The organism is Roseicyclus marinus (genome assembly GCF_036322625.1).
In the GTDB taxonomy this organism is placed as follows: Bacteria; Pseudomonadota; Alphaproteobacteria; order Rhodobacterales; family Rhodobacteraceae; genus Roseicyclus; species Roseicyclus marinus_A.
Genome location: NZ_AP027266.1, coordinates 2,486,079 through 2,542,926, shown reverse-complemented (window position 1 = coordinate 2,542,926; position 56,848 = coordinate 2,486,079). Strand labels below are relative to the sequence as shown.

Here is a 56,848-nt window from a genome sequence, read left to right as displayed (position 1 = left end):
TGTCGATGTAGCCGCCGCCCGCGGCCATGAAATCCTCGGCCGATTTGAGCAGGTGATCGCCGTCATAGGCGGCCCAGGCGCCCGCCGAGACAAGGTAATATTCATTCTCGGCCAGCCGCACGATCGTGTATTCCGTTCGCACCGTGCCCGCGCCCGTCAGCGCATAGGTCAGGTTGATCCGCCCGACCTTGGGCAGCTTGTTGGTGGTGAAGCGGTCAAGGAATTCGGTCGCACCCGGCCCCCGCACAAGGTGCTTGGCAAAGGCCGTCGCGTCGATCAGGCCCGCGGCATTGCGGATCGCCTCGGCCTCGGCGCGGGCATGCTCCCACCAGCCGCCCCGGCGGAAGGACCGCGTGTCATGGTCGAAGCCTGCGGGCGCGTCCTTGGGCCCGTAGTAATTGGGCCGTTCCCAGCCGTTCACGCAGCCGAACTGCGCCCCGATCGCGCGCTGGCGGTCATAGGCGGGGGCGGTGCGCAGGGGGCGGCAGGCTTCGCGCTCTTCATCGGGGTGATGCAGGATGAAGACATGCTCGTAGCATTCCTCGTTCTTGCGCGCGGCATATTCGGTGGTGACCCAGGGCCCGTAGCGCTTGGGATCGAGAGAGGCCATGTCGATCTCGGCCTCGCCCTCGACCATCATCTGGGCAAGGTAGTAGCCGGTGCCGCCCGCCGCCGTGATGCCGAAGCTGAAACCTTCGGCCAGCCACATGTTGCGCAGGCCCGGCGCGGGGCCCACCAGCGGGTTGCCATCGGGCGTGTAGCAGATCGGGCCGTTGTAATCGTCCTTCAGCCCCACCGTTTCCGAGGTCGGAATGCGGTGGATCATGCTCATGTATTCCTCCTCGATCCGTTCCAGATCGAGCGGAAACAGATCGGCGCGGAAGCTTTCGGGCACGTCATAGAGGAAGCGGGCGGGGGCATTCCTCTCATAGGGGCCGAGAATCCAGCCGCCGCGCTCCTCGCGCACATACCATTTGGCGTCCGCATCGCGCAGCACGGGATGCTCGGGGTTGCCGGCCTTGCGCCAGTCGACCAGCGCCGGGTCGGGTTCGGTCACGATATACTGGTGCTCGACCGGGATGGCGGGGATCTTGATCCCCAGAAGCCGCGCGGTGCGCTGGGCATGGTTGCCGGTCGCGGTCACCACATGTTCGGCGGTGATCACGGCTGTCTCGTCGGAGGGAACAAGATTGCCGCCCTGTTCCACCATCTTGGTCACGGAAACCTGCCATGCCGAGCCCGTCCAGTGATAGCCGTCGACCTGCCATTTCCGCTCGATCGCGACACCGCGCTGGCGCGCGCCCTTGGCCATGGCCATGGTCACATCGGCGGGGTTTATGTAGCCGTCGGTGGGGTGATAGATCGCGCCCTTCAGATCCTCGGTCCGCACGAGCGGCCAGCGCGCCTTGATCTCGGCGGGCGTCATCCACTCGACCGGGATGCCCACGCTTTCGGCGGTCGCCGCGTAGAGCATGTATTCGTCCATCCGGTCCTGCGTCTGCGCCATGCGCAGGTTGCCCACGACCGAAAAGCCCGCGTTGAGCCCGGTTTCCTCCTCGAGCGTCTTGTAGAACTTCACGCTGTAATCGTGGATGTGGCTTGTCGCATAGCCCATGTTGAACAGCGGAAGCAGGCCCGCCGCATGCCAGGTCGAGCCCGATGTCAGCTCGTCGCGTTCCAGAAGCATCACATCCTGCCACCCCGCGCGGGCCAGGTGATAGGCGATCGAGGTGCCGACGGCGCCGCCGCCGACGACAAGAGCTTTGACATGGGTCTTCATGGCCGGTCCTTCGGGCGAAACGCGCAAGAATGCTGACCCTACCTGCCCGAGGTGGCTCGGCCGCGCCACGCCCACCCGACGCAAATTCGCGCGAAAGCGACAAGGGCGCGTGGCCCCCCTTCATCTTGGCAAAAAAACTCGATGCGATGCGCCCTCAACGGGCCGGCCATCGGCATGAAGCGCGCCGGGTCGGGTGCCCACGAATTTTCGTACGAAAATTCGTGGGCCGCCCCGCCACGAAAAGGCCCGCCACGGGGGCGGGCCTTTCGCGGGCATCTCTGCCCGGATCAGTTCGGGATCTCGCCCGTGATGCCCTCGACGTAGAAGTCGAGACCGGCCAGCGTGCCGTCATCGGCAACCTCGCCGTCAGCAAGCCAGACCGAGCCGTCCTGGCGGTTGATCGGGCCGGTGAACGGGTGGTATTCGCCCGCCGCCATCGCGTCGATCATGGCCTGCGCGCTGGCACGCACGTCTTCGGGGATCGCGTCGGTCATCTCGCCGATCACGACCATGCCGGTGTCGATGCCTTCCCAGACGGCGCTCTGTTCCCAGGTCCCTTCCATCGCCTCGCCGACGCGGCGGATGTAATAGGGGGCCCAGTTGTCGATGATCGAGGCGACGCGCGGACGCGGTGCGAACTGGATCATGTCGGAGGCCTGGCCGAAGCTGATGATGCCCGCTTCCTGCGCCACGGTCTGGGGGGCGGTCGAATCGGTGTGCTGCATCAGCACGTCGACGCCCGCATCGATCAGCGCCTGTGCGGCATCGGCCTCAACCGCCGGGTCGAACCAGGTGTAGGTCCAGACCACGCGGATCTCGACATCGGGATTGACCTCACGCGCATGCAGGAAGGCCGAGTTGATGCCCTGGATCACCTCGGGGATCGGGTAGGACCCGATATAGCCGATGATGTTGCTCTCGGTCATGTGGCCCGCGATATGGCCCAGAACGGCGCGGCCTTCGTAGAAGCGGGCGTTGTAGGTCGAGACATTGGGATGCTCGCGCAGATAGCCCGTGGCATGCTCGAAATAGACATCGGGGAATTGCGCCGCGACCGCGTTGGTCGCTTCGCCGAAGCCGAAGGAGGTGGTGAAGATCATGTCGGCCCCGCCGAGGATCATCTGGGTGATCGCGCGCTCGGCATCCGCACCTTCGGGCACGTTCTCGAGATAGACGGTTTCGACGGCGTCACCGAAATGCTCTTCGACGGCAAGACGGCCCTGGTCGTGTTCATAGGTCCAGCCGTAATCGCCCGGCGAGCCGACGTAGATGAAGCCGACCTGGAACGGGTCGTCCTGTGCCGCGGCCGGCAGGGCGAGCCCTGCGACGAGCGCCGCCGAGGCGAGCAATCTGGGAAGCAGTGTCATGTGATGTCCTCCGTGTTGGATGGGTTTGCGTGTTCGTGTGTGTCTTGATGTCCGGGCCTGCGCCGCGTCGCCCTCAGCTTGCCGCATGAAAGGCCCGACCAAGGGCTGCGGGGGCATTGAGCGCCGCGCGCCTGCGGTCGGACGAGATGATGACCAGAACGATGATCGTTACCAGATAGGGGGAAGCATCCAGAAGCGCCACCGGCACCCCCACTTCGGCCGCCTGAAGCCGCAGTTGCAGCGCCGCGATCCCCCCGAAAAGCCATGCGCCCAAAAGAACCCGCCCCGCTTTCCACGAGGCAAAGACCACGAGCGCCAGCGCGATCCAGCCTGCGCCCGCCGTCATCCCGTCGAACCAGTTCTGCACCCGGACGACCGACAGGAAGGCCCCGCCCAGACCCGCGCAGGCTCCGCCGAACAGGATCGTGGCAAAGCGGATGCGCACCACCTTGTAGCCCAGCGCATGGGCCGCGTCATGGTTCTCGCCCACGGCCCGGATGACAAGGCCCGTCCGCGTGCGCGCCAGCACGAACCAGACCGCACCGACAAGGGCGATGGCCACGTAGACCAGCACGGAATGCGAGAAAAGGATCGGACCCAGCACCGGGATCGCCTGCATCGCTTCGGGGAAGGGGCGGGTGACGGCAGGCACGGGCAGGCCGGAATAGCCCTCCCCCAGAAGGGCGGCCAGACCCAGGCCGAACAGCGTCAGCGCCAGCCCAGATGCGACCTGGTTGGCCATCAACACCTGCGTCAGGACGGCAAAGACCAGCGACAGGGCCATCGCGCCCGCCATCCCCGCCGCAAAGGCCAGCGCGACCGATCCGGTCTGATGCGCCGTGATGAAACCGCAGACCGCGCCCATGATCATCATCCCCTCGACCCCGAGGTTCAGGACGCCCGATTTCTCGACCACCAATTCGCCGATGGCGGCCAAAAGCACGGGCGTGGCCACCGTGATCAGCGCGACGATGAGCGTGACGGGATCGATGATCATGCCGAAACCTCCCGTTTCCAGCGGAAGCGGTAATTGGCCAACACGTCGAGAGCCAGAAGGAAGAACAACAACATCCCCTGGAAGGCCTGGATCGCCGCAGCCGGGATGCCCAGCATCAGCTGCGCCAGTTCACCCCCGATGAAGGTCAGCGCCATCAACAGCCCCGCAAGCAGGATGCCGATGGGATTGAGCCGCCCGAGAAAGGCCACGATGATCGCCGTGAACCCGTAGCCCACGTTGAAATCGATCGAGATGCGCGCAGCAGGCCCCGCGACCTCGAACAGCCCCGCAGCCCCCGCCAGCGCCCCCGACACGCCAAGGCATAAGATGACAAGCCGCCCCGCATTCACGCCCGCAAAGCGCGCGGCGCGCGGCGCCTCGCCCGCCAGCCGGATCTGGTAGCCAAGGATATGGCGCGAAAAGATCACGTAAGCTCCGATCACCGCGATGAAGGCGGCGAGCACCCCCCAATGCATGCCCGTGCCCGCGATCAGCTCGGGATTGTCGGTGCCGGGATTGCGCGCAAGGTTGCGTGAACCGGGAAACCCCGATCCTTCGGGGTTGCGCAGCCAGCCGGTCGCAGCCGAGGCCAGCATCGCCTCCGCGACATAGACCAACAGGAGGGAGACGAGGATTTCATTGGTCCGCGCATAGACCCTGAGCAGCGCGGGGATCATCGCCCAGAGAAAGCCCCCCAAAAGCCCCGCCGCGATCATGCCCGGAAAGATCAGCGGATGTTCCGACGGCCAGAAGGCGAGGCCAAAGGCCGCCCCGAACAGCGCCCCCACGATATATTGCCCCTCGGCCCCGATGTTCCAGATGCCCGCCCGGAACCCCAGCGACAGGCCGATGGCGATCAGGATCAGCGGCCCCGCCTTGACCAGCAGTTGCGGGCGCGAAAAGCCCGCGAAGCGTTCGGAAAAAAGCGGATCCCAGAAAATGATCCGGATCGCCTCGACCGGGTTCTTGCCCAGCGCCGCGAACATGATGCCGCCTGCGATCATGGTCAGGACAACGGCCAGAACCGGCGCGCCCACCACCCAGAACCGCGAGGGCTGGGGCCGTTTTTCCAGCACGATCACAGCGCCACCTCGTGCATGTCATGCGCCCCGCCGAGCATCAGGCCGATGTCCTCCATGCTCAGGCCGCGCGCAGGCCGGGGTGCCGAAAGCCGCCCCTCGTTGAGCGCGCAAAAGAGATCCGAGATTTCCAGAAGCTCGTCGAGATCCTGGCTGATGACGATGACCGCAGCCCCCCCTTGCGCGAGATCCAGCAGCGCCTGCCGGATCGCGGCCGCCGCACTGGCATCCACGCCCCATGTCGGCTGGTTGACCACCAGAACCACCGGATCTTGCAGGATTTCCCGCCCGATGACGAATTTCTGCAGATTGCCGCCCGACAGCGCGCGGGCGGCCACCCCCGGCCCCGGCGTGCGCACGTCGAAGCGCGCGATGATGTCTTCGGCAAAGCCGCGCGTGCGCGCCCAATCGACAAGACCCCGCGCCTCCAGCGCCCTGCGCCCGCGCCCCGTGAGCAGCGCGTTTTCCGTCAGGCTCATGTCGGGGGCCGCCGCATGGCCCAGCCGTTCTTCGGGCGCGCACAGCAGCCCCCTGTCGCGCCGCGCATTGGGCCCCAGCGCGCCGATATCCGCGCCCTTGAGCTGCACGGCCCCCGCGGCGACCGGCACCTCGCCCGACAGGACCGACAGCAATTCATCCTGCCCGTTGCCTGCAACCCCGCCGATGCCCAGAACCTCGCCCGCCCGGACCTCGAGCCGCAGATCGCGCAGGCTGGTCCCGAAGGGGGAGGATGCGGCAAGGCTCAATCCCTCGACCTTGAGCAGCACCTCGCCCGGCTCATGGGCGTCGCGCGCGGGTTGGCTCAGCGATTTGCCCACCATCAATTCGGCCATATGCGCCGCCGTCACCTCGCGCGGGGTGCAGGTCGCGACCTTCTTGCCCAGGCGCAGGATCGTGGCCGTATCGCAAAGCGTGCGGATTTCCTCGAGCTTGTGCGAGATATAAAGGATCGCGGTGCCCTCTGCGGCGAGCTTGCGCAGAGTGTGGAACAGGATCTCCACCTCCTGCGGGGTCAGGACGCTGGTGGGCTCGTCCATGATCAAGAGCCCCGGGTCCTGCAACAGGCAGCGGATGATCTCGACCCTTTGCCTCTCGCCCGCTGACAGATCGCCCACCAGTCGGAACGGGTCGAGCGGCAGGCCATAGGTCTCGCTCACGTGCCGGATGCGTTCGGCCAGATCGCGGGGTTTGGGCGGGTTTTCCATGCCGAGCGCGATGTTCTCGGCCACGCTCAGGGCCTCGAACAGGCTGAAATGCTGGAACACCATGGCCACACCCGCCGCCCGCGCGGCGCGTGGCTCGGACGGCGCATAGGCCGCATCCTTCAGCCGCATCGCACCCCGGTCGGGTTTGACCAGCCCGTAGATCATCTTGACGAGGGTCGATTTGCCCGCGCCGTTTTCCCCCAGCAGGGCATGCACCTCGCCCGGCTGGATGACAAAGGACACGTCGTCATTGGCCACGACGCCCGGATAAGCCTTGGTCAGCCCCTCGATGGCGAGCAGCGCAGTCACGAGCGTATCACTTTCCCCCGGTGGATCGGCTTGGATGCCGATTCCTTGTGCAGATGCTCTTTCACTAGCCGTCCGGCGACGCCAAGGGCAATGGCTTGCGGGTGCTTGCCTAGGGCAGGGTCCCCGATCGGACACAGGATGCGCGAAATTTCGGCATCCCCGTGCCCCAATGCCGCAAGCCGCGACCGGAACCGCGCCCATTTCGTCGCCGATCCGATCAGCCCGCAGGATGCGAAGCCGCGCGTCAGCGCCGCATGGCAGAGCGCAAGGTCGATCTCGTGGCTGTAGGTCAGGATCAGGTGATGGGCATGGACGGGCGCATGCGCCATCAGGCGCGGCAGATCGGCTGCGGCGATGATCTCCACCCCCTCGGGCGGTGGGTCGGGAAAGCGCGCAGGTCCGGTATCGGCCCAGGTGATCGTGACATGGGGCAGGGGGGCCATGACCCCCACGATGGCCCGGCCCACATGGCCCGCCCCCCAGATCCAGAGATCCGCACCCCGCGCCCGTTCCAGCCCCGCGACTGCCTCGAAGCTGAGCGTGACCGCCCCGCCGCAGCATTGCCCGAGCGCGGGGCCCAGCGGGAAGCGGTGCTCGGCCCGCGCGCGCCCATCGGCCAGCATCTGGCGCGCGATCCGCATCGCCTCCCATTCCAGCGCGCCGCCGCCGATCGTCCCCTCGATCCCGTCGCCGCGGACCAGCATCGCCGCCCCTTCCTCGCGCGGGGCCGATCCCTGCACGGCGGCAATCGTGACGCGGATGCCGCTCATGGCAGAGCCCCCCGCGCCCGGTCGACGGCGGCCAGAACCGCCTCTGCCGTCGCCGGGGCCTGAAGGTCGGGATAGTGCGGGCCACAGGCGGCACAGGCGTCCGACAAGGCCATCAGGACCGAGATGCCCAGCATGAAGGGCGGCTCGCCCACCGCCTTGGAGCGATAGATCGTCTCGGCCCGGTTCGGCTGGTCCCAGAGCGCCACGTTGAACACCGGTGGCCGGTCCGAACAGGCCGGGACCTTGTAGGTCGATGGCGCATGCGTCCTGAGCCGCCCCTGGCCGTCCCAGACCAGCTCCTCGGTGGTGAGCCAGCCCGCGCCCTGGACAAAGCCCCCCTCCACCTGCCCGATGTCGAGCGCGGGGTTCAGGCTGGCGCCCGCATCATGCACGATATCGGTGCGCAGGATGCGGTTCTCGCCCGTCAGGGTGTCGATCACCACCTCCGAACAGGCCGCGCCATAGGCGAAATAGAAAAACGGCCGCCCCTGTCCCGCGATCCGGTCCCATTGCAGGTCGGGCGTGCGGTAGAACCCCGTCGCCGACAGGCTGACGCGCGCCATGTAGGCTCGTTTCACCGCCTCCTCGAAGGACATCTCGGCGCCCCCGGCCCGGACCATGCCCTCCTCGAAGAGGATCTCGGTCGGCGCGGCCTGCAAGTCGGGCGCGACCACGGCGGCGATGCGCGCGCGGATCTCGTCACAGGCGGCCCGGACGGCCATCCCGTTCAGATCGCTGCCGGAACTGGCCGCCGTGGCGGAGGTGTTGGGCACCTTGCCCGTATCGGTCGCGGTGATCTTCACCCGGTCCATGCCGAGGCCGAAGCGCTGTGCTGCCACCTGCGCCACTTTCTGGAACAGACCCTGTCCCATCTCGGTCCCGCCATGGTTCATCTGGATCGACCCGTCCTGGTAGACATGCACCAGCGCACCGGCCTGGTTCAGATGCGTAAGGGTGAAGGAGATGCCGAATTTCACCGGCGTCAGCGCGATGCCGCGCTTGAGCACGCGATTGGCGGCATTCCACTGTGCGATGGCCGCCCGCCGCCCGGCATAATCGCAGCTCTCCGCCAGCCTTTCGGTCAGCCCGTGCAAGATGAAATCCTCGACCTTCATCCCGTAGGGTGTCAGCCCGTCCCGGCCCGGCACCGGCACCGGCGAATGCGCACCACCGTAGCGCTGGCTGCCCCCCGCGCTCTGCGGCACGGCCACGGCCCCCCGCCCCGCCAGATCGGCAGTCTCGAGGCGCACGCCTTGCTTCATCTTTGCAGGAAAACTCCCGCCGGAGGCTCCCGCAGGCTCCGCCTGCGCCTCGGCATAATAATTCACCCGCCGCACCTCCAGCGGGTCGCGGCCGAGCGCATGGGCGACATGGTCCATCACCCGCTCGATCCCCACCATGCCCTGCGGCCCGCCAAACCCGCGAAAGGCGGTGGCGCTCTGGTGGTTGGTCTTCAGCCGGTGCGAGGTGATGCGGCAGGCGGGCAGGTCATAGGCATTGTCGGCATGCAGCATGGCCCGGTCGGCCACCGGCAGCGACAGGTCCATCGACCAGCCGCAGCGCAGCGCATGGGTGAAATCCACCCCCAGAACCCGCCCCGTCTCGTCGAAGCCCACCCGGTAATCGACGCGGATGTCATGGCGTTTGCCGGTGATGGTGAAATCGTCGTCGCGGTCATAGCGCATTGCGGCGGGCCGCCCGGTGCGCGCTGCGATGAGCGCGCAGGCGATGGCCAGCGCATTGCCCTGGCTTTCCTTGCCGCCGAACCCGCCGCCCATGCGCCGCACCTCGACGCGGACGGCATGCATGGGCAGGCCCAGCGCATCGGCGACCTTGTGCTGGATCTCGGTCGGGTGCTGGGTCGAGGCATGGACGATCATGTCGCCCCCTTCTTGCGGCAGGGCGAGGGCGGCTTGCCCTTCGAGGTAGAAATGTTCCTGCCCGCCGACCTCGATCCGGCCCTCGAGAATACGGGGGGCGCGGGCCAGCGTGGCCTCCACATCGCCCTTGGCATAGATGCGCGGCCCATCCTCGAAGCGGGAATTGGCCGCGAGCGCCTCGTCGACGCCGAGGATCGGCGTCTCCTCGGCCAGATCGAGGCTTGCGAGGCGCACGGCGCGGCGCGCGGCCAGATGGCTTGTCGCGGCCACGAGAAACAGGGGCTGGCCCGCGTAATGGATCGTCCCGTCCGACAGGAGCGGCTCGTCATGGGCCGAGGGCGAACAATCGGGGATCGGATCGAGATCGGCACCCGCGATCACCTCGACAACGCCCGGTGCCGACCGGGCGGCGGAGAGGTCGAGGTCCCTAATCCGCCCCCTGGCGATGGGCGACAGCCCGAAGGCCAGGTGCAGACAGCCCGCAGGCACGGGGATGTCGTCGATATAGCGCGCCTGTCCCGTGACATGGAGCGGGGCCGCATCGTGCGGCAGCGGTTTGGCGACACTCATGCCCGCACCTCCAGCACATCCACCGCGTCCCCTCGCGTCTCGAGGAAATAGCGCATCAGCATCCCCTGTGTCGCCCGGAGCCTGTAGCCGGCCGAGGCGCGCATGTCGGAGAGCGGTGTGAAATCCTGCGCGAAAGCTTCCTGTGCTTCGCGGATCGTCGCCTCCTCCCAAGGCTGGCCCAGAAGGGCCGCCTCCACATGGGCGGCGCGCTTGGGCACGCCCGCCATGCCGCCGAAGGCGATGCGCGCGGCGGCGACCCTTCCCTCCGTCACCGTGATGGTGAAGGCCCCGCAGACGGCGGAAATGTCCTGGTCGAACCGTTTGGAGAGCTTGTAGCAGGCCAGCCGGTCGGGTTGGACCGGGATCGACACGGCCTCGACGAATTCGCCGGGCGCGCGGTCCTGCTTGCCGTAGTCGAGAAAGAAATCCTCCAGCGCGATCACCCGGCGCCCCGCGCCCTTGCGCAGATGCAGGCGCGCCCCCAATGCGATCAGCGCGGGCGGGCTGTCGCCGATGGGCGAGCCATTGGCGATATTGCCCCCGATCGTCGCGGCATTGCGGACCTGCACCGAGCCATAGCGCCGGATCAGTTCGGCGAAGGACGGGTGCCGGTCGGCCATGAAGGCGCCCAGTTCGGCGATGCTGGTCATGGCCCCGATGCGGATCGTCTCATCATCCGCAACAATCCCGCGCAGATCGGCGCATTGGTTCAGGAAGGCGACAGGCGCAAGATCGCGCAAGCCCTTGGTCACCCAAAGCCCCACATCGGTCGCCCCCGCGATGAGCGTGGCGTCTGGATTTGCCTCGTACCAATCGGCCAGGTCGTCGGCCGTGGTGGGGCAGGCGGGGGGCAAGCCCCCCGAAGAGCATATTTCTGGAAAGGTGAAGCCGGGATCGCGGAGCGTTTCGGCATCCTTTCGCATCCAGTCGGGGATGGGGGCCGTGCTTGCCGCCTGGGCGGCGCGGATGATGGGCGCATAGCCCGTGCAGCGGCACAGGTTACCCGCCAGCTGGTCGTCGTGATCCTGCCGCCCGGTCAGATGCGCCACCGCCATCGACACGACGAAGCCCGGCGTGCAGAAGCCGCATTGCGAGCCATGGTGGTCGATCATCGCCTGCTGGACGGGGTGCAGCCTGCCGTCCGGCCCCGCGATCCCTTCGATTGTGCGCACTGCGCGCCCCGCGAGCTGCGGCAGGAACAGGATGCAGGCATTGAGCGCGCGCGCCGTGCCGTCGGGGTCGGTCACCATGACCGTGCAGGCCCCGCAGTCGCCCTCGTTGCACCCTTCCTTGGTGCCCGTCAGCCGCTGATGCTCGCGCAGCCAGTCGAGCAGCGTCGTGGTCGCGCCCGTATCCGCGACCTGAGGTTCCCCGTTCAGAAGAAACCTGGTTTCCATGTGATTTGCCCGCCGCGGTACCTGTCCGGGGTGGTCATCCCGCGCTCGATGCGGCGTAGAGCGCGGCCCCGTTTTCCTGTTCGACCGGATGACAGGAAACCCGGCCTTGGCCCATATTGCAAGCCTTGCCGCATGTGCCGCCGGATTGCGGCGACGATCCACAAGATATCGGGGCGGGTGGCTGGATCGCCGCGATCCCTTGCGCTAGCCTCTGCCCATGGCCGCACCGCGATTCATCCATCTTCGTCTTCATACCGAGTATTCGCTGCTCGAGGGCGCGATGCGCGTGAAGAAACTGCCGGGGCTCGTGGCCGAGGCGGGCATGCCGGCCGTCGCCGTGACCGACACGAACAACATGTTCTGCGCGCTCGAGTTTTCGGAAACCGCCGCCAAGGCGGGCGTGCAGCCCATCCTCGGCTGCCAGATCGATGTCGATTATGACCCGGTCCGTCCCGGTGAACGCCCCGTGCCGCCCGCGGCCCTCGTGCTTTTGGTGCAGAACCGGCAAGGCTACGAGAACCTGATGAAGCTCAACTCCGCGCTCTACCTGCGCGGCGATGGCAGCCTGCCCCATGTCACGCTCGATGAATTGGCCGCCCATGGCGCGGGGCTGATCTGTCTGACGGGTGGGCCCGATGGCGCGCTGGGGCGGCTTTTGCAGACCGGCAACACCGCCAAGGCCGAGGCGCTTTTGACCCGGTTGCAGGCGATCTATGGCGACAGGCTCTATCTGGAACTGCAGCGCCATCCGGGCGAGGGCGGCCTGCCGCAGGCCGAGCGTCTGACCGAGCGCCCGACCGTGGAACTGGCCTATGCCCGTGACCTGCCGCTCGTCGCCACCAACGATGTCCATTTCCCCAAGCCCGCGATGTTCGAGGCCCATGACGCGATGATCTGCATCGCGCAGGGCGCCTATGTCGATCAATCCGAGCCGCGCCGCCGCCTGACGCCGCAGCACCATTTCAAATCGCCCGAGGAGATGGCGGCGCTTTTCGCCGATCTGCCCGAGGCGCTGGACAATACCGTCGAGATCGCGCGCCGCTGCGCCTTTCGCGCGCGCACCCATCCCCCGATCCTGCCGCGTTTCGCCGATGACGAGGTCGAGGAATTGCGCCGCCAGGCCCGCGAGGGGCTCGAGGCGCGTCTGGCCGTCATCCCCCATGCCGCCCCGGTCGAGGAGTATCACAAGCGTCTCGATTTCGAGCTGGGCATCATCGAGCGGATGGGCTTTCCGGGCTATTTCCTGATCGTGGCCGATTTCATCAAATGGGCCAAGGATCAGGATATTCCCGTGGGCCCCGGTCGCGGCTCGGGCGCGGGCAGTCTTGTCGCCTATGCGCTGACGATCACCGACCTCGACCCGTTGCGCTACTCGCTCCTGTTCGAGCGGTTCCTCAACCCCGAGCGGGTGTCCATGCCCGACTTCGACATCGACTTCTGCATGGACCGCCGCGAAGAGGTGATCCGCTACGTGCAGGAGAAATATGGCCGCGACCGGGTGGGCCAGATCATCACCTTCGGCGCGCTTTTGTCCAAGGCGGCGGTGCGTGACGTGGGCCGCGTCCTTCAGATGCCTTTCGGCCAGGTCGACCGCCTGTCCAAGATGATCCCGGTCGAGGGCGTCAAACCCGTCTCGATCACCCAGGCCGTAGCCCAGGAGGAACGCATCCGCGACGAGATGCGCGAAAGCGAGCAGGACAAGCGCGAGGGGCGCACCAACCCCGTTCGCCGCCTCTTCGACTATGCCGAAAAGATCGAAGGTTTGCTTAGAAACGCCTCGACCCATGCCGCGGGCGTGGTGATCGGGGACAGGCCGCTCGACGAGCTGGTGCCGATCTACCGCGATCCGCGCTCGGACATGCCCGCGACCCAGTTCAACATGAAATGGGTGGAACCCGCCGGTCTGGTGAAATTCGACTTTCTCGGCCTGAAAACCCTGACGGTGGTGCAAAACGCCATCGACCTCATCCATGCAAGCGGGCGGCAATTGCACGAAGCCCCCGATGGCACGCGGCTTTACGAGCCCGCGCCGGGAGCGGAAAACCAGATCAACGCGATCCCCTTGGACGATGCGAAAACCTACGAGCTTTACGCCTCCGCCAAGACGGTCGCGGTCTTCCAGGTGGAAAGTTCGGGCATGATGGATGCGCTCAGGCGCATGAAACCCACCTGCATCGAGGATATCGTGGCGCTTGTGGCGCTCTACCGTCCGGGCCCGATGGAGAACATCCCGACCTATTGCGAGGTCAAGAACGGGCTGCGCCCGCTCGAATCCATCCACCCCTCGATCGACCATATCCTCAAGGAAACCCAGGGCATCATCGTCTACCAGGAACAGGTGATGGAAATCGCCCAGGTCATGGCCGGCTACTCGCTCGGCGGCGCCGACCTTCTGCGCCGCGCCATGGGCAAGAAGATCGCCGAGGAAATGGCCAAGGAGCGCCCGAAATTCATCGAAGGCGCGACCGCCAATGGCGTGAGCCACGAAAAGGCGGGCGAGGTGTTCGACCTGCTCGAAAAATTCGCCAATTACGGTTTCAATAAATCCCACGCCGCAGCCTATGCGGTCGTCAGCTACCAGACGGCATGGCTGAAAGCGAACCACCCGGTCGAATTCATGGCCGCCGTGATGAATTGCGACATCCACCTCACCGACAAGCTGGGCGTCTACCGCCAGGAGGTCGCGCGGCTGGGGATCGAGATCATCCCCCCTTGCGTCAACCGCTCCGCCCCCACCTTCACCGTCGAGAACGGCAAGATCCTCTATGCGCTGGGCGCGCTCAAGAACGTGGGTGTCGATGCGATGCGGCTGATCCATGAGGCAAGAGGGGAAAAACCCTTCGTCTCGCTCTTCGATTTCGCCCGCCGCGTCGATCTCAAGCGGGTGGGCAAGCGCAGCCTGGAGATGCTGGCGCGCGCGGGCGCTTTCGACACGCTCGACCGCAACCGCGCCCGCGTCTTTGCCGCGCTCGATGCGCTCACGGCCTGGTCGGCCGCCGTCCATGATGCCGCCGCCTCGAACCAGGTCAGCCTCTTCGGTGCAGCGGGCGAAGATCTGCCCGAACCGCGCCTGCCCGATCCTGACGATTGGCTGCCCGCCGAGCGTCTGGCCGGCGAACACCAGGCCATCGGCTTCTACCTCTCGGGCCACCCGCTCGACGATTACCTGCCCGCGCTGAAACGCAAGGGCGTCCAGACGCTCGCCGAGGTCGAACAAAAGGTGCAGGGCGGGGCCTTCGTCGCCAAGATGGCCGGGGCCGTCTCCGCCAAACAGGAACGCAAGAGCCAAAAGGGCAACCGCTTCGCCTTCGTCTCGCTCTCCGATCCCACGGGGCTTTACGAGGTCACGCTCTTTTCCGACGTGCTCGACGTGGCCCGCCCCCATCTCGAGACGGGGATGAACGTGATCTTGCAGGTCGAAGCCACCTTCGAGGCCGACCAGCTGAAACTCCTCTGCCGCCGGGTCGAACCGATCGACCGCGCCGTCGCCTCCGAGGCCACGGGCCTGCGCGTCTTCGTCGAGGGGGAAACCGGCATCGCCTCGGTCCGGTCGCTTCTGACCCGCATGGCCGACGAGGCGGCGAAAAGCGCGCGGGGCCCGATCCACCTGTGCCTCCTGCATCCCGACCTGCCCGGCGAGGTCGAGATGGTGCTGGGCGATGCCTTCCCCGTCTCCCCCCAGATCAAGGGCGCGCTGCGCTCCATGGAAGGCGTGGTGACGGTCGAGGAGGTCTAGGGCGAAAGCCCGGGGTTTTCCGCTTCCCTCGGCACCGCTTCGGCCCTAGCGTCGCGGCCATGTCACCCGTCCTCTCGCCCGCCATGTCACCTTTGGACAGCCGCGCCTCCTGGACGCGCCTCGGCCTCTCGCTGATGGTCTCGCTCGTCGGCAATGTCGGCATGTGGGCGATCATCGTGATCCTGCCCGCGGTCCAGGCCGAATTCGGCACCGAACGGGCGGCGGCCTCCATCCCCTATACGCTCACGATGCTGGGCTTTGCCTTGGGCAATTTCGTGATCGGTCGGGCCGTCGACCGCTACGGCGTCGCCCGCTGCCTTGCCGCCTCCGCGCTCCTGATGGCGGCGGCCTATGCCGCAGCCGCGCTTGCGCCCAACATCGCCACGCTCTCCGCGCTGCAATTCCTGATCGGCTTCGGCACCGCCACCAGCTTCGGCCCGCTCATCGCCGATGTGAGCCAATGGTTCCTGAAACGCCGGGGCATCGCGGTGGCGATCATCGCCTCGGGCAATTACCTCTCGGGGGCGATCTGGCCGCTCATCCTTGCCGATATCCTTGCAGGGCCCGGCTGGCGCACGGCGTACCTGCTGATCGCGGCAGCCACGCTCGCGCTCATGCTGCCCGCCACATGGCTCCTGCGCAAACCCCTGCCCGAAGGCGCGCTGGCCGCTTCCGAGACCGCCGCCGCCGCCCGCGCCCGTGACACGGGCCTCAGCCCCCGCGCGCTGACATGGCTTCTGGCGGCCGCAGGCATCGGCTGCTGTGTCGCCATGTCCATGCCGCAGGTCCATATCGTCGCCTATTGCACGGACCTCGGCTATGGCCCCGCCGTGGGGGCCGAGATGCTGTCCCTCATGCTTCTGGGCGGCGTCGCCTCGCGCCTTGTCTCGGGGGTTCTGGCCGACCGGCTCGGGGGCGTGATGACACTCCTCATCGGCTCGACGCTCCAGATGCTCGCGCTCGTCCTCTACCTGCCCACGACGGGCCTGACACCGCTCTACATCGTCTCGCTCATCTTCGGCCTGAGCCAGGGCGGCATCGTGCCGAGCTATGCGATCATCGTCCGCGAATACCTGCCTGCGCGCGAGGCCGGGGCGCGCGTGGGCTTCGTCATCATGGCGACGATCCTCGGCATGGCGCTGGGCGGCTGGCTTTCGGGGCTGATCTACGACCTCACCGGCTCCTACCGCTGGGCGTTTCTCAACGGCATCGCCTTCAACGCGCTGAACGTGGGCATCATGCTGATGATCCTGATGCGCTCCCGCCCGCGGAGCCCCCGCCTGGCCCAGGCCGCTTAACCGTTCATCAAGGTTAACGGCCCCCCTTCATCTTGACAAAAAAACTCCGGGGAGGCCGCAGGCCGGGGGCAGAGCCCCCAACACCACCGCCCTCACCAATGCGGCGGCTTCTGGTCGGCCAGCGGAATGGTCCCGCCCTGGTCCACCTCGCGCTCGGCCTCCCGCATCATCAGCATCTCGACCCGCCGCGTCAGCCGCGCGATCTCGGCATCTTGCCGCGCGACCACCTCCGACAGATCCTCGGCCACCCGCTCCAGATGCGCCATCCGCTCTTCCAGCCTTGTCGCATCGCTCATCGCCGATCCCCTTTGCACCCAATTCCCGACAGGGCTTGCCCGCTCGCCGCCTTGCCGTCAACGCCCCCACGGGCTAGAGGGGGCGCGACCCCGATCAGAGGCTTGCCCGCAGCCATGGCCAAAGAGAAAAAACACCCCCGCCCCAAGGCAGAGCCGCCCAAAGGCTTCCGCGATTATTTCGGCGCCGAGGTGACGGAACGCCAGCACATGCTGGAAAAGATCGCCGAGGTCTATCGCCTGCACGGCTTCGACCCGCTGGAGACCTCCGCCGTCGAAACGGTCGAGGCTCTGGGCAAATTCCTCCCCGATGTCGACCGCCCGAACGAAGGCGTCTTCGCCTTCGAAGAGGACGACACCTGGCTCGCGCTCCGCTATGACCTGACGGCCCCCTTGGCGCGTGTCGCAGCCCAATACCGCAACGATCTGCCCTTCCCCTACCGCCGCTACGCGATGGGCCCGGTCTGGCGGAACGAGAAACCGGGTCCGGGCCGGTTCCGCCAATTCTATCAATGCGATGCCGATACGGTCGGTGCGCCGTCGGTCGCGGCGGACGCCGAGATCTGCGGGATGCTCGCCGACACGCTCGAGGCCGTGGGCATCCCCCGCGGCGATTACATCGTGCGGGTGAACAACCGCAAGGTCCTGAACGGCGTGCTCGAGGTCGCGGGCCTTGCGGGCGAGGACAAGGACGCCGAACGCGGCATCGTGCTCCGCGCCATCGACAAGCTGGACCGGCTGGGCGAGGCGGGCGTGCGCGCGCTGCTCGGCAAGGGCCGCGAGGATGAAAGCGGTGACTTCACCAAGGGCGCGGGGCTGGGTGACGCGCAGGCCGATGTGATCATGGGCTTCATGGATGCCAAACGCGCCGATGGACCCGCGACCGTGGCCCGCCTGCGGGAATTGGTGACCGGCTCCGCCATCGGTCTCGACGGCGTGACCGAGCTTGAAACCATCGCCTCCCTCCTCGCCGCCCAGGGCTACGGCCCCGACCGCATCGTCATCGACCCCTCCGTCGTCCGGGGCCTTGGCTATTACACCGGCCCCGTGTTCGAGGCCGAACTGACCTTCGAAATCCTCGACGAAAAGGGCCGTCCCCGCCAATTCGGCTCGGTGGCGGGCGGCGGGCGCTATGACGATCTGGTCAAGCGCTTCACGGGCCAAGAGGTTCCGGCCACGGGCGTTTCCATCGGCGTCGACCGCCTGCTGGCCGCGCTGCGCGCCAAGGGGCGGCTCACCGGCGAAACCCAGGGCCCTGTCATCGTCACCGTCATGGACCGCGACCGCATGGCCGATTACCAGGCCATGGCCGCAACGCTCCGCCAGGCGGGCATCCGGGCCGAGGTCTATCTGGGCAATCCGAAAAACTTCGGCAACCAGCTCAAATATGCCGACAAGCGAAGGTCCCCCGTCGCCGTCATCCAAGGCGGCGACGAGGCCGCGCGCGGTGTCGTGCAGCTCAAGGACCTGATCCTCGGCGCGAAACTGGCCGAGGAAGCGACGCTCGAGGAATGGAAATCCCAGCCCGCCCAGATCGAGGTGCCGCTGACGGATCTTGTAGAAGAAACCCGCAAGCTTCTGGACCGCCACCAGTGACCGACACCGGGACCATGCACACGGCCAAGACGGACACGGCCAAGACGGACAAGGCCAGCATCCGGGCCGAGGCCGCGCGCTTTCTCGCGGCCTTCGAGGCGGCGGGGGCCTTTCCCGTCGAAACCGACCTCTTGCAACCCGCCGGAACGCTCCTCGACCTCTATGGCGAGGATATCCGCGCGCGCGCCTATGTCACCCATGACCCCGACCGGGGCGAGATGATGTTGCGCCCCGATTTCACCGTCCCCGTGGTGCAGCGCCACATGGCGAACGGGGCCGACCCCGCGCGCTACGCCTATCTGGGCGAGGTCTTCCGCACCCAGCCCGCAGGCTCGCGCCGCCCCTCCGAATATCTTCAGGTCGGCTACGAGGTCTTTGACCGCGCCGATCCGGTCGGCGCCGATGCCGAGGTTTTCGCCCTCTTCTCCCGCCTTCTGGCCCCCCACGGCCTGCGCGCGGTCACGGGCGATATCGGCCTGCTCCTTGCCGCCATCGACACGCTGACGACCACCGCCCCGCGCAAGGCGGCGCTGCGCCGCCATATCTGGCGGCCCCGCCGCTTCCGCGCCCTGATCGACCGCTTCACGAACCGCACCGCGCCATCGCCCGCGCGCGCCAGCCTGATCGCCGCAGCAAAAGGGCAGGGGGCGCAATCCCTCATCGCCGAAGCAGGGCCCGAGATCGGCCTGCGCTCGGCCACCGAGATCGCGGCCCGCATCGACACGCTGATCGCCGATGCCGCAGCCCCCCCGATCCCCGCCCCCGAGGCCGAGGTTCTGGCCACGATCCTGTCGCTGAAAGCGAACCTGCCCGAGGCTTGCGAACATCTGCGCGATCTGTGCGTCGACATGCCGGGCCTTGGCCCCGCCGTCGACCGCTTCGCCGCGCGGATCGATGCGCTCGCCCATGCCGGTGTCGCGGTCGAGACGACACCTTTCGAGGCCAGCTACGGGCGCACGACGATGGAATATTACGACGGTTTCGTCTTCGGCTTCCTCGTGCCCGCGCGCCCCGATTTACCGCCCGCGGCGACCGGCGGGCGCTATGATGCGCTGACCCGCATTCTTGGCGCGGGCCGCGAAATTCCGGCGGTGGGCGGCGTGATCCGCCCCGGCGTTCTGGCGCAGGCGGGCGCGGAGGGTCGGCCATGACGATCCGTTTGGGCGTGCCCTCCAAGGGGCGGTTGATGGAAAAGACCTTCGGCTGGTTCGCCGATCGCGGCATCGACATGCGGCGCAGCGGGTCCGACCGCGAATATGCCGCCGAGGTCGCGGGGGCCGATGTCGAACTGATGCTGCTCTCGGCGGGCGAAATCCCGCGCGAACTGGCCGCAGGGCGCATCCATCTCGGCGTCACCGGCTCCGACCTGGTGCAGGAACGCATCCCCGCCTGGGACCAGGCGGTCGAGGTCGTGGCCCCGATGGGCTTTGGCCATGCCGATCTGGTCATCGCCGTTCCCAAATGTTGGGTCGATGTGACGACGCTCGACGATCTCGATGCCGCCGCCGCCGCGTTTCGCGCGCGGCACGGCTTCCGTCTCAGGATCGCCACGAAATACCACCGGCTTGTCCGCGACTTCCTGCGCGATGCAGGCGTCGCCGATTACCAGCTCGTCGACAGCCAGGGCGCGACCGAAGGGACCGTCGCCCATGGCACCGCCGAGGCCATCGCCGATATCACCTCCACCGGCGAGACCCTGCGCGCCAACCACCTGCGTATCCTCGACGACGGGTTGATCCATCCGTCCGAGGCGACGCTGTTCCGTGCGCGCGGGGCCGATTGGGGCGATGCCGAACGCGCGGCGCTTGCCGATCTGGTGGCGCGCATCGGGCTGGCCTGAGGCCTGGAGCATGTCGCGCAAAAGTGGGAACCGGTTTTGCGCTCCCCGGACATGCGACATCACAAGGTGAGACGCGCGACGCCTGATTGCAAAGGAACGCGGGCGCGCTCTAAAGAACCCCGATCTCGGCCAACGCATTCTGCAAGGATTGCGGCAGCGCCTCTTCGCTCTCGCGGCCCTTGGGCAGGTCGCGCGGCGCATCCTCGGGCGACAGGTAGCGCCATCCCTGGAACGGGCGTCTGGGGGTCGCCGCCACCCGCACCGCTTCGGGGTCCAGAACGATCCCGCAGCGCAGGATGCCGTCGCCCCCCGTCACCTCGTCCAGCCGCAAGATGCGCTGACGGCATAGCACCACGCCCTTGAACACCCAGTAGAGCGAGCCGCCGTTCAGCACCTCCTCCACCCGTTTGGGGAACATCCGCGTGACATGGCGCGGGAGCCCGTCCGGCCCCTTGGCGCGCGGATTGCGCTGCCAGTCGAGCAGGTCCTCCACCGCCTCCGCGCCAACGCAGAGCTTGATGATATGGGTTGTCCCCGGTTTTCCCACAATTCTCTCCACAGAATCCCGTGCCACTCCATATCGTAGTGCTGTCATTGGGATGTGCAATCTGTTGATCCGCCGCGCCTGGCGCGCTACCTTCACCGCCTGCCCAAAGGAGAGCCGCCATGACCCGCTTCGCCGCCCCCATCGCCGAACAGATCTGGGACATGAAATACCGTCTCAAGGAAGCGGGCGGCGCGCCCATCGACCAATCGGTCGAGGATACCTGGCGCCGCATCGCCCGGGCGCTGGCCTCCGTCGAACAGGACAAGGAAGGCTGGGAAGATCGCTTCTACACCGCGCTCGAGGATTTCAAATACCTGCCTGCGGGGCGCATCGTGGCGGGCGCGGGCACGGGGCGGTCGGTCACGCTCTTCAACTGCTTCGTCATGGGCACGGTGCCCGACAGCATGGGCGGCATCTTCGACAATCTCAAAGAGGCCGCGCTGACCATGCAGCAGGGCGGGGGGATCGGCTATGATTTCTCCACCATCCGCCCCAAGGGGGCCGAGGTGCACGGGGTGGCCGCCGATGCCTCGGGGCCGCTGTCCTTCATGGATGTCTGGGATGCGATGTGCCGCACCATCATGTCGGCGGGCTCGCGCCGCGGCGCGATGATGGCGACGCTGCGCTGCGATCACCCCGATATCGAGGCCTTCATCGACGCCAAATCCGACCCCGCGCGCCTCAGGATGTTCAATGTCTCGGTCCTCGTCACCGATCCGTTCATGGACGCCGTGGACAAGGACGGCCCGTGGGAGCTGACCTTCGGCGGCCGCGTCTACCGCACGGTGCAGGCCCGCGACCTGTGGAACAAGATCATGCGCGCGACCTATGATTACGCCGAACCCGGCGTGATCTTCATCGACCGCATCAATGCCGAGAACAACCTGAACTACGCCGAAACCATCGCCGCGACCAATCCTTGCGGCGAACAGCCCCTGCCGCCCTATGGCGCCTGCCTGCTCGGCTCGATCAACCTCGCCCGCCTGGTCGAGGAGCCGTTCACCGCCAAAGCCCGCATCGACCCCGCGCGGCTCACCGATCTTGTCGCCACCTCCGTGCGCATGATGGACAATGTCGTCGACGCCTCCCGCTTCCCGCTCGAGGCGCAGGCGCAAGAGGCGCAGGCCAAGCGCCGGATCGGTCTGGGCGTCACGGGTCTGGCCGATGCGCTCGCCATGATCGGCCTGCGCTACGGCTCGGACGAGGGCGTGGCGCAGACAGGCGCATGGATGGAGGCCATCGCCAACGCGAGCTACCGCGCCTCCGCGCTTCTGGCCAAGGAAAAGGGGGCCTTCCCCCTCTATGATGCGGCGGCCTATGCCAAGGCCCCGATGATCTTGCGCCTTGCGCCCGAGGTGCAGGCGCTCATCGCCGAACACGGGCTCAGGAACGCGCTTCTGACCTCCATCGCGCCCACCGGCACCATCTCGCTCTTCGCGGGCAATGTGTCGTCGGGGATCGAACCGATCTTCGCCAATTCCTACACCCGCAAGGTGCTGCAACCCGATGGCACCCGCACCGAGGAAGAGGTGGTGGATTACGCCGTCGCCGCCTGGCGCGACCGCATGGGCGATGCGCCCCTGCCCGATCATTTCGTCACCGCCCAGACGCTCGCGCCGATGGATCACGTGCGGATGCAGGCCGCGGCCCAGCCCTGGATCGACAGTTCCATCTCGAAAACCATCAACGTGCCCGCCGACATCTCCTTCGAGGCGTTCAAGGATGTCTACACCCAAGCCTATGCCACCGGCTGCAAGGGCTGCACGACCTACCGCCCCAATGACGTGACAGGCTCCGTCCTCACCGTCTCCGAGGCGCAGGACAAGCCCGAAGGCCAGACCGCGACCGAGGCGGCGGGCGGCGAGATCATCTACATGTCCGAGCCGCTCGACCGGCCCGCGGCGCTCGAGGGCAATACCTACAAGGTCAAATGGCCCGACAGCGAACACGCGCTCTACATCACGATCAACGACATCGTGCTGGCCGGTCACCGCCGCCCCTTCGAGGTCTTCATCAATTCCAAGAACATGGAACATTTCGCCTGGACCGTCGCGCTGACGCGGATGATCTCGGCGGTGTTCCGGCGCGGCGGCGATGTCTCCTTCGTGGTCGAAGAGCTCAAGGCCGTCTTCGACCCGCGCGGGGGCGCCTGGATGAACGGCAAATACGTGCCTTCGATCCTTGCGGCCATCGGCGGCGTGATCGAACGGCACATGGTCGCCACGGGCTTCCTTGCGGGCGAGGGGATGGGCCTCAAATCCGATCCGCAGGCGCAGGTCGTCAACCTCGGCCACAAGCCGGGGCCTGCCTGCCCGTCCTGCGGGCAATACGACATGCGCATGGCCGAAGGGTGCCTCACCTGCAACAGTTGCGGCCATTCGAAATGCGCCTGAGGGGATAGCACTTTGGATTGATCGCCAACCATCGCTAAGGTCACGCCCAACAATGGGCGGGCCAAACCGTCCTCGAAGATGAGGCAGCGATATGGTGCAGTTCAATTTCCCCCTTCGGGCGGCCTGTCTTTGGCTGGCCGCGACGGCGTCCTTCGGGTCCGCGACACAGGCCCTGGCCGAAACCCCGCGCGAAACCATCGGGACCATGGCGCTCTTCACCAATGACACGCTCGGCGACCGGCAGGACCGTTGGCGCACGGGCGCCTTTTCCTACAGCGTCATCCGGGCCCCCGGCTGGGATGGCGCGCTGCCCTCCACGCCCTTCTCTGTCATGGAATACCGCTTTCGCGGTGAAGCCATCTCGCCCGACAACACCCGCAATCCCGCGCGCGGCGACAGGCTTTATGCCGGCACGCTCTGGGTCGGCGCGCATACCCATTACAACCTCACGGGCTATGACATCACCGCAGGCGCCGATATCGCCGTGACCGGCGAGCAATCGGGCGTCCGCCGCTTTCAGGCCGGCCTCCATGATCTCTTTTCGATGTCCCGCGTGGGCCTCGAGAATTACCAGGTCGAGGATGGCGTCTATCTTCATGGCACGCTCGAAATCGCCCGCCCCCTCAGCTGGCAGAACGGCGAATTCCGTCCCTTCGTCGAGCTGCAGGGCGGGGTCGAGACCTTGGCGCGCGCAGGCTTTGACCTGACCTTCGGCTCGCTGGGGCAAAGCGGCCTACGCACCCGCGACCCGATCACCGGCCAGCGCATCGGCGCGGTGACCGGCATCGAGGATCAGGGCGGCTGGTCCTTCCTTCTGGGGGCCGATACCGCCTATGTCGAAAGCTCGATCTTCCTGCCCGAGGATCGCGGCTTCCGCGCCGAGGAAGACCGCCACCGCGCCCGCTTCGGCGTGAATTACGGGCTGGGCCTGACCAACATCTTCTACGGCGTCACCTGGACCTCCGAGGAATTCGTGGGCCAGCCCGAAAGCCAGGCCATAGGCTCGCTCAGCTTCGACATCCGCTTCTGATATTTTGGGGTCGCGCGCCCTGCGGACGCTATACACAGCGAATCACCTCTGATATGGTTGCCGGACAGCACGGCCGATCAACGGCTGGCGGACATAACCTGATGAGGCAGGGAAATGGGCACGGGCTTTCGGGGCGCGTTCGTGATCTCATGGGCGCAGACCCGGCTGGAAGGATATCCAGCCGATGACCAGGCAGATCTGGTCGCGGGCATGACATGGAGCTGGCACGGACAGGCGCTTCCTCTCGAAGGGGATGGCGCAGCATTGGCGTTGCCCTCCAGTCGCGACCATGCCGAGATCCGCACCCGCGCCGCGCGCGTCGTGCGCAAGCTCTTGCAACGCCCCGCACCCGGTCCCGCCGACCTGGCACTCGATGACAGCGATCCGCTCTTGCGGGGGGCTTTCGTGGTCTCCGACGGCGTGCGCTTCTTCACGCTGGTCCCGATCCTGATCGAGGATGGCGCAACCCCGCTCCTGATGTTCGCCGATGACGTGCCCCCGCCCGAGCGCGACCTTGTCGTGGTGCAATGCTCCGACCGGATGCTGCGGCCCACGCCCACCGAACGCCCCTCGGTCATCTGTTTCACCCCCGGCACGCGGCTGCGCACCGAAAAGGGCGAGGTCGCGATCGAGGATCTGGGCCCCGAGGATCGGCTGCTCACCCGCGACAGCGGCCCCCAATCCGTGCTCTGGACCGGCCACCGCCGCATGTCGGGCGCGCGGCTTTTCGCCATGCCCGAAACCCGGCCCGTCCGCATCCGGCGCGGCGCGCTGGGCGTCGATCGCCCCGAGGATGACCTGATTGTCAGCCCCGAACACCGCGTGCTGGTGCGCGGCCGCGCCGCCCGCGATCTCTGGGGCGAACCCGAGGTGCTGGTGCGCGCCGCCGATCTGGTGGGCGACCGCTTCATCACCATCGACCATTCCCTGCGCGAGACCTGGTACATCCACCTCATGCTCGAACGCCACGAGGTCATCTGGGCCAACGGGCTCGAGGTCGAAACCTTCCACCCCGGCTTCATGGGGCTGGAAAACCTGACCGGCCTGCAGCGCGACCTGATGTTCGACCTGCGCCCCGAACTGGCCGCCAATCCCGATCTCTACGGCCCGCCGGTGCGCCGCATGGTCTCCCGCGCCGAGGCCGCGATCCTTCTGGGCGGGGTGCCGTCTCTGTCGGTGACCGCACGGCATTGACACCCCGCGCGCCAGCGCATATCAGCCGCCCACGTTTCCCGGTCCGCAAGGGCCGGGTTTCGATATTTTTGGTGTTGGTGGCTCCCGCAAGGGATGACCTGTCGGCCTTCGGGCAAAGGACAACGCCCTTCACTGCTGTCCACGCCCCGAAAAGTGGGAACCGGTTTTCGGATCAGGTGTGGAAGCCCAAAGAACTGAAGGAGATCAGACGGTGACCAAACGCACCTCTGCCAAGTACAAGATCGACCGCCGGATGGGCGAAAACATCTGGGGCCGCCCCAAATCCCCGGTGAACAAGCGCGACTACGGTCCCGGCCAGCACGGCCAGCGCCGCAAGGGCAAGATGTCGGACTTCGGTCTGCAGCTGCGCGCCAAGCAAAAGCTCAAGGGCTATTACGGCGACATGACGGAAAAGCAGTTCCGTCGCATCTACGCCGAAGCCGAGCGTGTGCGCGGCGACACCGGTGAAAACCTCATCGGCCTGCTGGAGCGCCGCCTGGATGCGGTCGTCTACCGCGCCAAGTTCGTGGCGACCATCTTCGCCGCCCGCCAGTTCGTGAACCACGGCCACGTGCTCGTGAACGGCCAGCGCGTGAACATCCCCTCCTACCGCGTCAAGGAAGGCGACGTGATCGAGGTGCGCCAGAAGTCCAAGCAGCTGGCCGTCCTGCTCGAAGCCGTCCAGCTGGCCGAGCGTGACGTTCCCGATTACATCGAGGCCGACCATTCCAAGATGACCGCCACCTTCGTGCGGACCCCGGGTCTGGGCGATGTGCCCTACCCGGTCATGATGGAACCCAACCTCGTCATCGAATATTACGCGCAGAACTGATTTCCCCTGCACGTGACTGTCATGGGGCCGTGCCGATCTGGCGCGGCCCTTTTCGTTTCCGGACGGTCCCTCTACGATCCCCCCGTCCCGTTCCCGGTCGGAGCCCGCCATGACCCAAGCCTATCCCGTCTACGGTCGCATCGACGGCCCCATCGTGATCATCGGCTTCGGCTCGATCGGCAAGGGAACATGGCCGCTCATCGAACGCCATTTCGACTATGACGCCGACAAGCTCACGATCATCGAACCCGATCCCGGCCAGCACAATTTCCTGCGCCAGCACCGGCTGAATTTCGTCGATACCGCGCTGACCCCCGAAAACTACCGCGAGGTGCTGGGGCGGCTTCTGGAACCCGGCAAGGGGTTTTGCGTCAACCTCAGCGTCGATGTCTCCTCGCTCGACCTGATCCGCTTCTGCCGCGAATTGGGCGTGCCCTATATCGACACGGTCGTCGAACCCTGGGCGGGCTATTACTTCAACACCACCGACAATGCCGCCCGCACCAATTACGCGCTGCGACAGGCCGTCCGCGACGAGAAAGCCGCCCATCCCGGCGGCTCCACCGCGATCTCCTGCTGCGGGGCCAATCCCGGCATGGTCTCCTGGTTCGTCAAGGAGGCGCTTCTGACGCTCGCCCGCGACACGGGCCGGGACGCCACGCCACCCGCCGACCGCGCAGGCTGGGCGCGGCTGATGCAGGGGCTGGGCGTGCAGGGCATCCATATCGCCGAGCGCGACACGCAGGCCCGCCGCGTGCCGCGGCCCCGCGGCGTCTTCGTCAACACATGGTCCGTCGAAGGTTTCATCGCCGAAGGGTTCCAGCCCGCGGAACTCGGCTGGGGCACGCATGAGCCCTGGTTCCCCGAGAACGGCCACCGCCACGACACCGGCTGCCAGGCCGCGATCTGGCTGGAACGCCCCGGCGCGATCACCCGCGTCCACACCTGGTGCCCGACGCCGGGCCCGCAATTCGGCTTTCTGGTGACCCATAACGAGGCGATTTCGATCTCCGACTATTACACGGTCGGATCGGGCGACGCGCCCGCCTATCGCCCGACCTGCCATTACGCCTACCACCCCTGCGACGATGCGGTCCTGTCGCTGCACGAGATGTTCGGCTCGGGCCGGGCGCAGGACAAGCACCACATCCTCGCTGAGGACGAGATCGTCGAAGGCATCGACGAGCTGGGCGTGCTCTTGTACGGCCATGAGAAGAACGCGCTCTGGTATGGCTCGCGGCTGTCGAACGAGGCGGCGCGCGATCTGGCCCCCTACCAGAATGCCACGGGGCTGCAGGTGACGTCGGCCGTTCTGGCCGGCATGGTCTGGGCGCTGGAAAATCCCGGCGCAGGCATCGTCGAGGCCGACGAGATGGACCATGCCCGCTGCCTCGAGGTGCAACGCCCCTATCTCGGTCCGGTCGAGGCGCATTACACCGACTGGACGCCCCTTCAGGACCGTTGGGAATTGTTCCCCGAGGATATCGACCCCGAGGAGCCCTGGGCCTTTCGCAACGTTCTGGCCAGCTGAGCGGGCGGAGGCCGGGCAGGGGGCTCTGCCCCCGACAGCCTTTGGCTGTCTCCCCCGGCATATTTTCGGAAAGATGAAGCGGCATCTGTGCGCTTTTGCAGGGCTGCGGGTGATGGACGGGGACGGGAAACGGGCGTAAGGCCAAGCACATGGCACTTGGCGATCATCTCAGAACCGTTCCGCTGGCCGAGGCGGAGCGCTGGCCGATCTGGCGGCGGCCCGTGGCGCTTCTGGCCCTCATGGCCTTCGGCATGCCCATCGCCTTTGCGACCTGGTCGGCGCTCTTGAACAATTTCGTCATCGAGATGGCGGGCTTTGACGGAGCCGATATCGGCTGGCTGCATACCGTGCGCGAGATCCCCGGCTTTCTTGCCATCGGCGTGATCGCCATCATCCTCTTTGTCCGCGAACAGGTTCTGGCGCTGGTCTCGCTGGTGATGCTGGGGGTGGCCACCGCGCTCACCGCGCAATTCCCGAGCCTCGGCGGGCTGTTGTTCGTCACGCTGATCAGCTCGATCGGCTTTCACTATTACGAGACGGTCAACCAGTCGCTGCAATTGCAGTGGATCGACAAGAAAAAGGCGCCCCAGACGCTGGGCTGGCTTTTGTCCATCGGCTCGGGGGCGACGCTTCTGGCCTATGGGCTCATCGTGGTCACATGGCGCGCCTATGATCTGAGCTATGACCTTGTCTACTGGGTCGCGGGCGGCACCACGGTGCTGATCGCGCTGGTGGCGTTTTTCGCCTTTCCGCAATTCGAAAGCCCCAATCCCCAGACCAAGAAGATGGTGCTGCGCCGCCGCTACTGGCTCTATTACGCGCTGCAATTCATGTCGGGCGCGCGGCGGCAGATCTTCGTCGTTTTCGCCGCCTTCATGATGGTCGAGCGCTACGGCTTCGACGTGCACCAGATCACGGCGCTGTTCATGGGCACGTTGCTTGCCAACATGATCGCGGCCCCGCTTCTGGGCGGGATCGTCGCGCGGTTTGGCGAAAGGTTGGCGCTCGTTGTGGAATATGCGGGGCTGGGGGCGATCTTCCTGCTTTATGCCGCGCTCTACATCTTTGACTGGGGCCCGTGGATGGCGGGGGCGCTTTACGTGTTGAACCACCTGTTCTTCGCGCTGGCGCTGGCCATCAAGACCTATTTCCAGAAGATCGCCGATCCCGGGGATATCGCCCCCACGGCGGCCGTGGCTTTTACCATCAACCATATCGCGGCCGTGTTCCTGCCTGCAGCCCTTGGCTACCTGTGGCTGACCTCGCCCACGAGCGTGTTCTTCCTGGCTGCCGGCATGGCCCTTGTCTCGCTTCTTTTGTCGCTTCTGGTGCCGCGCCATCCCGAGCCGGGGCACGAGACGATCCTCGCCCGCCCGATGCCCGCCCCGGCGGAGTGATCGCGCCCTGTCGGCGACCGTCTTGGGTCCCGCCCTTTGGGCGGCGTTGCCAAACACGCCCGATCCGCGTAGGCCAAGGCACCTGACCTGACCGGAGCCACCCCATGCCCACCTGGACCGCCCTCACCACGCTTTCCGACAAGGATCAGGCCGAAGCGCTGGGGGCCGCGCTCGAGGATCTGGAGCCCGAACCGACCGGCGTCGGCGTCTTTGAACTCGAGGACGGATCGGGCCTGTGGGAGGTCGGCGGCTATTTCCTCGAGGAACCCGACGATATCGCGCTGGCGCTCTTGGCTGCCGCCCATGGCGCGCGCCCCTTCGCCGTCTCCGAAGTCCCCGAGACCGACTGGGTCGCTCATGTGCGCCGCGAATTGCACCCGGTCGAGGCCGGTCGCTTCTTTCTCTACGGGTCGCATGATGCCGATGCCCTGCCCGAGGGGCGCGTGGGCCTTCTGATCGAGGCCGCGATGGCCTTCGGCACCGGCCACCATGGCACGACCAAGGGCTGTCTCGAAGCCTTCGACCGCTTGCTGTCGGCGGGCGTCGCCCCGACGAATGTCGCCGATATCGGTTGCGGCACCGCCGTGCTTGCCATCGCCGCGGCCAAGATGCCCTCCGCCCGCGTCATCGCCTCCGACATCGATCCTGTCGCGGTGGATGTGGCGCTGGCCAATGCGGCGGCCAATGGCGTGACCGATCTGGCCTGCGTCGAGGCGGCGGGCTTTGACCATCCCGATCTGGCCGCGCGCGCGCCCTATGACCTCGTCTTTGCCAATATCCTGAAGGGGCCGCTGATCGACCTGGCCCCCGACATGGCCGCCCATGCCGCACCCGGCGGGCATGTGATCTTGTCGGGGATCCTGAACGAACAGGCCGATGCCGTGATCGCCGCTTACGAGGCTGTGGGCATGGCACTGGCGGACCGGCGGGTGATCGGGGAATGGACCACCCTGACGCTCACCGCCTGAGGCAAGGTCCTCTCACCGCCTCCGGCTTAGAGCGCATCGCGTTCATTCGCAGTCACGCGCCGCTCTCTGACCCTTTGATGTCGCATGTCCGGGGAGCGCAAAACCGGTTCCCACTTTTGCGCGACATGCTCTAGTCGCGGCGATAGGTGCCCTGTGCGATATCCTCGATATCCCCGCGCACGAGGCCCAGATCGTCCAGCTCCCGGTCGGTCAGCGCCGACAGGCTCTTGCGGGTGATCCGCGCATCGTTCCATGCGGCGATCCGGCCGACCAGATCGGCCAGAAGACGGCTGGCGCCAAAGCCGGCACCGAGGGGGCGGTTGGTCATGATGGCCATGGTCGTATCCTTTTGCGGGTCGCTGTGCCCGGCGGGGCCGGGGGTGGCGCTGCCCAAGCCTTGGGCGGTTTGAGAACACGCGGCATCTAGAGAGTGCGAAAGCGTCACGCAAGCCGCGATTTTCGCATGGGTCGCATGCGATTTCTGCATGGCAGCGAAACCCGCCTAAAGCCCCGTAAATCCTGGCAAAAACCCGCCGACGCCTGTCGTTTTCATGCGCGGGCATGCCGCATTTGGATGCCGGTTTTCCGACACCCGCCAAAACCGACATTTCCCGCGCCGAAACGGACCCCGCCCTAGGCAATGTTCGCCTTTCGTGCTAGTGATGCAGAAAGGTCGCAACAAGCGGCCGTGTCAGGGCACGGGCAGGCGGGGAACAGGCGGATGCGCATCATCGGGATCGATCCGGGGCTACGGTGCCTCGGCTGGGGCGTGATCGAGGCCGATGGCCCGCGTCTGCGCCACATCGCCAATGGCCAGATCCTGAGCGGCGCGGGCGATCTGGCGACACGGCTTCTGGCGCTGCATGTCCAGCTGACCGAGGTCATCGCCCGCCACGCCCCCGACCGGGCCGCCGTCGAACAGACCTTCGTCAACCGCGACGGGGCGGGGACGCTGAAACTGGGCCAGGCGCGCGGCATCGCCATGCTGGTGCCCGCCCAGGCCGGGCTGCCCGTCGCCGAATACGCCCCCAATGCGGTGAAAAAGACCGTGGTGGGCGTGGGCCATGCCGAGAAACAGCAGGTCGATCACATGGTCCGCATGCAGCTTCCCGGCTGCGACCCGGCGGGTCCCGATGCCGCCGATGCGCTGGCCATCGCCATCTGCCACGCCTTTCACGCGCAGACCGCAGGGCGGCTCGCGCAGGCCATCGGGGTGGCGTCATGATCGGCAAGCTGACCGGACGGGTGGATTACAAGGCCGCCGATCACGTGCTGCTGGACGTGGGCGGCGTGGGCTATACGGTCCATTGCTCCGACCGCACGCTGGCCGCGCTGCCCGGTCCGGGGCAGGCGGCGGCGCTCTACACCGAATTGCTGGTGCGCGAGGATCTGCTGCAGCTCTTCGGCTTTCTCACGCCCTATGACCGTGAATGGCACCGGCTCCTGATCTCGGTGCAGGGCGTGGGGTCCAAGGCCTCCATGGCCATTCTCGGCACGCTGGGCTCGGACGGCATCGCGCGCGCCATCGCCATCGGCGATTGGGGCGCGGTCAAGGCCGCCCCCGGCGTCGGCCCGAAACTGGCGCAGCGCGTGGTCAATGAGCTCAAGGACAAGGCACCGGGCATCATGGCCTTGGGCGGCACCTTGGGTCAGGCGGCGGGCACCGCCCCGGATCCGCTGATCGAACCCGATGCGCCCAGACCCGCCGCCCCGCCCAAACCTTCCTCCGGTGCCGCACAGGCCGATGCGCTCTCCGCCCTTGCAAACCTCGGCTATGCCCCGTCCGAGGCTGCCCGCGCCGTGGCCGAGGCTGCCGGAAACGATCCGGGGGCCGAGGCGCCGGTGCTCATCCGCGCGGCCCTCCGGCTTCTGGCCCCCAAGGAGTGACAGGGGTGGCGCGCACAGCCCTGCTCCGCCATAGATGGCCGCGATGACCGAACCCGATCCCACCCTGCGCCCCGCGCCGCTCCCCGAGGATGCCGACCGCGCCCTGCGCCCCCAGACGCTCGCCGATTTCATCGGTCAGGCCGAGGCGCGGGCGAACCTCAGCGTCTTCATTGAAAGCGCCCGCCGCCGGGCCGAGGCGATGGATCACGTGCTGTTCCACGGGCCCCCGGGCTTGGGCAAGACGACGCTCGCCCAGATCATGGCCCGCGAACTGGGCGTCAATTTCCGCATGACCTCCGGCCCGGTTCTGGCCCGCGCGGGTGACCTCGCCGCGATCCTGACGAACCTCGAGGCGCGCGATGTCCTCTTCATCGACGAGATCCACCGCCTCAACCCCGCGGTCGAGGAAGTGCTCTATCCCGCGCTCGAGGATTTCGAACTGGACCTCGTGATCGGTGAAGGCCCCGCCGCCCGCACCGTCCGCATCGAATTGCAGCCTTTCACGCTGGTGGGGGCCACGACGCGCATGGGTCTTCTGACCACGCCCTTGCGCGACCGCTTCGGCATTCCCACCCGCCTCAATTTCTACACGACCGAGGAATTGACCCGCATCGTCGAACGCGGCGCGCGGCTCTCGGGCATCTCGTCGGACCCCGAGGGCGTGGCCGAGATCGCGGCGCGCGCCCGTGGCACGCCCCGCATCGCCGGTCGCCTTCTGCGCCGGGTGATCGATTTCGCTCTCGTCGAAGGCGACGGGCGGCTGACGCGCGCCATCGCCGATACGGCGCTCACCCGGCTTGGCGTCGATCATCTGGGCCTTGACGGGGCCGACCGCCGCTACCTGCGCCTCATGGCCGAGAATTACGGCGGTGGCCCGGTGGGCGTCGAAACCCTGTCGGCGGCCCTGTCCGAAAGCCGCGACTCGATCGAAGAGGTCATCGAACCCTATCTCCTGCAACAGGGCCTCATCGCCCGCACGCCGCGCGGCCGGATGCTCGCGCAAAAGGGCTGGACCCACCTGGGCCTGCCCGTGCCGCCGGTGGCGGGGCAGGGGCAGGGGGGGCTCTTCGATGCCTGAGGGCCGCAGCCTCGACCGCCTGAGCGACCGGTCGCAGGCGGTCGGCGATATCTGCGCCGCGCGCGCCGGGATCGACTGCGATGCCGTCCGGCATCCGGCCAGGCCGTCCGGGGAACCGGGCGCGCTGCAAGCCGCCTTTCTCAAGCTGAACGGGCAGGGCCGCGCCACGGGCGATGCCGATGACCGCAGGCGCGCGCTGACGGATGAAACCGCCGATCTCGTCGCGCAGCTTCCGCTTTTCGCCCGCCGGCAAGACATCGACCCTCCCGATGCCATCGCGCGCATATGGGGCCGCGCCCTGCCCAAAGCCGCATACGCCCCCCCATCCTTGCCGCCGGGGGTGACGGAGGGGGCGACCCCATGACCGACACGCCATTCCCCACCCTCCACCCCAAGGACATCACGGCGCTCTTCATCCGGGCCGATGGCCCCCATCCCCTTGCCTGCGCGCGCGTCATGCCCCGCATTTTCGGGCGGCTCTTGCGCCGCGTGATCGGCGTCGCTTTGGTCGAGGGCGACGGGCGTCTTACCCGCACCGCCCCCCGCATCGCCGCCACCCGGCGCGGCCCCGACCATCCGCCCCTTCCCCGTCCGCCCTTGGCTGGACAGGCCGATCCGTCCTGAGGGCTCGCCCATGCGTCGCCTCCTCCTCTCCTGCCTCGCGCTTCTGCTGCCCGCCTTCCTTGCCGCGCCCCCCGCCCGGGCCGAGGTGGCAATCGGCGATCACCCCGCGCTGACCACCCGCCATGGCGTGATCGAGGTGCGCGGCGGCTTTGCGCAGGAACGGCTTTACTGGAACGGCCAGATCGTGCCGGGGCTGATGGACGGGTTCCTGTCGATCCTCGGCGCATGGGGCCGGGCCGAGGAAAGCTTCGATTGGGTCATCCTCACCCATTTTCCGGGCGGCAATGCCTGCGACCCGCCCTTCATCGTGCTGCAGGTCTCGGCCACGGGCCTGCGCCGCAGCCCTCCCATCGGCGGCTGTGTCTGGCCGCTTCTCGACCTGCGCGTCGAACCGGGGCGGATCGCGCTCGACCTGCCGCACCGCGACCTGAATGTCGCGCGCGAAACCTTCACCTGGGATGGGCAGACCCTGACCAGCAGCCTCACCCGGCAACCCGCCGCGCAGGTCCCCGCCGGACCGGGGCCCGATGTCACCCGCTGGATCGGCACGCATCCCTCCCGCATCTTCGAGGATGCGGGCGAGCGCGCCCGTTTCGCCGCGATCCTCTCCCCCGACCAGATCCAGACACTCTCGACCGCCGTCAGTGTCGCCAATACCGTGACACGTTCGGGTGACTGGGTGATCGGGCAGGGCTGTTTCCCGCATCGCTGCAACCTTGAACGCGGCCTTTGGGCCTTGCGCATCAGCGACGGGGCACCGGCGGCCGCCTTTCTCAGCCGCGACGGCGGCGCGCGCCTCTTCGGCCCTGCCGCAACCGACCCGACCCTGCGCGCGGCCATCGCCGCCCATCGCCCGCAATGACCAGAAACGATCCCATGACCGACACCTCCCTTGCCCCCCTGACGCCCGAGGCCATCACCGCGCTCTTCACCCGCGCCGATGGCCAGTATCTCTTTGCCCGCTGGGGCCGGCCCATCGTCCCCGTCGTCTTCGGGGTGGAGGATGGCACCGTCTCCATCCTCAAGGGCGCGATCGAGGCCGTGGTGGCGCTGGCCGGTCACAAGATGGCCGAAACCGACCCCGAGCTTGGCGCGAACCTCATGGTCTTCTTCCTCCGCGATTGGGACGAGCTGACCGAAACCCCCAATCTCGACCGCCTGATCCCCGACCTCGCGCCCCTCGTCGCCCGCCTGCAACAGGCCGATGCCAACCAATACCGCGCCTTCCGCTTCGACCAGACCGGCGCGATCAAGGCGGCCTTCGTCTTCCTCCGCATGGATGACGCCCTGTCGCAAGCGCCCGCCGAAACCATCGCGCTCAGCCAGATCGTGCAGACGATCCTCCTGTGGTCCGACACGGCCTTTCTCGGGACCTCGCCCCTTGCTATTCTCCAGCCGGGTGGCCCCGCCATCCTCAAACCCGCCATCGCCGACCTGATCCGCGCCGCCTACGATCCCGTCCTGCCCGCGCAGGCCACCGATCCCGCCCATGCGCTGCGTCTGGCCGCCCGCCTGCCGAGGCCGCAATGACCCACAGCTTGCAAATCCGCGTCTATTACGAGGACACCGACCTCGCGGGCATCGTCTATTACGCCAATTACCTGCGCTTCATCGAACGCGCCCGCTCCGAAATGGTCCGCGCCGCGGGCATCGACCAGACAGCGCTCAAATCCGCGGGCCTCGTCTTTGCCGTCCGCAGGGTTGAGGCCGATTACCTCAGCCCCGCCCGTTTCGACGATGTGATCGAGGTGCGCACGACCCTGACCGCGCTCAAGGGCGCAAGCTTCACCATGGCGCAAGAGATCTGGCGCGACGACACCCTCCTCTTCCGCGCCGATGTCACCCTCGTGATCCTGACCGAAACCGGCCGCCCCGGCCGTCTTCCGGCAGATATCCGCGCACGCGTGGCCTCCCTTGCGGCGGAAGCAGGCCACTGACGCGGAAGTGTTCGCATTCCCCCTGACAACCTGTTAAATTGCGTCGCAAATGAGGCGTGCAAAGCGCCCGTGACCGCTTGAGGCTGGGGCAAAGGAACCCGACACAGACATGGAAACCCAAACGCTCGCTCTGGCGCAAGAGGCGGATTATACGCTGATTGCGCTCTTCTTCCGCGCGACCTTCATCGTGCAGCTCGTGATGCTCGGCCTGATCGCCGCCTCGATCTGGGTCTGGGCCGTCACCTTCACCAAGGCCAGGATGTATCGCCGCGCGCGCGCCAACGCGACCGCCTTCGATGCCGCCTTCTGGTCGGGCGAACCGCTGGACGAGCTTTACGACCAGATGGCCGAAAACCCCTCCAGCGCCTATGAACGCGTCTTCGTCGCGGGCATGACCGAATGGCGGCGCTCCTTGCGCGACGATGGCGGGCTGATCCCCGGCGTGCAGCAGCGCGTCGACCGCTCCATGGACGTGGCCATCGCCCGCGAAAGCGAACGCTGGACCCATGGCCTCAACTTCCTGGCCACGACAGGCTCGGCGGCACCCTTCGTGGGTCTCTTCGGCACCGTCTGGGGCATCATGCGCTCGTTCCAGGAAATCGCCATCTCGGGCAACACCTCGCTCGCCGTCGTGGCACCGGGGATCGCCGAGGCGCTTCTGGCCACGGGTCTCGGCCTTCTGGCCGCCATTCCCGCCGTGATCCTCTACAACAAGCTCAGCGCCGATGCCGACAGCCTCGTGACGGGCCTCGAAGGTTTCGCGGATGAGTTTTCCACCCTCCTGTCGCGGCAGCTCGACTGATGGGGGTCTCGCTCGCCACCAACAGCGGATCGCGCCGCCGGGGCAGGGGCCGCCGCGCCAACCTGCGCCCCATGTCGGAAATCAACGTGACGCCCTTCGTGGACGTCATGCTGTGCCTTTTGATCATCTTCATGGTCGCAGCCCCCCTGATGACCGTGGGCGTGCCCATCGACCTGCCCGACACCTCGGCCGAGGCGCTCCCCTCCGAGGAAGAGGAACCGCTGACCATCACCCTCACCCCCGAGGGCGAGGTGATGATCCAGACCACCGCCGTGCCCATGGGCGACCTGATCCCGCGCCTTCAGGCCATCGCCGCCGAGCGCGAGTCGACCCGCGTCTTCCTGCGCGCCGACGGCACCATCCCGTATGAGGACGTGATGCGCGTCATGGGCGCGCTCAATGCCGGCGGCTTCCGCGAGATCGGGCTGGTGACCGATGCGGGTGGTCCGCGTCTCGACGGCACGGGACAGTAGACAGGGGGCAATCGGAATGCGCCGGTCCCTTTACGCTTCGACAGCGATCCACGCGGCGATCCTTCTGTGGGTCGCCTTCGGCGATTCGCTGTTCCGCGAAAGCGATCCGGTCCCCTTCGAGATCACCGGTGTCACCATCCTGTCCACCGCCGAATTCGAGGCGCTGACCGAAGCCGTCGAACCGACGCCCGTGGCCGTCCAGACCACGCCGCCGCCCCCGCGCCCCACGCCGCCCACCGAACCCGACCCCGAACCTGTGGTCGAGGCGCGGCCGCCCGAACCAGACCCCCAGCCCGAACCGACCCCGCCGGGCGAGGTGACCGATACGATCGCGCCGCCCGCGCCCCTGTCGGGTGCGCCCGATCTGCCGCCCGATGGCAGGCCGACACCCCGCGCCGCCGACCGTGTCGCCCCCTTGCCCTCGCCCGCGCCCGAAGAAGATGTCGCCGTAGCCCCCGAAGCGACGCCCGAGGCCAGCGAGCCTGCGCCGACCGAAACCGTGACCGAGGCCCAGCCCGAAGCCGCGCCCGAGGAAGCCACGACCGAAATCGTGACCGAGGCCGAAACGCCCTCCGGCGGCCCCCTTGGCCCCACCGCCTCGATCCGGCCGCCCGCGCGCCCCGCGCGCCCCGAACCGCAACAGGCCGCAGCCCCCGCGCCAGAACCCGACCCCACCCCCGAACCCGAGCCGGAACCGCAGGCCGATCCGCTCGCCTCCGCCATCGCCTCCGCCGTGGCCGATGCGGTCAGCACGCCCGCCCAGCCCTCCGGCCCGCCCCTCAGTGCTGGCGCGCGCGACGGGTTCCGCGTGGCGGTCTCGGCCTGCTGGAACATCGGCTCGCTCTCGACCGAGGCGCAGGGCACGACCGTTGTCGTCGGCTTCGACATGACGCCCGATGCCCGCCCGGTCGATGGCACGCTGCGCCTTGTCTCCTCCGAAGGGGGAAGTGCCGCCGCCGCCCAGCAGGCCTACGAGGCCGCGCGCCGCGCCATCCTGCGCTGCGGTGCGAACGGCTATGGCCTGCCTGCCGAAAGCTATGACCACTGGCGGCAGGTGGAGCTTGTCTTCAACCCCGAAGGGATGCGGCTCAGATGATCCTGCGCGCCCCCCTCCGGCCATCCCGGCCCGCCCCGGATCACGTTTGGTCCATCATGGCCCCCCGGACCGTGACCCGATCCCGCTTTGCCCTTATCCTTCCGTCCCAAGGCCGCCCCACGCGGCAGGAGATGTTGCCATGTTGACCCGTCGTTCGCTCCTTCTCACCGGTTCCGCGCTCGCCGCGACCCCGCTTCTGCCCGCCCGTGCCCGCGCGCAGGCAGGCCCCCTCCGGCTCGAGATCACCGAGGGCGTGATCGAACCCTTGCCCTTCGCTCTCCCGACCTTCATCGCGCGCAATGGCGGGGCCGCCGATGCCGCCGCCGACATCAGCCGCGTCATCGCCGCCGATCTGCGCGGCACGGGGCTGTTTCGCCAGATCCCCGAAAGCGCGCATATCTCGACCATCACCGCCTTCGACGCGCCGATCCTCTATCCCGATTGGCAGGCGATCAACGCGCAGGCCCTCATCGTGGGCGAGGTCGAGGAACAGGGCGGCCGTCTCATCGTGCGATTCCGCCTCTTCGACGTGTTCAGCCAGCAGCCCTTGGGCGAGGGGCTGCAATTCGTCGGTTCCCGCGACGGCTGGCGGCGCATGGCCCATAACGTGGCCGATCAGGTCTATGAACGGATCACCGGCGAAACCGGCTATTTCGACACCCGCGTCGTCTTCGTCCACGAAGAAGGGCCCAAGAACGCCCGCCTCAAGCGCATCGCGCTGATGGATTACGACGGGGCCAACGTCCAGTTCCTGACCGACAGCCGCAACCTCGTGCTGGCGCCGCGCTTCAGCCCCAATGGCGACCGGATCATCTACACCAGCTACGAAAGCGGCCAACCCCGCGTCTACCTGATGGATGTGGCCAATCTCCAACCCCGCCCGCTCGAGGCCGTGTCGGCGGGCAACATGACCTTCTCGCCCCGTTTCACCCCGGATGGCGGCTCGGTCGTGTTCTCGATGGAACAGGGCGGCAATTCCGACATCTACCGTGTCGCGGTGGGCGGCGGCGCGCGCACCCAGCTGACCAACGCCCCCTCCATCGAAACCGCGCCCTCCTTCTCGCCCGATGGCAGCCGGATGGTTTTCGAGAGCGACCGCACCGGCGGGCAGCAGATCTACGTCATGCCCGCAGCCGGCGGCGAGCCTGCCCGCATCAGCCGCGGCACGGGCCGCTACGGCACGCCCGTCTGGTCGCCGCGTGGCGATTACATCGCCTTCACCAAGCAAGAGGCCGGGCGCTTCCACATCGGCGTCATGCGCACCGACGGCTCCGAGGAACGGCTCCTGACCGCCTCCTTCCTCGACGAGGGCCCGACCTGGGCCCCCAACGGGCGCGTGTTGATGTTCACCCGCGAAACCGCCGGGACCGATGGCGCGCCCGCCGTCTATTCCGTCGACATCTCGGGCCGCAACCTGCAACGCGTGGCCACGCCCGGCATGGCGTCGGACCCGTCCTGGTCGCCCCGCCTTCCCTGAGTTTCGCCCCCAACCCCGCATGGACTGCGCCTCCCGGCCCATGCTACACTGACCCAAAGAACAACAGGACCCGAGCATCATGACCTTTTCCCTGCGCAGCGCCGCCCTCCTTCTCATTGTCGCCCTTTCCGTCTCGGCCTGTGCCCGTGGCGGGCTGAATGACGGCGCGGGCGGCTTCAACGGCCAGGGCGGGGCGGGCACCGCCTCCGACCCGACCTCCATCGCCTTCTTCAACCAATCCGTGGGTGACCGCGTGCTCTTTGCCGTGGACCAATCCACCCTCAGCATCGAGGCGCAGTCGATCCTCTCGGCCCAGGCCCAGTGGCTTCTGGCCAACACCGAATACCGCGCCCTGATCGAAGGGCATGCCGACGAACAGGGCACCCGCGAATACAACCTCGCCCTCGGGGCGCGCCGCGCCTCGGCCGTGCGCGACTACCTCGTGTCGCAGGGCGTGCCCGACAGTCGCCTGTCCACCGTCAGCTACGGCAAGGAACGCCCGATCGAGATCTGCTCGAACGAAAGCTGCTACCAGCAGAACCGCCGCGCCGTGACGGTGCTTTCGGCCGGCGCCGGGGTCTGATCCCATGCGCCGCGCGCTGGCTCTCGGCCCGGTCCTTGCCCTCTGCCTCGGTCTTGCCGCGCCCCCCGCCTGGGCGCAGGACCGCGCGCAGACGCTCGCCGACATCCGTCAGGAGCTTTCGGTCCTCTTCGTCGAGATCCAGCGCCTGCGCGGCGAATTGAACACGACCGGCGGGGCCACGGCCCCCTCGGGCGGCGGCACCCTCCTGTCGCGCGTCGACGCGATCGAGGCCGAATTGCGCCGCCTCACCAGCCTGACCGAAGATCTCCAGATCCGCGTCGACCGCATCGTCACCGACGGCACCAACCGCGTGGGCGATCTCGAATTCCGCCTCTGCGAGCTGGAAACCGACTGCGACATCTCCAGCCTCGGGGATACGCCCCGCCTTGGCGGCGGCACCGCCGATGCCGCGCCCGCCGCCCCCATCACGCCCAGCCAGCCCACCGGCGGCGCCAATCTCGCCGTGGCCGAACGCGGCGATTACGAACGCGCGCTCGCGGCCTATGAAAGCGGCGATTACGCCGCCGCCGCCCAATTGTTCGAAGCCTTCACCCAGACCTATCCCGGCGGCCCCTTGAGTGCCGAGGCGCATTTCCTGCGCGGCCGGGCCGAAGCCGAACAAGGCAGCTGGAGCCGCGCCGCCCGTGCCTATCTCGACGCCTTCACCGCCAATCCCGAAGGTCCCCGCGCCCCCGCCTCCCTCGTCAATCTCGGCATCTCGCTGGGTGAACTTGGCCAGACGGACGAGGCCTGCCTGACCCTGGGCGAGGTCGGCCTGCGCTACCCCGGCGATCCCGCCATCCCCGAGGCGGAGGCCGCCCGGCTGCGTCTCGGCTGTTCGTGACGCCCGACATCCAAGACAGCCTCGAGGCCCGCTTCGCCGCCAGCATGGGGGCGCTCCTTGGCCCCGATTTCCCGCCCCATCTCGCGCTTGCCGTCTCGGGCGGGGGCGACAGCATGGCGATGCTGGCCCTTGCCCATGGTTGGGCCCGCGTCATGGGGATCGGCCTTCATGTCGTCACCATCGACCACGGCCTGCGCGCGGCCAGCGCCGCCGAGGCCGCGATGGTCGCTGCCGAATGCGCGGCCCTTGGCCATCCCCATGCCACCCTGCGCTGGCACTGGGACGGCACCGGCAACCTTCAGGACGCCGCCCGCTCCGCCCGCCTGCGCCTGATCGAGGACTGGCGCGGCGGCATCGAACATGTCCTGTTCGCCCATACCCTCGACGATCAGGCCGAAACCCTCCTGATGCGCCTTGTCCGCGGCTCGGGGGTGGAGGGGCTCTCTTCCATGGCCCCCCTGCGCCGCCCGCAGGGCATGGGCTTTTGGCAGGTGCGCCCGCTTCTCGACATCTCCCGCGCCGATCTGCGCCATTACGCCCGGACCCTGCGCCTGCCCTTCGTCGACGATCCCTCCAACGACGATCCCCGCTTCGACCGGGTGCGCGCCCGCCGCGCGCTGGCCGCACTCGCCGATCTCGGCCTGACCGCCCAGGGGCTGGCCGAAAGCGCAAAGCGGATGGACCGCGCGCGCGAGGCCTTGGCGCTGCGCGCGGCCGCCGTCGCCCGCACCCTTGTCCTTCAGGACGATCCCGTCACCGGACAGCTTGTCTTCGACCGCGACAGGCTCGCCGCCGTGGAACGCGACACGCAATTGCGCTGCCTTGCCGCCGCGCTGCAATGGGTGGGCGGTGCGCCCTACCGCCCGCGCGCTGCAGCACTCGACGGCCTGCTCGACCGCATCCTGGGCGGGGCGGGCGGCACGCTCATCGGCACGCAGGTCGCCGTAGGCCCCGCAAGCCTGCGCCTGTTCCGCGAACATGCCGCCGTCCGCGACCATGTGACACCGACAGGCCCCGATGACCTCTGGGACGGGCGCTGGCGCCTCCACGGCCCCGCCGTCGCGGGTCTGGCCATCCGCGCGCTTGGCCCCTCGGGCTGGGCGCAGCTCCCCGAAAAACCCGACAACGCGCCCCCTTTCGAGGCTGCGCTCGGCCTTCCGGCGGTCTTTGACGGCGACACGCTCATCGCCTGCGCGCCCCTTGGCTTCGGCCCTGCGCATGACTGCACGCTTCTGCGCCCGGCGGCGTCATTTGTCGCATTCCTGCAATTGCGTTGAAGTCCCGGCCCAAGCGCTTATCTTAGCGGGAATGGCGGGCTGATCACTCAGCCTGCGCGATCCGTGAGGGAGACTGCCTTGGGCAACGCGAGAAACGTCGCATTCTGGGTCATCCTGTTCCTTCTGATCCTGGCCTTGTTCAACCTGTTCTCGGGTGGCCAGAACCAGGTGGCGCAGCGTGGCGTGGCCTATTCCGAATTCATCACCCAGGTCGAGAACCGACAGGTTGTCTCCGCCACGCTCGATGGCGAGAACGTGCAGTTCACCACCGCCGATGGCACCTATTCGACCATCGCGCCGGGGGATGCGAACACCACCGATGTGCTCCTCAACAACGGCGTCCGGATCGAGGCGCGTCCGCAGGAACAATCGGGCTTCCTCTCCGTTCTCTCGCTCTGGTTGCCCGTTCTGGTGCTGATCGGCATCTGGATCTTCTTCATGAACCGGATGCAGGGCGGCGGTCGCGGCGGCGCGATGGGCTTTGGAAAATCCAAGGCGAAACTCCTGACCGAGAAACATGGCCGCGTGACCTTCGACGATGTCGCGGGCATCGACGAGGCCAAGGAAGAGCTCGAGGAGATTGTCGAATTCCTGCGCAATCCGCAGAAATTCAGCCGCTTGGGCGGCAAGATCCCCAAGGGCGCGCTGCTTGTCGGCCCGCCCGGCACCGGTAAGACGCTGCTCGCACGTGCCATCGCGGGCGAGGCGGGCGTGCCCTTCTTCACCATCTCGGGCTCCGATTTCGTCGAGATGTTCGTCGGCGTGGGCGCCTCCCGCGTCCGCGACATGTTCGAACAGGCGAAAAAGAATGCGCCCTGCATCGTCTTCATCGACGAAATCGACGCCGTGGGCCGGTCACGTGGTGTGGGCTATGGCGGCGGCAATGACGAACGCGAACAGACGCTGAACCAGCTGCTCGTCGAAATGGACGGCTTCGAGGCGAACGAGGGGATCATCATCGTCGCGGCCACCAACCGCCCCGATGTGCTCGACCCCGCCCTGCTGCGCCCCGGCCGTTTCGACCGTCAGGTCCAGGTCCCGAACCCCGACATCAAGGGCCGCGAGCGCATCCTGGGCGTTCACGCCCGCAAGGTGCCTCTGGGGCCCGATGTCGACCTGCGCATCATCGCGCGCGGCACGCCCGGGTTCTCGGGCGCGGATCTGGCCAACCTCGTGAACGAGGCGGCGCTGATGGCCGCCCGTGTGAACCGTCGCTTCGTCACGATGGACGATTTCGAACGCGCCAAGGACAAGGTGATGATGGGCGCGGAACGCCGCTCCATGGTCATGTCCGAGGATGAAAAGAAACTGACCGCCTATCACGAAGCCGGTCACGCCATCGTCGGCCTGAACGTTCCCGACCATGACCCGATCCACAAGGCCACGATCATCCCGCGCGGCCGCGCGCTGGGCTTGGTCATGTCCTTGCCGGAACGCGACCAGCTGTCGGTCAGCTACCGCAAGTATACCTCCAAGATCGCCATGGCGATGGGCGGCCGCGTGGCCGAGGAACTGGTTTTCGGCAAGGAAATGGTCACGTCGGGCGCGGCTTCCGACATCCAGCAGGTGTCCAAGATCGCCCGCGCCATGGTCACCCAATTCGGCTATGCCGAGGAACTGGGCTATGTCGATTACGCCAACGAGCAGCAGAGCTATCTGGGCGCGTATGGCGGCGGCACCAACCATTCCGAAGAGATGCAGAAACGGATCGACGCCAAGGTGAAGGAATTCATCGACGAAGGCTACGAGACCGCCAAACGCATCCTGACCGAAAAGCGCGAGGATCTGGAACGGCTGGCCCAGGGCTTGCTGGAATACGAGACCCTGACCGGGGCCGAGATCCAGAAGGTCATCAACGGCGAGGCGCTGAACCGCGGCGATGACGACGACGCCTCCTCGACCTCGGGCGGCACGCCCTCGATCACCGCGATCCCCAAGCTCAAGCCCAAGTCGCGCCCCTCGGGCGACATGGAGCCCGAGCCTTCGGCCTGATCCCGGCCATGGTCGATCCGAACGAAAAACCCCCGGTCGCCTGACCGGGGGTTTTGCCTTTCCGACGGGTCCTGCCGCGAAATCTTTACGAAACCTTGCCTTGGCCCTGAACCGGTCACGGTTCGTCAGGATCTGGCGGTCAATCTTTACCCTTCGTCAGGAAATGGCCGCCGATCTTAACCGCCCATGAACTTCTTGCGGGCCGCTTCCATCGATTTCTCCATCTCCGTCCACGCATCCTGCATGGTCGACTGGATCTCCTTCACCGCCGTCATGTTGGCGCGGCCCAGCTCTTCCATGTGCTTTTGCATGTGGTCGCGCTGTTCCTGAAGCGAGGCCATCTGCTTTTGCATCTGCTCCTGCTGCTGGGCACCCGCTTCCATCATCTTGGCCTGCATCTTGCGCATTTCCGCGTTCCACGCGTCCATCTGCGCCTTGGCCTGCGCCATGAAATCGGTTTTCTCAGCCATTTTCGGTCCTTCTGGTCAGGGTGATATGCCCATCCTAACACGATTGCCGCCCGCTTGTGCAGGGTTTCGGCTTGCATCCCCGCGCGCCCCGACCTCTCATCGCCCCGCCGTCATGGAGACCCGCGAATGCCCGCCCTGATCCCCACCGCCTTCACCGCGAAAGTCACGTGGCTCGGTGCGAATGCCGACCGCGACGCGGCGCTTGAAACGCAGGCCCTGACCGAAATGTCCCTGACTTTCCAAGGTTTTGGCGGCGAAAGCCATGCCGGGCTGACGCGCCCCGCCGACAGCCGCGTGCGCGCGCAATACAAGCGTGGAACCCCGATCCGCAACACCCGCCAGCTCTCGATCGTCTCGGCCGAAGACCTTGCCGCCATCGCCGCCGCCATGGGGCTCGCGGCCCTCGACCCCGCCCTGGTCGGGGCCTCGATGGTCGTCTCGGGCATCCCCGCTTTCAGCCATGTCCCGCCCTCGTCCCGCCTGCAAGACGAGGCCAGCGGCACGACGCTCACCATCGACATGGAAAACCGCCCCTGCCATCTGCCTGCCGCGCCCATCGACGCACGCCACCCCGGTTTCGGCAAGGCCTTCAAACGTGCGGCCCTGCACCGGCGCGGCGTCACGGCCTGGGTCGAGCGCGAGGGGACGATCGCGCTCGGCGCGACGCTCCGCCTGCATATCCCCGACCAACCCGCCTGGCCCCATCTGGAGGCCGCGCGCGCCACCGCCCGGTGACGCCTGTGTCCGATCGGAAACCCCGCGTGACGACAAGGCCCGTGAATGTGTCGTAATTCGGCCTCACAGCGGCCCGCGCGACGGCTAAGCATGTCCCGACAGACACGCCCGCAAGGGAAAGGGAGCCCGCCGACATGGCCTTCAAGACCGACATCGAAATCGCCCGCGCCGCACAGAAGAAACCGATCCAGGAGATCGGCGCGAAACTGGGCATCCCCACCGAGGCCCTGCTGCCCTACGGCCATGACAAGGCCAAGATCGGGCAGGATTTCATCACCGGCCTCAAGGACCGGCCAAACGGCAAGCTGATCCTTGTCACCGCGATCAACCCCACACCCGCGGGCGAGGGCAAGACGACGACCACCGTGGGCCTGGGCGACGGGCTGAACCGGATCGGGAAAAAGGCCGCGATCTGCATCCGCGAAGCCAGCCTCGGCCCCAATTTCGGGATGAAGGGCGGGGCCGCGGGCGGCGGCTATGCGCAGGTCGTGCCGATGGAGGACATGAACCTCCATTTCACCGGCGATTTCCACGCCATCACCAGCGCCCATAACCTGCTGTCGGCGATGATCGACAACCACATCTACTGGGGCAATGCGCTGGGCATCGACGAGCGCCGCGTCGTCTGGCGGCGCGTGATGGACATGAACGATCGCGCGCTGCGCGACATGGTCGTCAGCCTTGGCGGGGTCGCCAACGGCTTCCCGCGCCAGACCGGTTTCGACATCACCGTCGCCTCCGAGGTCATGGCGATCTTGTGCCTTGCCAGCGACCTGGCCGATCTGGAACGCCGGCTGGGCGACATGATCGTGGCCTATACCCGCGACAAGACGCCGATCTATTGCCGCGACATCAAGGCGGACGGGGCGATGACTGTGCTGCTCAAGGATGCGATGCAGCCCAATCTCGTGCAGACGCTGGAAAACAACCCCGCCTTTGTCCATGGCGGGCCCTTCGCCAATATCGCGCATGGCTGCAACAGCGTGATCGCGACGAGGACCGCGCTGAAACTGGCCGATTTCGTGGTGACCGAGGCCGGTTTCGGGGCCGATCTGGGCGCCGAGAAATTCATGAACATCAAGTGCCGCAAGGCGGGTCTTGCGCCCGATGCGGTGGTGATCGTGGCCACCGTGCGCGCGATGAAGATGAATGGCGGCGTGGCCAAGGCCGATCTGGGGGCCGAGAATGTCGCGGCGGTGCAAAAGGGCTGTGCCAACCTTGGCCGCCACATCGAGAACGTGAAGGGCTTCGGCGTGCCGGTCGTGGTCGGCATCAACCATTTCGCAGGCGATACCGAGGCGGAAATCGCCGCGGTGAAGGAGTATGTCGCGGCGCTGGGGTCCGAGGCGATCTTGTGCCGCCACTGGGCCGAGGGCGGGGCCGGGATCGAGGATCTGGCCCGCCGCGTCGCCGATCTGGCCGAGGGCGGCAGCGCCGATTTCCGCACGCTTTACCCCGACGAGATGGGGCTGATGGACAAGATCGAAACCATCGCGACCCGCATCTACCGCGCGGGCAGCGTGACGGCCGATGCAAGCGTGCGCGCCCAGCTCAAGGCCTGGGAGGACGCAGGCTATGGCAATCTGCCCGTCTGCATGGCCAAGACGCAGTATTCCTTCTCGACCGACCCCAACCTGCGCGGTGCCCCCGAGGGCCACACGATCCCCGTGCGAGAGGTGCGTCTGTCGGCGGGGGCGGGCTTTGTCGTGGCGATCTGCGGCGAGATCATGACCATGCCGGGCCTGCCCAAGGTGCCCGCCTCCGAGACGATCCGCCTCAACGATGCGGGCTTGATCGAGGGGCTCTTCTGAGGTCAAGGGGGGCGCGGCGGCAGGGGCATCGAGCCCCCGCCGCCGCGACCGCCGCCTGCCAGCGGCGGGGGCGATCCCTTGGGCCGCGCGGGGCGTGACCGGCGGGATTGCATATTTTTGGAAAGATGAAGGGCACGGGCATGGCGGCTGAGATCATCGATGGAAAGGCCTTTGCCGCAGAAGTGCGGGAACGGGTTGCGGAACAGGTCGCGGCGCTGAAGGCGGGGCCGGGGATCGTGCCGGGTCTTGCCGTGGTGCTGGTGGGCGAGGATCCCGCGAGCCAGGTCTATGTGAAGAACAAGGGCATCCAGACGGTCGCGGCGGGCATGGCGAGTTTCGAGCACAAGCTCGATGCCGCGACGCCCGAGGCCGAGATCCTGGCGCTTGTGGCGCGGTTGAATGCCGATCCTTCGGTCCATGGCATTCTCGTGCAATTGCCGCTGCCGGATCATGTCGACAGCGCCAAGGTCATCAATGCCATCGATCCCGCCAAGGATGTGGACGGGTTCCATATCTCGAACGTGGGCCTGCTTGGGACGGGGCAGAAGGCGCTGGTGCCTTGCACGCCGCTGGGCTGCCTGATGATGCTGCGCGACCATCACGGATCGCTTGCGGGGCTCGAGGCGGTCGTGGTCGGACGCTCCAACATCGTGGGCAAGCCCATGGCGCAATTGCTTTTGGGTGACAGCTGCACGGTGACGCTGGCCCATTCGCGCACGCGCGATCTGGCCGCCGTGTGCCGGAGGGCCGATATCCTTGTCGCGGCGGTCGGGCGGCCCGAGATGATCCTGGGCGATTGGGTCAAGCCGGGGGCGACGGTGATCGACGTGGGCATCAACCGCGTGCCGCATCCCGAGGATCCGTCGAAGACGCGGCTGGTGGGGGATTGCCATTTCGACAGCTGCGCCGCCGTGGCCGGGGCCATCACGCCGGTCCCGGGCGGGGTCGGGCCGATGACCATCGCCTGTCTACTGGCCAATACGCTGACGGCCTGCTGCCGTGCCAACGGCCTGCCGGAGCCTGCGGGATTGACGGCCTGAGGGATCGTCAGCTCGGGATCATGGTTCCCTGCAACAGCGCCACGGGTTTGCGGCTTCCGTCGGCGGCCTCGGCCTCGACCGTGGCGCGCACCACGCTCAGGCGGCGGCCAGCCTTCAGCACCTCGCCCCTGGCCACAAGGAAGCGCCCGCTTGCCGGCGCGATGAGGTTGATCTTCATCTCGATGGTCAGCACCTCGGATCCTTCGGGCATGGTCGAGAGGGCGGCATAGCCCGCCGCGCTGTCGCCGAGCGCGAAGCTGGCCCCGGCATGGGCAAAGCCGTGTTGCTGGCCGACGGCATCGGTGATCGGCATCCGCAAGACGGTCTGTCCAAATCCGACATGCAGGATCTGCGCCTGCATCGTGGACATGAGCCCCTGACGCGCAAAGCTGTCGCGGATCGCCCTTTCCACGGCGGGGGGTAGAACCTGGTCCTTGGTGTAGGGCACGAAAGAATATTTCCCGGGCTGGGGTTGATGCCTGCGGCTGAGAGGATTACTCGTATTTACATATAACTTTAGTTTATGATGATGGACTTTGGAATGAACACCGTATCGAAAGCGAATGGGCTTGCGATCTGGGTGTATCGTGGCCTGGCTTGGGTTTTCCTGTCTTTGGCCGTGACTGTCGCAGCCCCCTACAACGATGTCATGTCCTATGATTTCGGGCAACGCCTTGTCTATTGGGGGAGCGTGAATGCCCTGGCCATTCTGGTGGCGGCGCTGGTGCGTCATGTGATCCTTGCCTGGTTGCGCCGCGAAACGCTTGTCGTGCTGATGGGCGTGGCCGTGGTTCAGGCGCTGGTGCTGGGGCCATTGGTCTGGGGCGTCAACCTCGTGGTTTTCCGGTTCGATGTGGGGGACATCCTGTGGTTGGCGGAATTCACGGTGATCATGGGGCTGATCGCCTTTTGCGTGGCCCTTGTCCGCTACGAGGTGGCACGGGTCCGCCGCCTGGCGCAGGACCAGCTGGCGATGGTCGAGAAAGCGCGGCCCACTGAGGGTCCGGCGCGGCCGGGCTTTCTGGATCGCGGCGATACCGCGCTGGCGGGCGAGGTTCTGGTCGTGTCCGCCGATGATCATTTCCTGCATGTCACGACCACCGAGGAAAAGGGCCGCGTGCGGATGCGGTTTCGCGATGCGCTGAGCGAGCTTGACCAGATCCCGGGGTATCGCATCCACCGCTCGCATTGGGTGGCCAAGGCCGAATTGCTGGGCGTGCGGCCCGATGGGCGACGGCATCTGGCCTATCTGCGCTCGGGCGGGTCGCTGCCGGTCAGCGATGCCTATGTGGAAGAGCTGCGCAGGGCCGGGCTTTTCGAAGCGGGGGGCCGGGGCATCGGCAGGCGGATCGGGCGCGCGCCCAGCACCAGCATCTCGGCCCCCGCGCCCATGAGACCCGACAATTCCGGCCGGTCGCAGAACAGCCCGCCGGTATAGGCCCCGTAGGCGGGCAGGATCAGGCGGCGATCATCAAGCAGCGCGCAGCGCCGCGTCAGGGTCCGACCGCGGAGCGTGATGCGCGCCTTGGGGTGGTAATGTCCCGACACCTCGCCCGTCCCGGTCGGCTCGGCGATATGGCGAAAGACGAACGGCCCGATCCGGCTTTCCGACCGGCAGGAGCCGCCCAGATCGATGGGGCCCGGATCGTGATTGCCAAGGATCCATGTCCAAGAGAGCCCCGCCATCAACCCCGTCAACCGCGCAACCAGCGCCGCCCCAAGCCCCCGCGCGGCCTCCAGGTCGTCGAAACTGTCGCCAAGGCAGATCACCTCGGCGGGGGCGGTTTCGGTGATGTCCTGGGCCAGCCGGGTCAGCGTCTCTTCGGTGTCATAGGGGGGCAGCATCGGCCCGCCCGACCGGGCCAACCTGTCGGCTTTGCCGAAATGCAGGTCCGACACGCACAACAGCCGCCGCGCGGGCCAATGCAGCGCGCCCGACGGCAACAGGTGCAGCGTTTCGCCGCGAAACTCGAAGGGCAGGGCGTTCATGCTTTGTTCATAATCGTCGCCGGACCGCTCTTGCAAGGGGTCAGCGCGTCACCTCGACCAGACCGGCGGCGGTCATCAGCCGCTCCGCCTCCTGCTCCAGCAGGCGCTGGTCGGCCGCCCCCGCGATGGGCACCCGCCCCGGCTCGAGGAACAGGGGCGCGGCCAAGGGCGTGACGCGGGTCAGGCGCACATGGTCGATCCGGTCCCCGATCCGGGTCAGCATCGCCTCGATCCGGCCGAAATCGACCAGGCCGCGCATCGCCTCGGCCCGCGTGATGTCGAGCATGATGTGGCCGGGATCGTATTTGCGCAGCGTGTCATAGAGGATATCGGTCGAGAATGTCGCCTGGCGCCCGGTCTTGCGCGCCCGGCCGGGCTGGTTGCGCTCGATCAGGCCCGCGATCAGGGCGCTGGCCTTGAAGGTGCGCTTCATCACGGCATTCTCGGCCAGCCAGGCCTCCATGGTCTCGATGAGCTTGTCGCGGGTGAAGAGCGGGCGGGGGTCGTCCAGCGGGTCGAGCCCCCAGATCAGCGTTGCATAATCGGTGGCGACGAAGCCCATCGGGTTCAGCCCCATCTCCTCCATCCGCTGGGTGATCAACAGGCCAAGGGTCTGCTGCGCGTTTCGCCCCGCGAAGCCATAGGCAACCACATGTTCACGCCCGTCATGGGGAAAGCTTTCGACCAGCAGCCGGTCGCGTTCGGGCAGCCGACTGACCCGGCGTTGCAGATGCAGCCAGTCGCGGGTGTGACCGGGCAGATCGGGCCAATCCTCGGCGCGGAACATGGTCAGGATGCGATCCGACAGCTGGGTCGAGGTCGCGAATTTCGTGCCCATGAAGGTCGCGATCTTGGGCTTGAGATAGGGGGTGCGGCTGACCTCCACCACCATTTCGCGCATGCCCTCGTAGCGCACGATCTGGCCGCCGATCAGGAACGTGTCCCCCTTGCGCAGCATCGAGGCGAAATATTCCTCGACCTCGCCCAGTGGCGCGCCGCCCCGGGTTTTCTGGTAGCGGACCTGCATCTTGTCGGCATCGACGATGGTCCCGATGTTCATGCGGATGCGGGTGGTGGCGCGCGGGTCGCGCAATTGCCATTGGCCGTCTGGGCGTTGGATCAGCCGTTGCCATTGGTCATAGGCGCGCAGCGCATAACCCCCCGTTGCCGCGAAATCGAGGCATCGGTCGAATGTCTCGCGCGGCAGATCGGCATAGGCGCCTGCGCTGCGGATTTCCGCGAAGAGGTCATCGGCGTGAAACGGGCCTGCACAGGCGCGGATCAGGATATGCTGGCACAGCACGTCAAGCGGGCCGGTATGGTCGGTGTCGCCGTCCAGCTGGTGGGCGCGCACGGCGTCCAGCGCCGCGGTGCATTCGATCACCTCGAACCGGTTGGCGGGCACGATCAGCGCCTTGGAGGGCGCGTTGTAGCGGTGGTTGGCCCGTCCGATCCGCTGCACCAAGCGCTTCACGTTCTTGGGCGCGCCCACCTGGATGACAAGATCCACATCGCCCCAATCGATGCCCAGATCGAGCGACCCGGTGCAGACGATGGCGCGCAAGCGCCCCTCGACCATCGCCTGTTCGACCTTTTCGCGCTGTTCGCGGGCCAGCGCGCCATGGTGGATGCCGATGGGCAGCTGATCTTCGTTGGCCAGCCACAGGTGGTGAAAGAACAATTCCGCCTGCGCGCGGGTGTTGTGAAAGATCAGCGTGGTGCGGTGGCGCTTGATCTCTTCCAGCACCGCCGGAATGGCATATTTGCCGCCACCGCCCGACCATGGCGGCGGGGCCTCGGTCGTGAGCATGGCGATATCGGGGTCGGGTCCGGGATCGGCTTGCAGGATCGCGCAAGGGTCGGGGTGGCGGGCGAGAATCCGGGCGATGGCGGCGGGGTCCTCGACCGTGGCCGACAGGCCCACGCGGCGCAGGTCGGGGGCAAGGGCCGACAGCCGCGACAGCGCCAGCATCAGCTGATCGCCGCGCTTGCTTTCGGCCAGCGCGTGGATTTCGTCGACGATGATCCGCCTCAGCCCCGCGAAGGTGCGCGCCGCATCCTCGTAGGACACCATCAGCGCCAGCGATTCCGGCGTCGTCAGCAAGATATGCGGCGGGTCGGCGCGTTGGCGGCGCTTGGTGTGGGAGGATGTGTCGCCGGTCCGATCCTCGACCCGGATGGGCAGGTCCATATCCGTGATGGGGCCGGTCAGGTTGCGCTTGATGTCGGCGGCCAGCGCCTTGAGCGGCGAGACATAAAGCGTGTGAAGCCCCTTGTGGCTGCCATCGGCCAGATCGGCGAGCGTCGGCAGGAAACCCGCCATCGTCTTGCCCCCGCCCGTGGGCGCGATGAGCAATTGGCAGGGCAGATCGGCCCGTTCCAGCATGGCTTGCTGATGGGGGTGGATCGACCAGCCCCGGCTGGCGAACCAGCCGGTGATGGCAGGGGGCAGGGCGCGCGTCATGTCACCCTAGATAATCGCTTGCGCGCGCTTGGCCATGGGGGCGTTTTGCTGCAGCAAAACGGCCCGGAAAACGCGCGTTTTCCGGGCCGCGAAACTGCAGTTTCGCCCGCGCCTCAGTGAACAATCTTTTCGTGTCTCACGAACAGGTTGTCCCAGGCCCGGTCGATGAATTCGGGCCGCATCTGGTAGGGGATGCCCTCGAATTCGCAGATCGCCTTGATCTGGTCGCACAAAAAGACCGGGTGGTAATTGGCATAGGCGTTGTCGATCGCCGGATACTTGTTCTTGAGCAGGTGGATCAGCGAGGCCTCGTCCAGCGGCACGCCCTTTTTCTTGGCGACCAGGGCAAAAATCCTCAGGAATTGCTCCTGCGTCGGCCCGTCGATCTTGACCTTGAAAAAGATGCGCCTGAGCGCGGCCTGGTCAAAGATCTCGTTGGGATGGAAGTTGGTCGAAAACACCACCAGCGTGTCGAAGGGCACTTCGAATTTTTCGCCCGATTGCAGCGCGAGGATGTCATAGGCGTTTTCCATCGGCACGATCCAGCGGTTGATCAGCGCCTGTGGCGGTTCCTCCTGCCGGCCAAGGTCGTCGACGATGAAGACACCGCCCGTCGCCTTGAGCTGCAGGCTCGCCTGGTAGGTGCGGCTGACCGCATTGTAGGTCAGATCGAGCATCGACAGCGTCAGTTCGCCCCCGGTCATGACCGTCGGGCGCGTGCACAGGATGTAGCGCGTATCCGACCGCGACGCGGCACGCCGCAGCGGGCTCAGCTCGGCCTCCGGTGTCGTGGGGACCGGCGTATGGACGATCGGATCGAACAGCGTGATCACCTGACCGGCATAGGCCAGCGCATGGGGCACGTGGATCGTGTCGCCCATCGCGTTGCGGATGCCCTCGGCGATGGAGGATTTGCCGTTGCCGGGCGGGCCGTACATCAGCACCGACCGCCCCGAGCCCACCGCCGGGCCCAATTGGTCGATCAGACCCTTGGGCAGGATCAGATGCCCCATGGAGCGTTCCAGCATCTCGCGCGTGAGGCGGATGTCGCGGATCGACTGGCGCTTGACCTGTGCCTTGTAATCCTCGAGCGGCACGGGCATCGCGCCGTAGTATTCCGACTGGCTCAACGCATCGAGCGCGCGCGCCTTGCCGCCGTCGGTCAGCTGGAACCCCATCTCCGAACCCGAGGTCGCATGCAGCGTGCCCGTGGCCTGCATCAGGCCCATGTCGCGCAGCCCGTCGATCAGCTCTTGCGCAAGCGGCAGGGGCAGCGCGATGGCCCGCGCGATATCGGAGGCTTTTTCCACGTTCTTGCGAAAGACCGTCTTGAGCAGGATGTCCCGCATCATCACCGGCGTCAGCCCGGTGTCGGACAGTTTGCGCAGCGGCGGTGGTGCGGTCAGATCGCTTTCGGAAACCCGGACGTTCATGTGGTCATGCCCCGTTTGAGTGAACGGGACCGGGGTAGGGGGCGAATGCGGCCTATCTTGGGCGCTCTTTTGAAAGCTCGGGGGCGCTTACACCCCCGCGCTCACCCCAAGGGCAAGATAGACCGCCAGCGCGCCTGCCAGCGCCACGCCCATCGGGAACAGCTTGCCCTGGTCCCACGATGTCCAGCCCGCGGTCGCGCGGCGCACGGCGGGCACGCGCCCTGCCACGCGGTGGGTGATCCACGATCCGATCAGGACCAGCGCGAAAAGCATGAGAAAGAACAGCCCATCCCCCGGTGCCACGAATGGCGCCATGGCGGCGGCGAATTTCGCATCCCCCGCCCCGACAAGCCCCAGCGACGTGATCACGAAACCGATCACAAGCACGATGGCCAGCGCCGCAAGCCGCCACAGATAGGTCTCGAAGCTCCAGACGCCCATCCCCAGAACCAGCATAAGCCCGACGACAAGGAACACCCCCGCCAGGGCCAGAACGGCAGTATTGGGAATGCGCATCGCGCGCAGGTCGCTCCAGGCCACCCAAAGGCAGATCGGAAGCACGAAGGGCAAAAACCACAGCGCCTCGGTGGTGCTCAGGGCCAGCATCATCAGCCACGCACCTCGGTATCGAGCGCCGCAAGCGCCCTCACCGCCGCCTCGAAATGCTGGGGATGGGTCTCGATCGCCTCGGCCAACAGGGCCCGGCCCACATCCGTCTCGCCCTGCCGGATCGCGGCCAGCGCCGCCGTATGCAGCAATTGCGCGCGCTCCATCTCGGTCATCTGGACCAGCGGCAACTGGTAATTGCCCTGCGCCGCCCTCGCGAGGACCAGGTTGTTCTTGGCGGTGAACAGGTCGGGATCATAGCTGATGGCTTGCAGGAACAGGCTTTCCGCGCTGTCGAAATCGCCCCGTGTCAGGCGCGAATAGCCCCAGTTGTTCAACACGTTGGCCGGTCGCGTCGTCAGGCCCACGGCGGTTTCGTAGAAACTGTCGGCCCGGTCCCATTCCTGGTTGGCATCGGCGACCATCGCCTCCAGACGGTAGCGCTCGTAGCTTTCCAGCGTGGGGGGCACCCGGTCGAGCTGGGCTTCGGCCTCGTCCCAGGCTCCGGTCCGGATCAAGGCGCCGGCATAATCGATGCGGTCCTGTTCGATGGCCGCGTCGCTCTCCACGATGGCCTGCCAATGCGCGACCGCCTCGTCCGCCCGTCCCGCCCGCACCAGGCTTGCCGCAAGCCCGCGCCGCAGATCGACCCGCGCGGGGTTTTCCGAATAGGCGCGGCGGAAATAGGCCACGGCCTCGTCGGGGGCGGCGGCCGTCAACATGATGTCGTTGAGGTTGCTTTCGTCGATCGTGTTCAGGGGGCCGTCCGCACGGTTCACGTCCATGGAACGGGGCATGTCGCACGCCGCTGTCGCCAGCGTCACCGCGACCACCGGTACAAGCCGGAGGTGGAACCTCATCTGAAACCTCTTACTGCTCGAACTCTGTTCCCCGGGTCCGTCACGGATCGGGGCGAAGCTCGAAAACCCCACCCCCGCGCCGCAACAGCCCAAGGCCGTCTTGGTTATTCGCTCCAGTATAGACCGTCTCGTCCATTCGCGCGATAGCGCGTCGAAGGTTGTCGCGAATAGCGTCCGAACTGCCACTATCGAGAGAAAAAGCACTTTCGAAAACGCGCCTTGCCTCGCCGTATTCGCCTTGTTCCATCAAGGCCACGCCGAGATTGTTCCAGGCCGGCACGTAGCGGTCATCAAGCTCGATGGCCCGCCGGAACTGGTCTTCGGCCTGACCGATCCGCCCCAGCGCAAGGTTCGCCGACCCGATCGCGGTCAGCACGCCCGCATCCAGCCCCTGTTCGGCCGCCGCCCGGTAATAGGCGCGCAGCGCAAGATCGTGCTGGCCCGCATCCATCAAGCGGTCGCCGACCAGCAACTGGTCCACACCGTCTTGCAAGACAACCGTGCCGGCCGGGGCGGCAATCTCCAGCTCTTGCGGCAGGGGATCGAGCAGATCGTCGGCCTGCGTCTCCACGCAAGCCGACAGCGCCAGGAAACCTGCAAGGATGATGAGCCCCCTCATCGTCATGTGTATGGTCCTTGTCCCTGCACGTTCCCGTCAGCCGCCCCCAAGGCTTTGCGCGATGCCGTAGATCGATGGGCCGATCAGGATGATGAGAAGCGGCGGAAGACAGAACAACATCGTCCCGAGCGTGATCTTCGTGGGCAGCTTGTTGGCTTTCTCTTCGGCCCGCATCACGCGCTTGTCGCGCATTTCGGCGGCATAGACGCGCAGCGCTTCGGCGACCGAGGTGCCGAAGGTCGCCGACTGGATCAGCGTCGTCACGAAACTGCTCACATCCTGGATGCCGACACGTTCCCCCATGTCCCGCAAGACGCGGGTCTTGTCCTTGCCGGCCTTCATCTCGTAGGCGACGATCTCGAATTCCTCGGACAGGGCGGGATAGCCGCTGCGCATTTCCTTGGCCACGCGGATGATCGCCTGGTCCAGCGATTGACCCGCCTCGACACAGACCAGCATCAGGTCGAGCGAGTCGGGAAAGCCCGTGGTGATCTCGTCGACCCGGTTCTGAATCCGGCGCGTCACCCAGTATTTCGGCCCGTAATAGCCCACGAGGCCCGGCACCAGAACCGTCAGGACAAGACTTTGCATCGTCTCGCCGCCCCCGAACAGGATCGCGAGCGTGCCCAGCAACAGCCCCCCGATGCCAAGCGCGAATTGCGCGAAATGCAGCATCTGCACCGCGCTCTTGGACCGGTAGCCCGCGCGCACCAGTTGCAGCCGGATGGCGCTGTACTGCGTC

At 67.0% G+C, this 56,848-nt stretch carries 50 protein-coding genes and 2 pseudogenes (2 of these 52 only partly in view); 32 read left to right on the top strand and 20 right to left on the bottom strand.

Translation table 11 applies throughout. The features are described 5' to 3' along the window. From AABA51_RS12115 to xdhA, 8 genes are all read right to left on the bottom strand, one after another. Positions 1-1,780: the 5' portion of a GcvT family protein gene (locus tag AABA51_RS12115; protein WP_338272158.1), read on the bottom strand. The gene continues 725 nt to the left of window position 1, outside the view; the window shows 1,780 of its 2,505 coding nt (coding positions 1-1,780); its start codon is at positions 1,778-1,780; the stop codon falls past the left edge of the window. A 287-nt stretch (positions 1,781-2,067) separates the two neighbouring features. Further along, positions 2,068-3,147, bottom strand: a complete 1,080-nt coding sequence (locus AABA51_RS12110) for a BMP family ABC transporter substrate-binding protein (RefSeq protein ID WP_338272157.1) — start codon at positions 3,145-3,147, stop codon at positions 2,068-2,070. Between the two features lie 73 nt (positions 3,148-3,220). Then, positions 3,221-4,144 (bottom strand): ABC transporter permease, encoded by a 924-nt coding sequence (locus AABA51_RS12105; RefSeq protein ID WP_338272156.1) that lies wholly within the window; start codon positions 4,142-4,144, stop codon positions 3,221-3,223. Continuing rightward, a complete protein-coding gene (locus tag AABA51_RS12100; protein ID WP_338272155.1) occupies positions 4,141-5,226 on the bottom strand; it encodes an ABC transporter permease in 1,086 nt (361 codons plus the stop codon). Before AABA51_RS12100 ends, AABA51_RS12105 begins: the two co-directional genes overlap by 4 nt. Then, positions 5,223-6,737: an ABC transporter ATP-binding protein gene (locus tag AABA51_RS12095; RefSeq protein WP_338272154.1), complete on the bottom strand. Its 1,515-nt coding sequence runs from the start codon at positions 6,735-6,737 to the stop codon at positions 5,223-5,225. The genes AABA51_RS12100 and AABA51_RS12095 overlap by 4 nt, the downstream gene beginning before the upstream one ends. After that, positions 6,734-7,507: a xanthine dehydrogenase accessory protein XdhC gene (xdhC, locus tag AABA51_RS12090; protein ID WP_338272153.1), complete on the bottom strand. Its 774-nt coding sequence runs from the start codon at positions 7,505-7,507 to the stop codon at positions 6,734-6,736. The genes AABA51_RS12095 and xdhC overlap by 4 nt, the downstream gene beginning before the upstream one ends. After that, positions 7,504-9,957 (bottom strand): xanthine dehydrogenase molybdopterin binding subunit, encoded by a 2,454-nt coding sequence (locus tag AABA51_RS12085; protein ID WP_338272151.1) that lies wholly within the window; start codon positions 9,955-9,957, stop codon positions 7,504-7,506. Before AABA51_RS12085 ends, xdhC begins: the two co-directional genes overlap by 4 nt. Next, complete coding sequence (gene xdhA, locus AABA51_RS12080) at positions 9,954-11,354, bottom strand: xanthine dehydrogenase small subunit (protein WP_338272150.1); 1,401 nt, start codon at positions 11,352-11,354, stop codon at positions 9,954-9,956. The genes AABA51_RS12085 and xdhA overlap by 4 nt, the downstream gene beginning before the upstream one ends. A 217-nt stretch (positions 11,355-11,571) precedes the next feature. Here xdhA and dnaE point away from each other — a divergent pair, with 217 nt between their 5' ends. Both dnaE and AABA51_RS12070 read left to right on the top strand, forming a co-directional pair. After that, positions 11,572-15,090: a DNA polymerase III subunit alpha gene (gene dnaE / locus AABA51_RS12075; protein ID WP_338272148.1), complete on the top strand. Its 3,519-nt coding sequence runs from the start codon at positions 11,572-11,574 to the stop codon at positions 15,088-15,090. 83 nt (positions 15,091-15,173) lie between these two features. Beyond that, positions 15,174-16,388, top strand: coding sequence for an MFS transporter (locus AABA51_RS12070; RefSeq protein ID WP_338272147.1), 1,215 nt, complete (start codon positions 15,174-15,176; stop codon positions 16,386-16,388). Between the two features lie 92 nt (positions 16,389-16,480). Here AABA51_RS12070 and AABA51_RS12065 read toward each other — a convergent pair whose 3' ends face one another. Next, a complete protein-coding gene (locus tag AABA51_RS12065; protein WP_338272146.1) occupies positions 16,481-16,684 on the bottom strand; it encodes a SlyX family protein in 204 nt (67 codons plus the stop codon). Between the two features lie 114 nt (positions 16,685-16,798). Here AABA51_RS12065 and hisS point away from each other — a divergent pair, with 114 nt between their 5' ends. From hisS to hisG, 3 genes are read left to right on the top strand one after another with little or no spacing between them, the layout of a single operon-like run. Further along, entirely contained in the window at positions 16,799-18,277 is a 1,479-nt protein-coding gene (hisS, locus tag AABA51_RS12060; RefSeq protein ID WP_338272145.1) for a histidine--tRNA ligase, read from the top strand. 14 nt (positions 18,278-18,291) lie between these two features. Beyond that, a complete protein-coding gene (locus AABA51_RS12055; RefSeq protein ID WP_338276565.1) occupies positions 18,292-19,428 on the top strand; it encodes an ATP phosphoribosyltransferase regulatory subunit in 1,137 nt (378 codons plus the stop codon). Continuing rightward, positions 19,425-20,117, top strand: coding sequence for an ATP phosphoribosyltransferase (gene hisG / locus AABA51_RS12050; RefSeq protein ID WP_338272144.1), 693 nt, complete (start codon positions 19,425-19,427; stop codon positions 20,115-20,117). Before AABA51_RS12055 ends, hisG begins: the two co-directional genes overlap by 4 nt. A gap of 109 nt (positions 20,118-20,226) precedes the next feature. Here hisG and AABA51_RS12045 read toward each other — a convergent pair whose 3' ends face one another. After that, entirely contained in the window at positions 20,227-20,664 is a 438-nt protein-coding gene (locus tag AABA51_RS12045; RefSeq protein ID WP_338272143.1) for a DUF1489 family protein, read from the bottom strand. A gap of 119 nt (positions 20,665-20,783) precedes the next feature. Between AABA51_RS12045 and AABA51_RS12040 the strand changes: the two genes are divergently transcribed. From AABA51_RS12040 to AABA51_RS12010, 7 genes are all read left to right on the top strand, one after another. Next, the gene (locus AABA51_RS12040) at positions 20,784-23,057 is read left to right on the top strand and encodes an adenosylcobalamin-dependent ribonucleoside-diphosphate reductase (protein WP_338272142.1); all 2,274 of its coding nucleotides are present in this window, start codon (positions 20,784-20,786) and stop codon (positions 23,055-23,057) included. A 91-nt stretch (positions 23,058-23,148) separates the two neighbouring features. Then, complete coding sequence (locus AABA51_RS12035) at positions 23,149-24,087, top strand: lipid A-modifier LpxR family protein (protein WP_338272141.1); 939 nt, start codon at positions 23,149-23,151, stop codon at positions 24,085-24,087. Between the two features lie 114 nt (positions 24,088-24,201). Further along, positions 24,202-25,281: a Hint domain-containing protein gene (locus tag AABA51_RS12030; RefSeq protein ID WP_338272139.1), complete on the top strand. Its 1,080-nt coding sequence runs from the start codon at positions 24,202-24,204 to the stop codon at positions 25,279-25,281. Between the two features lie 211 nt (positions 25,282-25,492). Continuing rightward, positions 25,493-26,113, top strand: a complete 621-nt coding sequence (gene rpsD / locus AABA51_RS12025; protein ID WP_338272138.1) for a 30S ribosomal protein S4 — start codon at positions 25,493-25,495, stop codon at positions 26,111-26,113. 109 nt (positions 26,114-26,222) lie between these two features. Beyond that, the gene (locus AABA51_RS12020) at positions 26,223-27,644 is read left to right on the top strand and encodes a homospermidine synthase (RefSeq protein WP_338272137.1); all 1,422 of its coding nucleotides are present in this window, start codon (positions 26,223-26,225) and stop codon (positions 27,642-27,644) included. A gap of 149 nt (positions 27,645-27,793) precedes the next feature. Continuing rightward, positions 27,794-29,041, top strand: a complete 1,248-nt coding sequence (locus tag AABA51_RS12015; protein ID WP_338272136.1) for an MFS transporter — start codon at positions 27,794-27,796, stop codon at positions 29,039-29,041. Positions 29,042-29,145: 104 nt separating this feature from the next. Continuing rightward, positions 29,146-30,009 (top strand): 50S ribosomal protein L11 methyltransferase, encoded by an 864-nt coding sequence (locus tag AABA51_RS12010; RefSeq protein WP_338272134.1) that lies wholly within the window; start codon positions 29,146-29,148, stop codon positions 30,007-30,009. 130 nt (positions 30,010-30,139) lie between these two features. Here AABA51_RS12010 and AABA51_RS12005 read toward each other — a convergent pair whose 3' ends face one another. Next, on the bottom strand, positions 30,140-30,346 hold the full coding sequence (locus AABA51_RS12005; protein ID WP_338272133.1) for a DUF1127 domain-containing protein: 207 nt from the start codon (positions 30,344-30,346) through the stop codon (positions 30,140-30,142). Between the two features lie 384 nt (positions 30,347-30,730). Here AABA51_RS12005 and ruvC point away from each other — a divergent pair, with 384 nt between their 5' ends. From ruvC to ftsH, 16 genes and pseudogenes are all read left to right on the top strand, one after another. Then, positions 30,731-31,234, top strand: coding sequence for a crossover junction endodeoxyribonuclease RuvC (gene ruvC, locus AABA51_RS12000; protein WP_338272132.1), 504 nt, complete (start codon positions 30,731-30,733; stop codon positions 31,232-31,234). Next, positions 31,231-31,896, top strand: coding sequence for a Holliday junction branch migration protein RuvA (gene ruvA / locus AABA51_RS11995; RefSeq protein ID WP_338272131.1), 666 nt, complete (start codon positions 31,231-31,233; stop codon positions 31,894-31,896). The genes ruvC and ruvA overlap by 4 nt, the downstream gene beginning before the upstream one ends. A gap of 43 nt (positions 31,897-31,939) precedes the next feature. Further along, a complete protein-coding gene (ruvB, locus tag AABA51_RS11990; protein WP_338272130.1) occupies positions 31,940-32,974 on the top strand; it encodes a Holliday junction branch migration DNA helicase RuvB in 1,035 nt (344 codons plus the stop codon). Next, positions 32,967-33,338, top strand: a complete 372-nt coding sequence (locus AABA51_RS11985; RefSeq protein WP_338272129.1) for a hypothetical protein — start codon at positions 32,967-32,969, stop codon at positions 33,336-33,338. Before ruvB ends, AABA51_RS11985 begins: the two co-directional genes overlap by 8 nt. Before the next feature lie 83 nt (positions 33,339-33,421). After that, a pseudogene (locus tag AABA51_RS17145) lies at positions 33,422-33,550 on the top strand (Holliday junction branch migration DNA helicase RuvB); the annotation flags it as partial. A 58-nt stretch (positions 33,551-33,608) separates the two neighbouring features. After that, positions 33,609-34,460 (top strand): hypothetical protein, encoded by an 852-nt coding sequence (locus AABA51_RS11975; RefSeq protein ID WP_338272127.1) that lies wholly within the window; start codon positions 33,609-33,611, stop codon positions 34,458-34,460. A 14-nt stretch (positions 34,461-34,474) separates the two neighbouring features. Further along, positions 34,475-35,128: a hypothetical protein gene (locus AABA51_RS11970; RefSeq protein ID WP_338272125.1), complete on the top strand. Its 654-nt coding sequence runs from the start codon at positions 34,475-34,477 to the stop codon at positions 35,126-35,128. Beyond that, positions 35,125-35,535 (top strand): tol-pal system-associated acyl-CoA thioesterase, encoded by a 411-nt coding sequence (ybgC, locus tag AABA51_RS11965; protein ID WP_338272124.1) that lies wholly within the window; start codon positions 35,125-35,127, stop codon positions 35,533-35,535. Before AABA51_RS11970 ends, ybgC begins: the two co-directional genes overlap by 4 nt. A gap of 109 nt (positions 35,536-35,644) precedes the next feature. Then, positions 35,645-36,337, top strand: coding sequence for a protein TolQ (gene tolQ, locus AABA51_RS11960; protein WP_338272122.1), 693 nt, complete (start codon positions 35,645-35,647; stop codon positions 36,335-36,337). After that, a complete protein-coding gene (gene tolR, locus AABA51_RS11955; RefSeq protein WP_338272121.1) occupies positions 36,337-36,810 on the top strand; it encodes a protein TolR in 474 nt (157 codons plus the stop codon). Before tolQ ends, tolR begins: the two co-directional genes overlap by 1 nt. A 16-nt stretch (positions 36,811-36,826) precedes the next feature. Then, a complete protein-coding gene (locus tag AABA51_RS11950) occupies positions 36,827-37,906 on the top strand; it encodes a hypothetical protein (protein ID WP_338272120.1) in 1,080 nt (359 codons plus the stop codon). 139 nt (positions 37,907-38,045) lie between these two features. Next, positions 38,046-39,383 (top strand): Tol-Pal system beta propeller repeat protein TolB, encoded by a 1,338-nt coding sequence (tolB, locus tag AABA51_RS11945; RefSeq protein ID WP_338272119.1) that lies wholly within the window; start codon positions 38,046-38,048, stop codon positions 39,381-39,383. Positions 39,384-39,462: 79 nt separating this feature from the next. Continuing rightward, positions 39,463-39,966, top strand: a complete 504-nt coding sequence (pal, locus tag AABA51_RS11940) for a peptidoglycan-associated lipoprotein Pal (RefSeq protein WP_338272118.1) — start codon at positions 39,463-39,465, stop codon at positions 39,964-39,966. A 4-nt stretch (positions 39,967-39,970) separates the two neighbouring features. Beyond that, a complete protein-coding gene (gene ybgF / locus AABA51_RS11935; protein WP_338272117.1) occupies positions 39,971-40,810 on the top strand; it encodes a tol-pal system protein YbgF in 840 nt (279 codons plus the stop codon). Continuing rightward, a complete protein-coding gene (tilS, locus tag AABA51_RS11930; protein WP_338272116.1) occupies positions 40,807-42,087 on the top strand; it encodes a tRNA lysidine(34) synthetase TilS in 1,281 nt (426 codons plus the stop codon). The genes ybgF and tilS overlap by 4 nt, the downstream gene beginning before the upstream one ends. Before the next feature lie 78 nt (positions 42,088-42,165). Further along, a complete protein-coding gene (gene ftsH / locus AABA51_RS11925) occupies positions 42,166-44,079 on the top strand; it encodes an ATP-dependent zinc metalloprotease FtsH (protein WP_338272115.1) in 1,914 nt (637 codons plus the stop codon). Between the two features lie 176 nt (positions 44,080-44,255). Here the strand turns inward: ftsH and AABA51_RS11920 are convergent, their stop codons facing one another. Further along, entirely contained in the window at positions 44,256-44,549 is a 294-nt protein-coding gene (locus AABA51_RS11920; protein WP_338272114.1) for a hypothetical protein, read from the bottom strand. Positions 44,550-44,675: 126 nt separating this feature from the next. Here AABA51_RS11920 and AABA51_RS11915 point away from each other — a divergent pair, with 126 nt between their 5' ends. From AABA51_RS11915 to folD, 3 genes are all read left to right on the top strand, one after another. Beyond that, positions 44,676-45,284 carry an MOSC domain-containing protein gene (locus AABA51_RS11915; protein WP_338272113.1) on the top strand — a complete coding sequence of 203 codons (609 nt, stop codon included), beginning with the start codon at positions 44,676-44,678 and terminating at the stop codon, positions 45,282-45,284. 134 nt (positions 45,285-45,418) lie between these two features. Further along, positions 45,419-47,095: a formate--tetrahydrofolate ligase gene (locus tag AABA51_RS11910; RefSeq protein ID WP_338272112.1), complete on the top strand. Its 1,677-nt coding sequence runs from the start codon at positions 45,419-45,421 to the stop codon at positions 47,093-47,095. 140 nt (positions 47,096-47,235) lie between these two features. After that, complete coding sequence (gene folD / locus AABA51_RS11905) at positions 47,236-48,135, top strand: bifunctional methylenetetrahydrofolate dehydrogenase/methenyltetrahydrofolate cyclohydrolase FolD (protein WP_338272111.1); 900 nt, start codon at positions 47,236-47,238, stop codon at positions 48,133-48,135. Positions 48,136-48,142: 7 nt separating this feature from the next. Here folD and AABA51_RS11900 read toward each other — a convergent pair whose 3' ends face one another. Continuing rightward, a complete protein-coding gene (locus AABA51_RS11900) occupies positions 48,143-48,505 on the bottom strand; it encodes a PaaI family thioesterase (protein ID WP_338276563.1) in 363 nt (120 codons plus the stop codon). A gap of 153 nt (positions 48,506-48,658) precedes the next feature. Here AABA51_RS11900 and AABA51_RS11895 point away from each other — a divergent pair. Then, a pseudogene (locus tag AABA51_RS11895) lies at positions 48,659-49,381 on the top strand (LytTR family DNA-binding domain-containing protein); the annotation flags it as partial. Positions 49,382-49,419: 38 nt separating this feature from the next. Here the strand turns inward: AABA51_RS11895 and pdeM are convergent. From pdeM to AABA51_RS11860, 7 genes are all read right to left on the bottom strand, one after another. Then, positions 49,420-50,124 carry a ligase-associated DNA damage response endonuclease PdeM gene (gene pdeM / locus AABA51_RS11890; protein ID WP_338272110.1) on the bottom strand — a complete coding sequence of 235 codons (705 nt, stop codon included), beginning with the start codon at positions 50,122-50,124 and terminating at the stop codon, positions 49,420-49,422. Positions 50,125-50,164: 40 nt separating this feature from the next. Then, entirely contained in the window at positions 50,165-52,588 is a 2,424-nt protein-coding gene (locus AABA51_RS11885; RefSeq protein ID WP_338272108.1) for a ligase-associated DNA damage response DEXH box helicase, read from the bottom strand. A 113-nt stretch (positions 52,589-52,701) separates the two neighbouring features. After that, on the bottom strand, positions 52,702-54,021 hold the full coding sequence (locus AABA51_RS11880) for an ATPase (RefSeq protein ID WP_338272106.1): 1,320 nt from the start codon (positions 54,019-54,021) through the stop codon (positions 52,702-52,704). An 87-nt stretch (positions 54,022-54,108) separates the two neighbouring features. Beyond that, on the bottom strand, positions 54,109-54,630 hold the full coding sequence (locus AABA51_RS11875) for a prepilin peptidase (RefSeq protein ID WP_338272105.1): 522 nt from the start codon (positions 54,628-54,630) through the stop codon (positions 54,109-54,111). Continuing rightward, complete coding sequence (locus AABA51_RS11870) at positions 54,630-55,487, bottom strand: tetratricopeptide repeat protein (RefSeq protein WP_338272104.1); 858 nt, start codon at positions 55,485-55,487, stop codon at positions 54,630-54,632. Before AABA51_RS11870 ends, AABA51_RS11875 begins: the two co-directional genes overlap by 1 nt. A 40-nt stretch (positions 55,488-55,527) precedes the next feature. Next, positions 55,528-56,112 (bottom strand): tetratricopeptide repeat protein, encoded by a 585-nt coding sequence (locus tag AABA51_RS11865; RefSeq protein ID WP_338272103.1) that lies wholly within the window; start codon positions 56,110-56,112, stop codon positions 55,528-55,530. 30 nt (positions 56,113-56,142) lie between these two features. Further along, positions 56,143-56,848, bottom strand: the 3' portion of a protein-coding gene (locus tag AABA51_RS11860; protein WP_338272102.1) for a type II secretion system F family protein. 278 nt of this gene lie beyond the right edge of the window; the window shows 706 of its 984 coding nt (coding positions 279-984); its start codon lies off the right edge, out of view; its stop codon occupies positions 56,143-56,145.

Coding starts and splice junctions, on each gene's coding strand:
- AABA51_RS12055 (WP_338276565.1), top strand. CDS start 18,292: ATGCACACGGCCAAGACGGACACGGCCAAGACGGACAAGGCCAGCATC.
- AABA51_RS11880 (WP_338272106.1), bottom strand. CDS start 54,021: ATGAACGTCCGGGTTTCCGAAAGCGATCTGACCGCACCACCGCCGCTG.
- AABA51_RS12105 (WP_338272156.1), bottom strand. CDS start 4,144: ATGATCATCGATCCCGTCACGCTCATCGTCGCGCTGATCACGGTGGCC.
- AABA51_RS11985 (WP_338272129.1), top strand. CDS start 32,967: ATGCCTGAGGGCCGCAGCCTCGACCGCCTGAGCGACCGGTCGCAGGCG.
- AABA51_RS11900 (WP_338276563.1), bottom strand. CDS start 48,505: ATGTCCACGATGCAGGCGCAGATCCTGCATGTCGGATTTGGACAGACC.
- AABA51_RS12030 (WP_338272139.1), top strand. CDS start 24,202: ATGGGCACGGGCTTTCGGGGCGCGTTCGTGATCTCATGGGCGCAGACC.
- AABA51_RS11915 (WP_338272113.1), top strand. CDS start 44,676: ATGCCCGCCCTGATCCCCACCGCCTTCACCGCGAAAGTCACGTGGCTC.
- AABA51_RS12065 (WP_338272146.1), bottom strand. CDS start 16,684: ATGAGCGATGCGACAAGGCTGGAAGAGCGGATGGCGCATCTGGAGCGG.
- dnaE (WP_338272148.1), top strand. CDS start 11,572: ATGGCCGCACCGCGATTCATCCATCTTCGTCTTCATACCGAGTATTCG.
- ybgC (WP_338272124.1), top strand. CDS start 35,125: ATGACCCACAGCTTGCAAATCCGCGTCTATTACGAGGACACCGACCTC.
- AABA51_RS12085 (WP_338272151.1), bottom strand. CDS start 9,957: ATGAGTGTCGCCAAACCGCTGCCGCACGATGCGGCCCCGCTCCATGTC.
- pal (WP_338272118.1), top strand. CDS start 39,463: ATGACCTTTTCCCTGCGCAGCGCCGCCCTCCTTCTCATTGTCGCCCTT.
- AABA51_RS11970 (WP_338272125.1), top strand. CDS start 34,475: ATGACCGACACCTCCCTTGCCCCCCTGACGCCCGAGGCCATCACCGCG.
- AABA51_RS11910 (WP_338272112.1), top strand. CDS start 45,419: ATGGCCTTCAAGACCGACATCGAAATCGCCCGCGCCGCACAGAAGAAA.
- AABA51_RS12110 (WP_338272157.1), bottom strand. CDS start 3,147: ATGACACTGCTTCCCAGATTGCTCGCCTCGGCGGCGCTCGTCGCAGGG.
- tolB (WP_338272119.1), top strand. CDS start 38,046: ATGTTGACCCGTCGTTCGCTCCTTCTCACCGGTTCCGCGCTCGCCGCG.
- folD (WP_338272111.1), top strand. CDS start 47,236: ATGGCGGCTGAGATCATCGATGGAAAGGCCTTTGCCGCAGAAGTGCGG.
- AABA51_RS11875 (WP_338272105.1), bottom strand. CDS start 54,630: ATGATGCTGGCCCTGAGCACCACCGAGGCGCTGTGGTTTTTGCCCTTC.
- AABA51_RS11870 (WP_338272104.1), bottom strand. CDS start 55,487: ATGAGGTTCCACCTCCGGCTTGTACCGGTGGTCGCGGTGACGCTGGCG.
- AABA51_RS11865 (WP_338272103.1), bottom strand. CDS start 56,112: ATGACGATGAGGGGGCTCATCATCCTTGCAGGTTTCCTGGCGCTGTCG.
- hisG (WP_338272144.1), top strand. CDS start 19,425: ATGACGATCCGTTTGGGCGTGCCCTCCAAGGGGCGGTTGATGGAAAAG.
- ruvB (WP_338272130.1), top strand. CDS start 31,940: ATGACCGAACCCGATCCCACCCTGCGCCCCGCGCCGCTCCCCGAGGAT.
- AABA51_RS12005 (WP_338272133.1), bottom strand. CDS start 30,346: ATGGCCATCATGACCAACCGCCCCCTCGGTGCCGGCTTTGGCGCCAGC.
- AABA51_RS12020 (WP_338272137.1), top strand. CDS start 26,223: ATGACCCAAGCCTATCCCGTCTACGGTCGCATCGACGGCCCCATCGTG.
- AABA51_RS12010 (WP_338272134.1), top strand. CDS start 29,146: ATGCCCACCTGGACCGCCCTCACCACGCTTTCCGACAAGGATCAGGCC.
- AABA51_RS12015 (WP_338272136.1), top strand. CDS start 27,794: ATGGCACTTGGCGATCATCTCAGAACCGTTCCGCTGGCCGAGGCGGAG.
- AABA51_RS11975 (WP_338272127.1), top strand. CDS start 33,609: ATGCGTCGCCTCCTCCTCTCCTGCCTCGCGCTTCTGCTGCCCGCCTTC.
- AABA51_RS11950 (WP_338272120.1), top strand. CDS start 36,827: ATGCGCCGGTCCCTTTACGCTTCGACAGCGATCCACGCGGCGATCCTT.
- AABA51_RS11920 (WP_338272114.1), bottom strand. CDS start 44,549: ATGGCTGAGAAAACCGATTTCATGGCGCAGGCCAAGGCGCAGATGGAC.
- pdeM (WP_338272110.1), bottom strand. CDS start 50,124: ATGAACGCCCTGCCCTTCGAGTTTCGCGGCGAAACGCTGCACCTGTTG.
- AABA51_RS11885 (WP_338272108.1), bottom strand. CDS start 52,588: ATGACGCGCGCCCTGCCCCCTGCCATCACCGGCTGGTTCGCCAGCCGG.
- xdhA (WP_338272150.1), bottom strand. CDS start 11,354: ATGGAAACCAGGTTTCTTCTGAACGGGGAACCTCAGGTCGCGGATACG.
- ruvA (WP_338272131.1), top strand. CDS start 31,231: ATGATCGGCAAGCTGACCGGACGGGTGGATTACAAGGCCGCCGATCAC.
- AABA51_RS12040 (WP_338272142.1), top strand. CDS start 20,784: ATGACCCGCTTCGCCGCCCCCATCGCCGAACAGATCTGGGACATGAAA.
- tolQ (WP_338272122.1), top strand. CDS start 35,645: ATGGAAACCCAAACGCTCGCTCTGGCGCAAGAGGCGGATTATACGCTG.
- hisS (WP_338272145.1), top strand. CDS start 16,799: ATGGCCAAAGAGAAAAAACACCCCCGCCCCAAGGCAGAGCCGCCCAAA.
- AABA51_RS12035 (WP_338272141.1), top strand. CDS start 23,149: ATGGTGCAGTTCAATTTCCCCCTTCGGGCGGCCTGTCTTTGGCTGGCC.
- xdhC (WP_338272153.1), bottom strand. CDS start 7,507: ATGAGCGGCATCCGCGTCACGATTGCCGCCGTGCAGGGATCGGCCCCG.
- tolR (WP_338272121.1), top strand. CDS start 36,337: ATGGGGGTCTCGCTCGCCACCAACAGCGGATCGCGCCGCCGGGGCAGG.
- ruvC (WP_338272132.1), top strand. CDS start 30,731: ATGCGCATCATCGGGATCGATCCGGGGCTACGGTGCCTCGGCTGGGGC.
- ybgF (WP_338272117.1), top strand. CDS start 39,971: ATGCGCCGCGCGCTGGCTCTCGGCCCGGTCCTTGCCCTCTGCCTCGGT.
- AABA51_RS12070 (WP_338272147.1), top strand. CDS start 15,174: ATGTCACCTTTGGACAGCCGCGCCTCCTGGACGCGCCTCGGCCTCTCG.